Below are 57671 nucleotides of genomic sequence, written 5' to 3'. Positions count from 1 at the left end.
CACGTCGCCGAAGCCGCCGCCGAGGTCGAAGTCCCCGAACGGGCTGGTGGCGCGGACGCTGGACCCGGTCGGCAGCTCGATCCGGATCGCCACGCTCTCGGACTTCTTGCCGGACGTGTACCACTTGGGCTTGTGCCCGACGATCTGGAGCCGGCCGTCGTCGAACGAGACGCGCGTGGCTTCGGCGGCGCGGACGTCGTTCGGGTTGTTCGGGTCGGCCGGCCGGACGTCGACGACGGTGTCGGTCCGGTCCGAGGCGACGATGGTGACGTTGCCGACGCCGAGGTCGAGGGCGGCGGTGATGGGGGCGGGCGTGGCGAAAGTGGGCATGACGGATCCTTCTCTCGATGCTCGATGCTGTGAGCTGCGGTGATTGGTACTCGGCCGCCGGACGGGCGGCCGCGACTGTTTCTCAGGCGGCTGTTTCGCCGACTCTCGGGCGGCTGTCCCGCCGCCCGCTCAGCGGGCCCAGCCGGACAGGCTCTGCCCGGTGGTGATGGTGGTGCGCGGCTGCTTCGGGCGGCGCTCGTTCTCCAGTGCCGCGGCGGCGGCGCGCACCAGCCAGTTGTTGACGGAGAAGCCGAGCGCGTCGGCCGCCTCCTCGACCCGCGACTTCAGGTGCGCGGGCAGCCGGAGGTTGATGCGCACCATCTGGCCGTCGTCGTCCTCCGGCGCGCTGGGCAGCTGCACCTGCGCCACCGAGGCGGCCTCCTCCTCAACGGGCTCGGCGGGCGCCGGGGCGGCCGCGGCCAGCCCGGCCACCACGAACTCCGGGTCGGCGCCGCGCAGCCGCACCTCGACCGACCCGGGGGCCAGCTCGGCGGTGATCTCCTCCGCGGCGGCGCTCAGCGCCTGGAGCAACGTCAGCCGGATGGCGGCTTCCAGCGGCGACGTCAGCCGCTCGGCGAGCTCCAGCGCCGCCGCACCGCCGGCCTCCGCGACGGTCAGCAGCTCGGAACGCACTCCGGCCACGTAGGGATTCAACTTCATGGCACCACTATGGCACCATTTTTGGTGCCACGCAAGAAGAAGTGGTGCCACTCTTGGCTCAGAGTGGCACCATTGCAGGTGAGACGTGGTGCCACGATGGCACCAACTAGCGCCGCATGCTGGTCGGCAACCCCTCAGGCCGCGTCCAGAAACGCCAAAACCGCCAGCACCCGGCGGTTCCCGTCGAGATCCGGCAGCAGCCCCAGCTTGGCGAAGATCGTGTTGATGTGGTTGCTGACGGCCTTCTCCGTGATCACCATCCGCGCGGCGATCCCCGCGTTGGCGTGTCCCTCGGCCATCGCCGCCAGGACCTCGCGCTCGCGCTTCGTCAGGCTCCCCAGCCGCTCGTCCCGCGACCGGCGCGCCAGCATCTGCGCGACCACCTCGGGGTCCATCGTGGTCCCGCCGTCGGCGACGACCCTCACCGCCGCCACGAACGACCGCACGTCCGAGACCCGGTCCTTCAACAGGTAGCCGATCGCGCCGGCCCGGTCGGACAGCAGTTCCCTGGCATACAGCGGCTCGACGTGCTGCGACAGGATCAGCACCGGCAGGCCGGGCAGCCGGCGCCGGGCTTCCAGCGCGGCCACCAGCCCCTCGTTCTTGAACGTCGGGGGCAGGCGGATGTCGGCCACGGTGACGTCCGGCCGGTGCGCCACCAGCGCGGCCAGCAGGTCCGGCCCGGTCTCGACGGCCGCCACCACCTCGAAGCCGTGCGCCGACAGCAGCCGGACCAGGCCGTCCCGCAGGAGGGCCTGGTCCTCGGCGAGCACTACGCGCACGGCATCTCCAAAGTCACCACCGTCGGCCCCCCGACCGGACTGTCCACCGTCACCACGCCGTCGAACGCCGCCAGCCGGCGCCGCATGCCCGACAGCCCCTGCCCGTTCGCGACGTCCGCGCCGCCGACGCCGTCGTCCCACACCTCGGCGGTCACCCGCCCCTGCGCGCCCCGCGCGCCGCCGCCGGTCGGCCCGAGCACCAGGATCCGGGCGTGGTTCGCCTGGCTGTGCTTCAGAACGTTGGCCAGCGCCTCCGCGATCGCGAAGTACAGCGCCGACTCGCGCGGCGCGGGCAGGCGCTCGTCCATGTCGTACCGCACCTCCACCGGGATCGGCGAGGAGTACACCAGCGCCCGCAGCGCGTCCTCCAGCCCGCGCTCGGCCAGCACCGGCGGGAGGATCCCGCGCACCAGCGAGCGCAGCTCGGCCAGCGCGTCGCCGCTGTGCCGACGCGCCTCGGCCAGCAGCGCGATCGCCTGCTCCGGGTGCTCGCGCACCAGGTCCTCGGCCATGCCCAGGCTCAGGCCGACGGCGGCCAGCCGGGCCTGCGCCCCGTCGTGCAGGTCGCGCTCGATGCGGCGCAGCTCGGCCTGCGCGTCGTCGGTGGCGTGCTCCCGGGTCTCGGTCAGGGTGCTGATCCGCTCGCTGGCGTCTCCGGGCGCCAGCAGCGACCGGGCCACCAGGGCCTGGGCCCGGATCAGCGGACGCCCGGCGAACGGCGCCAGGGCCAGCGCCGGCAGTCCGAAGGCCAGGCCGAAGGGCCAGAACGCGGCGCCGCTCAGCGCCAGCGCCGGGACCGAGAGCAGCCCGAGCACGCCCCAGCCGGCCAGGGTCGCCGGCAGCAGCCCCAGGGCCAGCCCCACCGGCACGTTGACCAGCAGCCACAGCAGGTCCCGCCAGGTCGCCGGGTCGCCGAGCAGCCAGGGCAGCTGCCCGCGGCCGGCCCGCGGCAGGTAGGGCTCGGCGATCTCGACGCCGCTCCACTCCCGGGCGATCCGCCGCTGCGCCCCGGCCAGCCCCCGCGTCATGGCGACGGCCGGCCGCAGCAGGGCCGCGCCGACGCCCAGCGGCAGCAGCGCCACCGCGAGGACGGTGAGCACCAGCAGCGGGATCCCCGCCAGCAGCGACACCGGGGCGATCACCAGACCCCGCCACGCGGCCTGGCCGGCGACGGAGGCACGCACGCGCCACACCTCGCCGCGCCCCGCGGGCGCCGATGTGTCCCCGACCATCCACCTCACCCCTTCGTCCCTCGACATTAGCGGTACCTATCCGCCCAACGCGGCAAGCGCCGGAGTCCGCAGCGCCTTGCGGCCCGCGCCCAGGCAGGCCCCCAGGGTCACGACGACGATCACGGCCGTCACCCCGAGGAACACCCCGATGCCCTGCTCCGGCAGCCAGCCGCCGGTCCGGGCGTAGTTGAACGGCAGGACGCCGGCCAGGGCCGCGATCGTGCCGAACACCAGTCCGGCCGCCAGCACCGCGAGCGACTCCCAGAGCAGCGAGCGCCGCACGTCCCCCGGGGTGTCGCCGATGAGCCGGCGCTGTCCGAACTCGCGGCGCCGGTGCAGGGTGCCGGCCACGGCCACGTTGGCGACGACGACCACGGCGAACAACGCGATCATGCCGGTCACGAGGAAGCTCAGGGTCTGCACGCCCTTGTCGTCGGCGGACTGGGTCAGGTGCGCGGCGCGGGTGGCGTCGTCCTGGATGAACTGCTCGTACAGCGCGCCGTTGGCGAGCGCGACGAACAGGATGACGGGCATCAGGATCCCGGCCGCCTGGCGCGAGTGCTGCCGCAGCTCGGCCGCGGCGAGGTAGCCGCCGGTGCCGCGCATGAGCGGGCCGAGCACGGCGGCGGTGGCGCGGATCAGCCAAGGCGCCAGCACGGCGAGCCCGAGGGCGGTGAGGATGCAGGCCTGGCCGGCCACGGACATGGTCTCGTAGCCGCCGTCCTTCATCATGGTCGCGACCATCGCCGCGGCGTTGCCGCCGAGGATCAGCAGCACGGCGGCCCAGATCAGGCGCTTGCGGCCGAGGCCGCGATCGTCGATGGCCGAGGCCACCAGGGAGGCGGCGGTGCTCTGTTTGGCGGCGCGGCGGCCGGCCGCGTAGGCGGCGATCAGCGCGGCGACCACGATGTCGCCGAACCCGATGCCCAGGGCCAGGGCGCCGAAGCGGTAGGCGACGCCGTCGGCGACCTGGTGGCTGGACTTCAGCGCGGCCAGCACGGTCCGGCCCAGGAGCATCCCGGCCGGGGTGGCCGGGACCGCCGAGACCACCAGCAGCGTCACGGTCTCGGCCAGGACCATGCGGCGGATCTGGCCGGGCAGCGCGCCGGCCGCCTTGAGCAGGGCGATCTGCCGTTCCCGCTGGCGCACCGCCAGGGTCAGCGTGGCGGCGGTGCCGAAGGCGATGATGAGCGCGCCCCAGCCGCCGATGACCAGGGCCATGGTCTGCATGCTCTTGCGGTCGGCGGAGGAGACGCCGGCGGCGGCGCCGGTCTCGTAGAGGGAGGCGAAGCCGGTGAGGATGGCACCGCCGAGGAAGAGGTTCAGGAACGAGGCGAGGAACATCGCCGGGGTGCGCCGCAGGGTGCTGAAGGTGACGGTCCGCATGTCAGGCCACCGCCTTGCGGGGCCGGAACGCGGCCATCCGGGCGGCGACGCCGGCCGCCTCGGGGGCCTGCAGCTCGTCGACGATCCGGCCGTCGGCCAGGAACAGGACCCGGTCGGCGTAGGCGGCGGCGACCGGGTCGTGGGTCACCATCACCACGGTCTGCCCGAACTCCCGCACCGATTCCCCGAGCAGCGTCAGCACCTCGGCGGCGCGAGCGGAGTCCAGGGCGCCGGTGGGCTCGTCGGCGAACAGCAGCGCCGGGCGGGTGACGATGGCGCGGGCGATGGCCACCCGCTGCTGCTCGCCGCCGGACAGCTCGGCCGGGCGGTGGTCCAGCCGGTCGCCGAGGCCGACGCGGTCGAGCACCTCGCGGGTGTGGCGCTTGGCGACCGGGCTCCCGGCGATCCGGGCCGGCAGCAGGACGTTCTGCCACACGGTCAGGGTCGGCAGCAGGTTGAAGGCCTGGAACACGAAGCCGATGCGGCCCCGGCGGAAACGGGTCGCGGCGGTCTCGTCGGAGGTGTCGAGCTGCTGCCCGCCGACCAGGATCCGGCCGCTGTCGGCCGGCTCCAGGCCGGAGGCGGTGTTCAGCAGGGTGCTCTTGCCGGAGCCGGAGGGCCCCATCACGGCGGTGAAGGTGCCGTAGGGCAGCGCCAGGCTCACGTCGTCCAGGGCGGTGACGCGCACGCGCTCGCCGTAGGTCTTGCTCACCGATTCCAGACGCAGGGCGTCTTCCATGGCTGTCATGCCTTCCAGGCTCCCGGGAAGCGGGCGCCGAAACAGGGGTGCCAGCACCTGTCTTCGTGATGGTCCCCGGGAGTCGATGGATCATCCCATGAGCTGATGAATCCGGCATCAGACACTTCTCGCCCTTATCCCCACACCGCTGCCCAGGATGTGAAGATGTGGCTCATGCCACACACCCCCGGCACCCAGGACACCGGCCGCCGCGCGCCGGCCCGGCGCGGACGGCCGAAGCCTCCCACTCCGGCGGCGCACGTCCTCGCGCTGCTGCTGCTCGCCCCGTTGATCGGGGTGTTCCTCGGCGGTGCGGCGTTCGTGCTGCTGTGCGTCGCGGCCGCGGCCTTCGCGGCGGTGCGGGTCCGGCCGGCCGGGCTGTGGTGGGTGCTGCCCGCGGCGCCGTTGGCGATCTGGACGGTGAGCGTGGGCCGGGAGCTGCTGGACACCTCGGGGGACGGCACGAAGCAGGCGGTGGCGGTCGTGCACGGCATGATCGACGCCTTCCCCGCCATGGCGCTGGCGCTCGCCGCCGCCGCGCTGGTCGCGGTGGTCCGGCGGACCACGGGACGCCGGGGGTCGGTCGGTGCCTGAGAGCAAGTCCGGGAGCGGCCGCGGACGGAAGGACGGCGACCGCGGCGGTAGCAATGGCAGGAACAGCAAGAGCAGCAGGAGCAGCAGGAACGGCGGCAGCGGCAAGAGCGGCGTCGCCGGCAAAAGCGGCCAGGCCGGCCAGGGCGGCAGGCGTACGGCCGGCAGCCCGCCGCGCAGCCCGCGTCTTCAGCCCCCTTACGACCTCGCCCCGCATGCGCCGTCCTATCCGCATCCGCCGGCCTATCCGCGGGCGCAGGACGAGCTCCGCTACCGGCGTCCCCAGGGCGGGGCCGACCCCGGCGGAGGCCGGCCGGTCCCGCCCCGCGCCGGCCGCGCCACCGTCGCCGCCCGCGCCCTGCTCGGCTCGGCCTCGGCGGTGGCGCTGCTGGTCAGCGGCGCGACCTGGGCGGCGTACCACAACCTGACCTCCGGCCTGCTGACCTCCGACGCGATCAACGCGATCCGCTCCGGCGAGAAGGGCTACGTCGCCCCGCACCTGGACGGCTCGGTCAACCTGTTGCTGATCGGCCTGGACTCGCGCAAGGACATGGACGGCAACGACCTGCCGACCGACTTCGTGGAGCAGGAGCTGCACGCCGGGTCCTCGGAGATCGGCGGCTACAACACCAACGTCCTGATCCTGATGCACATCCCCGCCGACGGCGGCCGGGTGACCTCGTTCTCCATCGCGCGCGACGACTACGTCGAGGAGCCCGGCGGCGACTCCAGCGTCGGCGAGATCCCGGACCTGGGCATGCACAAGATCAAGGAGGCCTACGGCCGGGCCAAGGGCATCGCCGAGCAGCGGCTGAAGGACTCCGGGATGTCCGACAAGGCGCAGATCGAGAAGGTCAGCCGGGAGGTCGGCCGGGAGTCCACGATCCGCGCGGTGCAGCTGCTCACCGGCGAGCACGTGGACCACCTGGCGGAGATCAACCTGCTGGGCTTCTACGACATCGCCAAGGCCGTGGGGCCGATCGAGGTGTGCCTGAACCACCCGGTCGACGACCCGATCGAGGACGGCGCCGGCACCGGCCTGAAGCTGCCGGCCGGCTACTCCCAGCTCGACGCCCCGACCGCGCTCCAGTTCGTCCGCCAGCGCTTCCACCTGCTGCGCGGCGACTTCGACCGGAACCGGCGGCAGCAGGCGTTCCTGTCCTCGGTCATGCACAAGCTGCGCGACGACGGCGTGATCGGCGACCTGGGCCGGATGCGGGACCTGTTCGACGTGGTGAAGAAGGACCTGGTCATCGACGACGCCTGGGACGTGCTGGACTTCGCCACCCGCGCGCAGAACCTGACCGCCGGCAACGCCGACTTCCGGGAGCTGCCGATCACCGGGCAGCCGGTGCTGCCCGGGGACGGGTCGGTCAACACGGTGAACCCGTGGCAGATCCGGCGGATCGTGACCTCGGCGTTCGGGGACGTGCAGACCGATCCGCGCGACGCCCTGGACCCGAACGGGGACGGACCGGGGACGGGACCGACGGACGGGGCGTCTTCCCCTTCACCCTCACCTTCGCCTTCGCCCTCGAACACCGATCGCGATCCCGGAACGCCGACCGCACCGCACGCCACCGGAATCGCGTTGTTGGTGCCGGCGCCCCCGACCCCGTCCGCGAACTCCGCCGCCCCGCACACCGTCGTCGACGTCTACAACGCCACGCCCACCCGCGGCATGGCGACGTCGGTCGCCGACCTGCTGGCCGCCGCGGGCTGGCCGGTGGACAAGACCGGCGGCTGGGCGGCCCAGAACCACACCACCATCCTGTACGGCAAGGGCGCGGCCAAGGCCGCCGACCAGCTCGCGGAGAAGCTGGGCGTCGCCGCGCTCCCGGCGCCGTCGGCCCGCACCGCCGCCGGCCACGTGGTGGTCCGCATCGGCGCCGACTACGTCCCGCCGGCCGACCCCGGCGCGAACCCGGACGACCCCTCCGCGACCGCGTCCCCGGCGCAGCCGTCCCCGCCTCCCGGCATCGCCATGGACAACGGGATCACATGTGTGAACTGACGATCTTGTGGAAGAAAGGTGTCGAAACACCCATTCCACACCATCACGAGAGCGGGGAACGACAATGGGCTGCGGCTGCCTGCTGGCGCTGTTCGGATCAGCGTTCCCCCGGCTCGCCCTCCTGTTCACGTGGCTGTTCACCGACCGCGTGGCCGTCGCGTTCCACCACGGCTGGCTCGCCCCGCTCGCCGGCCTGGTCTTCCTGCCCTTCACGACCTTGTTGTACGTGCTCGTCTACGCCCCGGTGCGCGGCGTCACCGGCTTCGGCTGGTTCCTCGTGATCCTGGGCTTCCTGTGCGACCTCAGCTCGTACGGCGCAGGCGCGCGGGGCCGCCAGCAGCAGACGGCAAGGCGATAGCGGCCAGCGCCACGGCACCGAGCACAGCGACCGCACCGCAGACGCCGTTCCAGCCGAAGGCCGAATAGGCTCGCACCCCGAGCCACGAGCCCGCGCTCCCACCGAGGAACGCACAGGTCATGTAGGCCGTGTTCAGCCGCGCGCGCATCTCCGGGCGCAGCGCGAAGATCCGCGCCTGGTTGGCCACCTGGCCGGACTGCACCGCGACGTCCAGTCCGAGCATGCCGACGCCGAGGCCGATCAGCCCGACCACGCCTCCGGCGGTGCCGATCAGCAGAACGGCCGCCGCCGCCAGGACCCCGACCATCGCGCGCCGGTTCACGACGTCCGGCCCGAGCCGGTCGGCGACCCGGCCCGCGCGCCGGGTCGCGACCATGCTCCCGGCGCCGACCAGCGCCAGGATCCCGACCGCCGGCGTGCCCAGGTGGTAGCGCGGACCGGTGACGTGCAGCGCGATCGCGGTCCACGCCGCGCTGAACCCGGCGAACGCCAGCACCTGGTAGCCGCAGGACCGGCGCAGCAGCGGCTCCGAGCGGAACAGCCGGACCGAGGTCGCGAGCAGCGCCGGATACCGCTCGCCGGTGCTCGGGGCCGTCGGCGGCAGGAAGGCGGCCGTCGCCGCCGACAGCGCGAGGGCCACGGCGGCGGCGATCAGGTACGGCGCGCGCCAGCCGAGCCAGGCGCCGAGGACGCCGGAGAACGTCCGAGCCAGCAGGATCCCGCCGATCAGGCCGGACAGCAGGGTGCCGGTGACCTCGCCGCGCCGCTCGGGCTCGGCCAGGCCGGCGGCCATCGGGATCAGGATCTGCGGCACGACCGTGGTCAGGCCGATCAGGACGCTGGCCGCGGCCAGCAGCGGCAGCGCCGTCGCCGCGCCGGCCAGGGCCAGGGCGCCGGCGGTGAGCAGCAGCAGGGTCGGGACCAGCCGGCGGTGGCGGAGGCGGTCGCCGAGCGGCACGAGCAGGAAGATCCCGGCCGCGTAGCCGACCTGGGAGCAGGTGGTGACCAGGGCGGCGGAGGACTTGCCCACTCCCAGGCCGCTCGCTATCAGCGGGCTGATGGCCTGCGGGAAGTAGATGTTGGCGACGGCCACGCCGCAGGCCAAGGACAGCAGGAACAGCAACGGACGGGTCAGCAAGATCCCCCCTGAAGGAACCGGTTCAACTGGTTCCATCACCGTACACCAGTCAAACCGGTTCCGGGTTAGACTCGCCGGGTGAGCGCTCCCGACCCCCGCACCGACCTCCGCACCGATTTCCGCACCGGCTCCGGCCGCGTCTGCCTCGACTTCATCAGGACTTTGCGATGGCGGGGATCGGCGGACGAGGTCGAGGAGCTCGACACCGCCGAGGCCCTCGGCGCGTGGGTCGCGCAGCTGGGCCCGTACTCCCCCGGCGCGGCCGTCCCAGTGCCGCCGCCCCGCACGGTGCTCGCCGCGCGCCGAACGCGCGAAGCCGTCCACACGCTGCTCAAAGCGGCCCGGACCACCGGGGCCGCCGACTGTCCGCCCGAAGCCAGGGCCCTGCTCAACCAGGTCGCCGCCGCGCCGACCCCGCACCCGGTGCTCGACGCCGACGGCACCGTGACCCACTCCGCCGACGACCCCGTCGCCGCGCTCCTGGCCCTGATCGCCCGCGACGCCCTGGACCTGGCGACCTCACCGCTGCTGTCCCGGGTCCGCGACTGCGCCGGCCCGAACTGCGGCGCCTGGTTCCTCGACACCTCGCGGCCGGGGACCCGCCGCTGGTGCTCCATGGACCGCTGCGGCAACCAGGCGAAGAAAAGCACGTGGCGCAGCAAGCACGCCGCGGACGGCGGAGCCTCGGCCCGCCGCGCGTGAGTGCGGCCCCGCCCGAGGACGGGACCGCACTCACCAACCGGGATCAGAACCCGTCAACGCCGCCGCATCAGCTCTGCCGCAACGCCGGCATCGGGATCGGCACGTTGAACGTCGACGCGCCCACGCCCACCCCGCCCTGACACGTGTTCGGCGGGTCGGTCGTCACGCCCTTGGTGGCGGGCTTCTCGGCGGCCCAGAACATGAATCCCAGCATCCCGGCCGTGGTCCCGGCGCCGTCGGGCGCCGCCGACTGGACCCAACCGCCCGCCGCGTTCTGCACCGACGCGCCGAAGTTCGTGCACTCGGGCCGCACCGAACCGCCCTCGGCGATGTAGAGGCTCCCGGTGAACTTCGCCGGCGCCAGCGGCGGAATCGGCGGGCTGTACTGCGGTTTGCCCGCCAGGTGCTCCTGCCAGTTCGACTCCGCCGAGCTCGCGTTCGGCTGCTTGCTCGGCACCATCGCGTTCGCGTAGTCGAGCACCGGGCTGTCGGTCCGCAGCCAGTTCGCCGTCGCGTACTGGTCCAGCCCCACCAGCCAGCGGTCGCCGGCCGCCACGTCGATCGTCAGGCGCGCCGTCGGGTCGGCGCCGGTGGCGTCGTACGGATGCGCGGCGCGGTAGGCGCTGACGAAGCTCTGAAGTCCGGTCAGGTTGGGATTGGAGCTGTTCTCATAGTCGATCTCCATTCCGACCCCTAGTTGACCGGCGAGCGCGGCCGCCTTCTGGCCGAGCAGCGTGCCGTTCTGACTCAGGGCCGAATCCCAGGCGGACACGTAGGTGATGCCGCCGATCGACAGCATCACGCGCACTCCGTGGCTGGTGAAGTAGTTCACCACGGCCGGAGTCATGCCGTTCGGGACGCCGTTGGTGTCGCCGGAGTCGTTGGTGCCGTTCAACAGCTTCAGGGGATTGACGAAGCTGAGGACGACGACGTTGACCGACGGATGCCCGTCCCCGCGGTCGATGAGCCAGTGGTTGTTGGTGTCGAAGTCGGCCATGTTTCGGACCGAGCCCCACAGGCAGGCGTCGTTGGAGCAGTGCCATGCCCCGTAGACCTGAAGGGGGGTGCCGGTCGCGGCAGTTCCGGTCGCGGCAGTTCCGGTCGCGGCAGTTCCGGTCGCGGTGGCGGCGGCCGCGCCCGGGGCGACGGCCCCGGCGACGAGGACCACCACGGCGGCGAGCAGTCTGAGACCTCTGAGGCGTGCGCGCAATTGACGCTCCCTGACATGCGGCCCGGTGCGATGTGGTCCACACCATCGATCGCAGGGCTCGAACTGTCAAGGCGGCGCCGACCCCGGCGGGTTACGCCCGGGTTACCGACGAGTAGATGGCCGGCTCGAACGGGACGGCACAATTGCCGCCCCGCACCTCCCCCGGCTCCGGCTAGGGTCTCCCTTGTCCTGCCCTTGACCCGCGCAACGCCCTTGACCGTGTTTCAGGGCGTTGTTACGGTCCGCGATGTACCCAACCCCGCAGTAGTACTGCCCACCTTAGTACTGGCCGTCTTAGCGGCCCGGGGTGAAATCCGCGTGCGTTCCGTGTCGACCCCTGCCCGAAAAGCGGGCCGGGGGCGGTCGCGCGCGAAAACCGCACGGTCCCAATCGTCCCACAACGACAGGAGACTCCGTGTCCCACCTGCCATCCGGCAGAACCCGCCGGGTCCTGCTGCGCACCGGCTCCGCGCTGGTCGGCGTCCTCGCCCTGGTGACCCTGGGCTCGGCGGCGCCGGCCTCGGCGGCACCGGTCCCGGCGGCACCGGTCCCGGCGGCGCAGTCGGCCGCCGCGAGCGGCGTCAGCACAGCGAGCACGTCCCAGGTGCCCGCCGTCAACGTCTGCGACCAGCACGTCGCCCCGCACCACGCGGCCTGCCTGGCGCTGCGCCGCACCGACAAGCTGCCGAACACCGGCCTGGCGCTGTCGCCGAACGCGACACCGTCCGGCTTCGGCCGCACCGACCTGCTCTCGGCCTACAGCCTGCCGTCCTCCGGCGGCTCGGGCCAGACGGTCGCGATCGTCGACGCGCAGGACGACCCGAACGCCGAATCGGACCTGGCGACCTACCGGTCGACCTACGGCCTGCCGGCGTGCACCACGGCCAACGGCTGCTTCCGGAAGATCGACCAGAACGGCGGCACCAGCTACCCGGCCGCCGACACCGGCTGGGCCGGGGAGATCTCCCTGGACGTCGACATGGTCTCGGCCGTCTGCCCGAGCTGCCACATCCTGCTCGTCGAGGCCAGCTCGGCGAACATGAACGACCTGGGCACCGCGGTGAACCAGGCCGTGGCGCAGGGCGCGAAGTTCGTGTCCAACAGCTACGGCGGCAGCGAGGACGGCTCCGAGTCCTCGTCCGACTCCAGCTACTTCCACCACCCCGGCGTGGCGATCACCGCCTCCTCCGGTGACGGCGCCTACAGCGCCGGCACCGAGTACCCGGCGTCCTCGCAGTACGTCACCGCGGTCGGCGGCACCTCGCTGAGCCGCAACTCCAGCACCCGCGGCTGGACCGAGTCGGTGTGGAAGACCTCCTCCTCCGAGGGCGCCGGCTCCGGCTGCTCCTCCGACGTGTCCAAGCCGACCTGGCAGAAGGACACCGGCTGCACCAAGCGCATGGTCGCGGACGTCTCGGCGGTCGCCGACCCGGCCACCGGCGTCGCGGTCTACCAGACCTACGGCGGCAGCGGCTGGGCGGTCTACGGCGGCACCTCGGCGTCGTCCCCGATCATCGCCTCGGTCTACGCGCTGGCCGGCACCCCCGGCTCCTCGGACACCCCGGCGTCCTACCCCTACGCGCACACCGGCAGCCTGTACGACGTCACCAGCGGCAACAACGGCTCGTGCTCGCCGTCCTACTTCTGCACCGCCGCCGCCGGCTACGACGGTCCGACCGGCCTGGGCACGCCCAACGGCCTGACCGCCTTCACCTCCGGGGGCACCAGCAGCGAGACCGTGACCGTCACCAACCCGGGCAGCCTGTCCGGTGTGGTCGGCACCGCGGTGTCCAAGCAGATCAGCGCCACCGACTCGGCCGGCAAGGCGCTGACCTACTCGGCGACCGGCCTGCCGGCCGGCCTGTCGATCAGCTCCTCGGGCCTGATCAGCGGTACCCCGACCACCGCCGGGACCTCCAGCGTGACGGTGACCGCGTCCTCGGGCACGGCCAGCGGCTCGACCACCTTCTCCTTCACCATCACCTCCTCCGGGGGCGGCGGCTGCACCGCGGCGCAGCTGATCGGCAACGGCGGCTTCGAGACCGGGGCGGCGGCCCCCTGGACGCTGAGCAGCGGCGTCCTGAACAACTCGGCCTCGGAGCCGGCGCACGGCGGCTCGTGGGACGCGTGGTTCGACGGGTACGGCACCACCCACACCGACACCGCTTCGCAGTCGGTGACCATCCCGGCCACGTGCAGCAGCGCGACGCTGTCGTTCTTCCTGCACGTCGACACCAGCGAGACCACCACCAGCACCGCGTACGACAAGTTCACGGTGCAGGTGCTGAACTCCTCGGGCACCGTGCTCGGGACGCTGGCGACCTTCTCGAACCTGAACGCCGCCAGCGGGTACACCGTGCACTCGTACAACCTGGCGTCGTACATCGGGAAGACGGTGACGATCAAGTTCACCGGGACCGAGGACAGCTCGCTGCAGACGTCGTTCGTGCTGGACGACAACTCGCTGACCGTGAGCTGAGTCCGTAGCACGGAGAAAAACAGGGGCCTGGCTCTCCCGTCGGGGAGGGCCAGGCCTTCTCGTCGCCGCTACAGCGGATGCGGCACCAGGGCGATGCGGCCGGTGTCGAACACGCCGCGACTGGTGGTCTTGGGGCCGACGCGGATCACCGTGTAGAGGAAGCGCAGGACATCAGCACGGCGGCGCAAGGGGACGCGGGACCAGTGCAGCCCGGCGCCCGGGCCCGTGACGATGCCGTCGATCGCCGCAGCCGAGCGGACCACGACGCCGGCGTGCAAGGCGTCGTAGAGAGCCTGGTCCGCACGGTCGGAGCGGACAGTGCGATCCCGGTCGCCGACGAACTCTCCCGGACCGTCCGGCTCGCCGGGCGGCCCCAGGATGTCGGAGCGGCGATGGCCGACCATCGGCAGCGACGCGGCCCGCGCGGCGTCCCAGTGTTCGAGGATGCGGACGGCGTCCTGCTCCACGTGCCCCTCGAAAGATGCGGCCCCTATGGACCGCGCGCACTGCTCCGGAGGCTGGCCCCGGGTCGAGGCGCACGCGTACATGCGGTATCCGCCGACGATGGAACCGACCATGCTGTGGCCGCAGGCCAGGCATTCGACGAGACCGGTGAGCAGGTAATCGTGCCGCTGGACGGCCTCGGTGCCAGCGGTCGGGACGGCGCTGCCGAGGCTGGCGCGGGCACTGATACCGGTGCCGCTGTTGGCCGCCATCGACACGGATACCAACTCGGAAGCGCGGCCGGCGCGGAGTGCGTGCGCGCGTTCCCAGTCCTCGACCCTGACGCAGGGCTCCCAGGCCCCTTGCAGGTACTCGCCGTCCTCGCCCCGCACCTGCCCGCGGAAGACGCGGATCCCCGCGTAGCGCGGTGCGTCCAGAATCCGAGCCACGCCGCCGACGGTCCACGCGGACCCCAGCGACGTCGGCACCTCGCGGGCATTGAGATCCAACGCGATGGCACGCAGCGTCTCGCCCTCCAGGAACCGGGCGAAGACCTCGCGGACCACCTTCGACTCGGCGGGGATCAGCGCTCCCATCCCGGCCTCGTACCCGAAGGCGCGGCGGCCGCCGCCGTGCGGCCGGCCGGCCGCCGCCGCGTCCTGGTGCGCGGCCCGGGACGCTCGCGACACCGCCTGCGCCGAGCGGGTGGCCGCCGAGGCGCGGTCGAACAGCGCGCCGCGGTCGCTCGGGTCCGTCAGGTTCCACGCGTCGCCGACGCTGTGCAACTCGACTCCCCGCCGATCGGCGGCGCTCAGCAGCTTGGCCAGATCACCGGCCCGCTGCCGGACCAGGGCACCGGGGCTGTCGATGATCAGAGCCTTGATCCGCCCGCGCTCGACGGCCACCAGCAGCGCGTCCCACCCGGGACGCGCGCCCTCGGGCTTCCACACCGCGCGCGCCGTGTCCGCGAACACGGCCGCCGAGGCCACCTCGATCGCGTGCGCCCGCGCGTACTCCCGACAACGCTGCTCGCGGCGATCGACGGTGCTCTGGTCGTCGTCGTCGATGTGGGGGACACAGCAATAGATCCCCGCCGCGGGAAGCATCCCTCCCGGATCGTCCATAAAGGGAATCTACTACGCCGCATAGGAGATAGGGAGACCCCCTTCTTGCCACGACCTCGTCACACGTCGTGAAAAACGGTTCGTTCAGGCCGATTTCGGCGGACTGTCCGGCGGGCCGGGTGCCGACGGAGTGGCCGGCGTGTCAACAGGCGTCGTAGTAGGCGCCACAGTTCGAGACCAGCATTTACGCTGATCACCATGACCGACACGGGGAGTGAGGCGGTCGCGGGCGGGAGCGGCTTCGGCCTCCTGTTGCGGACGCTGCGGCGCGAGCGCCGCGTCAGCCAGCTGGAGCTGTCCTCCAGCAGCGGCGTGTCCACGCGGCACCTGAGCTTCATCGAGACGGGCCGCAGCCGGCCGAGCCGGGAGATGGTGGCCCTGCTGGCCGCGAATCTCGGGCTGCCGAGGCGCGAGCGCAACACGATGCTGGTCGCGGCGGGGTTCGCGCCGGAGATCGACCAGTGGAGCTGGTACCTCCCGGAGATGGCGGCGGCTCCGGAGGTGACGCAGCGGATGCTCGACAAGCACATGCCGTTTCCGGCCATGGTCACCGATCCGACCCGGTCCGTCGTGGCGAAGAACGCAGCCCTCGCGGTGTTCTCGGATCTGGTCGATCCGGAGGTGACCCTCGACCCGAACGTGTTTCGGCTGACGTTGCACCCGAACGGCCTGGCGCCGCATTTGGTCAACTATGGCCAAGTAAGAAGGTATTTGGTGGACGTGCTGCGGCACATGGCGTTGACGGCTGCGAATCCGCGGTTGGACGCGTTGTTGGCCGAGGTGGAGGGATATCCGGCGCCACGAGGCAGGCGTTGGGGCAATGAGGTGGAGGCGGCAACGGGGGCGGGAACAGTCGGTGTGACGGGGATGCCCTCAGTCCCGGCGCTGTTGTGGAGGGACGGCGTGGTGCTGGGGTTCTTCGGCGTCATCGCGACGTTCTGTAGCGTCGCGGACACGACGGTCACGCCGCTGAATCTGGAGACCATGTACCCGGCCGACGAGAAGACCGAGCGGCTGCTGCGGCGGTGGTATGGAGATAGTGAATGCGAACCCTGATCCAGGACTTGGTGCCCATCGCCTACGGCCAGCTCTATGTGGAGAGCGAGCACGGAGACGAGCCCCAGGCGTGGGAGTCCATGGGCGGGCAGCAGAACGGCCTGTTGGGCGCGGCCATTCCCGGGGCCCTGTTCCTGATCACGGGGACTCATACCGGTCGGGTCCCGTTCACCGTCGAACTCCATGATGCCGAGCCGCCGCTGAGCGCGGAGTGGGAGGAAGTCGTCGAGGCGCCGTTCCACCCGCTGGGCCGGACAGTGGTGGTCACCTGGGGCGATGGACCGGCGTGGGAGCTGGAGCTGGCCGACATCGACTACCGCGTCCGGTACAGCGCGAGCGGGATGGACGAAGCCAAGGAGCACGAACTTCTCGCTCTCTCCGACGATCCCCCAGTGATCGACCGCTATCTGCTCCAGTTCTGGCCCGCGCCGCCCGCACCCGACTCGGTGGTCCGTCGGACCAGCCAGTCGGCGGCCTATTGGCACGACCACGCCCTCCGGCAGCCCGCGCCGCCAACTCCGGAGGAGAAGGCCGAGGCGGAACGGGTCGCGGCCGAGGCGGCGCGGGCGGAGCAGGAGCAGCGGTTCCTTGAGGCGGAGACACGGAACTGGGGCGGGCGCCTGCCCAGCGACCGGGTGCGAGCCCTGCCCGGCCAGGCTTCGGCCGGGGCCCGGCTCGACGGCGAGTTCGCCGACAGCTTGGCCGCGGCCGGGGCCGACGAGCAGGCGCGGGTGGCGCGGTGGATCGCACGCCGGGCGCTGGGTGAGGCGCGGCTGGACCGTGTGGACTGGATCAGCGAGGCGCTTGACGGACTGGACGGCGGCGGAGTGCTTCAGCTCCCTTCGATCGAGGATCGGGTGCTCTGGGACCGGCTGTGGTCCGAACCCGGCCTTCCGAACACGGTGGTGACGACCATGGACGGCCGCGTCGACAACTTCCGGCAGCAGGCCGCCGCTTTCCCCGCGCTGCTGGCGCTCAGGGCGAGCGATCCGTTGATCGGGGCGTTGGAGGCGTTGTGGGCGGCCGGCGCCACGTTCGGACACGGACGGACAGCGGAGTTGCTCAGCGAGGTGCGGGCGGCGTTTCCGGAGCTTTGAGCCCTGCCTCTCCGAACCCCGCCCTCTCGAACACGTCCGGCAGCGCGGAAGTCTGCGAAGGCGCGATGGTCAGGCGTCCCCTCCGCATCACCGCGACCCGCTGCGCCCGCCGCGCGATCGCGTTGTCGTGCGTCACCAGCACGACGGTGAGTCCCCGCGACCGCCAGCGCTGTTCGAGCAGGTCGATGATCTCGGCGGCGGTGTCCTCGTCGAGGTTGCCGGTCGGTTCGTCGGCGAGCAGGACTCGCGGCTCCTTCACCAGGGCGCGGGCGATGGCCACGCGCTGCTGTTGCCCGCCGGAGAGCTCGGAGGGCAGGTGGGTGGCGCGGTCGGACAGGCCGACAGAGTCCAGGGCCTCCGCTGCCCGGCGGCGTCGCTCCGACGAGCGGATCCCCAGCGGTACCAAGGCCGCTTCGACGTTCTCCTGAGCCGTGAGCGTCGGCAGGAGGTTGAAGAACTGGAAGACGAAGCCGATGGTCTCCGCGCGCAGTCGGGTGATACGGGTGTCCGGCATGCGGCTGAGGTCCTCGCCGGACACGAGGATCGAGCCGGACGTGGGGCGGCTGAGCCCGCCGAGGAGTTGCAGCAGGGTTGATTTGCCCTGGCCGGTGGGGCCTTTGACGGCCAGCCATTCGCCGTCGTCGATGGTCAGACTGACGTCGGTCAGAGCACTGACTCGCTTGCCGTTCGTCTGATAGTCCTTGGTGACCGCGGTGAGTCGATACATGTCTTTCCTCCTATTCCACGCGGGCCAGCGCCTCGGCCGGCCGCATCCGGGCGGCGCGCCAGCCGCCGGACAGGCCGGCGATCAGGGCGCCGGCGAGGGCCAGGCCGACCGCCAGGGCGACGGCGCCGGGCGACACCGACGCGGCGAGGTGCACGACCACGGACTGCACGCTGTCGGGCGCGTCGAAGCTGTGGGTGACCGGTGCGCCCCCTCCGGGTCCGCCTTGGATGGACATGCCCTGGACCGGCGCGGAGCCGGGGGACGCCGCCACGGCCGCCTTCAGCGCGGGCGCCACGGCCGTGATCACCGCCGCGCCGGCGAAGCCCAGCCCGATGCCCAGTGCCGCGCCGATGGCGCCGGTGACCACGGACTCGGCCATGATCTGCAGGGTGACGCGCCGGGTGCGCCAGCCGAGGGCCTTGAGCGTGCCGAACTCGCGCACTCGGCGGGACACCGAGGAGATGGTCAACAGGCTGGCCATCGCGAAGGCCACCGCCAGGACGGCGATCGACAGCCAGCGCCCGAGGTTGTCGGCCAGCTTCGCGGTGTCGGCGAGCGAGCCGGTGACCGCCTTGGACAGGCTGGACGCGGTGGTCACCGTGGCCCCGGGCAGCAGGGTTCTGATGGCGGCGGCGGCCGTGTCGACGTCGGCCGCGCTGGTCGCGCCGATGTAGACGGTGTTGACCTTGCCGGTGAACTTGGACAGGGCCTGAGCGCGGCTGAGCGGGATGTAGACGTCGCGCGGATTGCCGTTCTGCGGGACGTCGACGAGGCCGACGATGGAGAAAGCGTGACCGCCTACGGTGACGGTCCCACCGAGCTGGAGGCTGTTGGCGGCGGCGTAGTTCCGGCTGACCTCCGCGACATCGGCGTCGGCGTCCGCCGCGGACAGCGCACGTCCGGCGGACACCGTCGCGGTGGCCAACGGCCCCGGCGAGGTGCGGGAGGTGTCGACACCGCTGACGGCGGCCTGCTTCGGCGGCGTCATCGGCGGACCCTGTTCACCCGGCTTGGGCTGCGGCGGCAGGTCCATCTTCGTGTCCTGCAGGATCAGCGCGCCGGCCGCCGACGCCACTCCCTTCTGGGCCGCGATCGACGGGATCTTCGCGGCGTCCAGCAATCCCATGGACGGGCTGTCCAGGAAGTCGAGATGCTGCGCGGCGTCCGCGGGGGCGAGCTTCTGTCCGGGTCCGGCCGTGTCCTTGGACCACGGCACCGTGACGGAGATGTCCGTCCCGACGCCGTAGAGGCCCTTCAGCACGGACGTCTGCGCCTTGGCGGCCCCGGAGGACGCCGCCGAGACGCTGACCACCGTACCGATGGCGACCGCCAGGCCGAGCGCGGTGAAGACCGCCTGCTTCTTCCGGTGCCGCAGCTCGCGGCGCAGGTAGGTCACGGTGAACACCGGCCACCTCCGATCGAGGCGGGATCATGGTTGGTTTCCATGGCTCCGGTCTACGCGCCGCGCGGTTTCGCCCAGGTATCGCAGCGGGCGAAACCGCGCCGAAACCCGGGCTGCGGCATCCTGGGGGCATGCGGGTCCTGGTGATCGAAGACGACGAAGAGTTGGCCGGGGCGGTCGCCGCCGGGCTCCGGCGCTCCCGGATGGCCGTGGACATGTGCCACGACGGCGCCACGGGCCTGCGAAGCGCGCTGGACACCGACTACGACGTGGTCGTGCTCGACCGCGACCTGCCGGAGCTGCACGGCGACGACGTGTGCGCCGAACTGGTCGAGGCCGGCCGCCGCTGCCGGATCCTGATGCTCACGGCCGCGGCGTCGGCCGACGACCTCGTGGACGGCCTCGGCCTGGGCGCCGACGACTACCTGGCCAAGCCGTTCGAGTTCCCGGTGCTGGTGGCGCGCATTTGCGCGCTGGCGCGCCGCGCCCACCCGGCGGTACCGCCGGTGCTGCGGCGCGGCGACCTGCTGATCGACACCGCGCGCCGGGAGGCGTGGCGGTCCGGCCGGAGCCTGGACCTGACCCCGAAGGAGTTCGGCGTCCTGGAACTCCTGGTGGCCGCGGCCGGCCGCGCGGTGTCGGCGGAGGAGTTGCTGGAACGTGCGTGGGACGAGGCCGCCGACCCGTTCACCAACGCCGTGAAGATCACCGTCAGCCGGCTGCGGGCCAAGCTCGGCGCGCCGGCGCTGATCGAGACCGTGGCCCGTTCCGGATACCGGGTCTGAGGCCGCCGATGACGCTCGGACGCCGCTTCACCGCGCGGGTCTTGCGCGACCGACTGTCGATGCGGACGATCCGCATGCGGTTGACGGTGTTGTACGGATCCTTGTTCCTGGTCTCCGGCGCGGGATTGCTGACGGCCACCTACCTGTTGGTCCGCCACGCCATGTCCGACCGGATCTACTCCGAGGGCGTCGGTCCCACTGGCGGAACCGGCCCGGCCCTCCCCGACGGCTCCGACGGCTCCGACGCCGCCGCGCCGCCCGGCCACCCGATCGGCCTGCTCTCGATGCGCAAGCTGCAACAGGCGGTGGACTTGAACCAGCTGGCCGTCCAGTCGGCGATCGCCCTCACCGCGATGGTCTTCGTCTCGGTCCTTCTGGGCTGGCTGGTCGCGGGCCGCGTGCTGCGTCCGCTGCGCGTCATGGCCCAGACCGCGCAGGACATCTCCGCGAGCAATCTGCACGAACGCCTGGCGCTGGCCGGCCCCGACGACGAACTCCGCCGCCTCGGCGACACCATCGACGCGCTCCTGGAACGGCTGGAGAAGTCCTTCAGCGCGCAAAAGCAGTTCGTCGCCAACGCCTCGCACGAACTGCGCACGCCGCTGGCCCGTCAACGAACCCTGATCCAGGTCGCGCTGTCCGACCCCGACGCCACGGTCGAATCACTGCGCGACACGCACGAACGCGCGCTGGTCGCCAACCGCGGCCAGGAGCGCCTGATCGACGCCTTGCTGCTGCTCGCCCGCAGCGAGGTCGGCCTGGAGCGACGGCTGCCGCTCGACCTGGCCGCCGTGGCGCGGCAGGTGACGGCGGCCCGTATGGAGGAAGCCCGGCGCCGCGGGCTCCAGGTCGATCTCGCGCTGCACCCGGCGCCTTGCCCGGGCGAACCACGCCTCATCGAACGGCTGGTCGTCAACCTCGTCGACAACGCACTCCGGCACAACACCGAGTCCGGGTTCGTTCACGTCAGCACGTCGGTCCGGGACAGCGACGGCTGCGCGGTCCTGACGGTCGGCAACAGCGGCCCGGTCATCCCCGCCGAGGACGTCGGCCGTCTGCTGCAACCGTTCCAGCGCCTCGGCGCGGCGCGGTCCACTCGGGACGGCGGTCTCGGACTGGGCCTGTCGATCGTGAAGGCCATCGCTGACGCGCACGGTGCAGAACTCGTGGCCGAGCCGCGGCCCACGGGCGGACTCGGTATCGAGGTCCGGTTTCCGGCCTGAGCACGGCGATCAGCGTCCGGCCGGAGCAGCGGCCCGTTGCACAGCTCGGAAGCGTCCCGGCGCGGTCCCGAACTCCCGCTTGAACGCCGTCGCGAATGCGAACTCTGATGTGTAGCCAACGGCGGCGGCCACGGTGCGGAGCGGATCATCGGTCTCACGGAGCCGAGCGGCGGCGGTGGTCATACGCCACCAGGTGAGGTACGTCAGCGGCGGCTGCCCGACCAGCGCCGTGAAGCGCCGCGCGAAGGGGGCCCGGGAGAGGGAGCCCTCGGCGGCGAGGGAGGCCACCGTCCACGGCGCGGTCGGGTTACGGTGGATGGCTTGCAGCGCGGCCGCGACCGGAGGGTCGTTGAGGGCCGCGGCCCAACCGGTGACGGCATTGCGTGCCGGCTCGGAGTCAAACCAGGCGCGGAGGATGTAGAGCAGCAGGAGGTCGACCAGCGGAGACACTGCCGCGTCGGTGCCATGGCGCGGGTGTTCGAGTTCTGCGGAGAGCAGGTCGACGATCGCGCGGAGTTCAACACGGGCCGGGAGATGGATCGTCGCGGGGAGTTCGCGCAGGAGCGGGTGGCTCCGCGCCGGATCAAGGCGGTAGGCACCGCAGAGAACGACGGTGGCCGGGCCGTCCGCCCCGGTGGGGTCGACGGTCGCGGTACCGGCGGATCCGCCGGGTTCGCCAGAGTCACCGGGTTCGCCGGGTGCACAGGGCGGGGTGTCGACCGGCGTGGCGAGGTCGTCGACAAGAGTGTGGGCACCGCCTTGCGGGAGGAAGACGACGTCGCCGGCTTGGACCTGGAACGGCTCGGAATCCGGTCCGGACTCGCCAAGAACCCAGCAGGAGCCTCGCAAAACGATCTGGAACCCGGCCGCTCCCGGCACCGATGCGAAACGCTGGCCCCATGGTGCGTGCCACTGCACTCGCGCGGCGCGCGGCACCCCGGTGCGCGTCACCGCGATCACGTCGCTGAGCACGTCCACATCGCAAGGCTACCGAGAAGGGAGACGATCGCGTATGAAGCAGGGATCCATGCACATGGTTCGTCTCGCCACGCCTCCCTAGGTTGGGATCATGAAAAGCGCGCGAATCCATGAGTACGGCGACGCATCAGTGATCCGCTACGAGGACGCTCCACGACCGGTCCCCGGCCCGGACGAGGTACTGATCCAGGTGGCCGCGACGTCGTTCAACCCCACCGAGTCGTTCCTCCGCGCCGGCATGCTGCACAACCTTTTCCCGCTGACGTTCCCTTACATACTCGGCTGGGACGTCGCGGGCACCGTCGTCGAAGTCGGCGCCGATACCGAGGGCTTGGCCGTTGGGGACCAGGTAGTCGGCCGCTCGGATCAGGGTGGGGCCTGTGCGGAGTACGTGGCCGTCCCGGCAGCGGTCCTCGTGACGGCGCCGAAGTCCATCCCGCTGGCGCACGCCGCCGCGCTGCCGGTCGCTGGACACACCGCGTGGCAGGCGGTGTTCGAGCACGCCGAGCTCCGCGCCGGGGAGCGGGTTCTGGTCAACGGCGCCGGTGGCGGGGTCGGCGGCTTCGTGACACAGCTCGCGAAGCACGCCGGCGCGACGGTCATCGCGACCGCCGGACCGCGGAGCACCGCTGCTGTGCGGGCACAGGGCGCGGACCAGATCGTCGACTACACGGCGTCGCCGATCGCCGAGCAGCTGACGGAGCCCGTGGACGTCCTGATCAACGTCGTCGCGATACCGCCATCGGAGACGGCCGCCCTGGCCGCGCTCGTGCGCCCGGGCGGACGGATCGTGAGCGTCGCGACGCCGTTCCCGGCCGACGGCGATTCCGGTGTGACGACGCTGCACATGGTGGCCCGGAACGACCCCGCCGGCCTCGCGGCCTTGGTCGCCCTGGTCGATGCCGGCGTGGTGCGAGTGGATGTGAGCGCCGAGTATACGTTCGCTGATACCGCCGAGGTCCACCGGCTCAGCGAGGCCGGACGGATCCGGGGGAAGGTCGTGCTGAACGCGCCGGATGGTCAGACGGCCTGAGGCCGCGACTGGTCGCCGGAGGTCTCGTAGGCGATGATCGGCCTGGCGACCTGGGCGTCGTCGTCGGTCGCCGGACCAGGATCAGCAGCCTGGCCGCGGGACTCGCGCGACTGGAGGAAGTCCCGAGTAAAGTCGGAACAGTCGGGGTGGGCGCTCAGCTCACTCATCGTTGCCTCGGCCTCGTCCTGGTGCTCGTCCGCGAGGTCGGACAGGGCCAAGGCTGACAGCACGCGCATGTCGACCGGGTCGTCCGGATCCGCGGCGAGCGTGCGAAGCAGTTCCGCCGTGTCGGCAACAGTTTCGGGACTCAGTACGGCGAGTACCTGCGCTGCGCAGTAGCGGTTCCAAGGCACCTCGGTCCGGTCAGCGGCGGACTCCCGAAGATCTTCTCGGATGGAATCGACCCTGCTGGATCTCCAGCCGGCCAGAAGCGAGGCGGCGACGCGACGCTCCGACAGTTCGTTGCCCGGGTCGAGCACCGCGATGTGAAGGGCCCATTCCGCGTGCCCCTCGTAGTCCGGGCCGAGCCGGGCCAGGACGTGGGCGAAGCGATTGCGCTCCTCGGCCGTGGTGCCGGACAGGCGGATGAAAGCCTCGGCCGCCTCCGCGATCTCGGCATGATGCTCGGTGCCGATCTGGTCGATCTGAAGGAGGAGCGCGGCCGTCTCCGCACGATCCGCGATGGAGGTAGCCGGATCCGCCATCAAGGCGGCCATCGTCTCGACCGCTTGGGCAGTACGCTCCGGATCGGCCTCGACCAGAATCGAAGCTGCACGGCCGCGTTCCCCAGCGGTCAAGCCGGGCGCTGCGAGGATTTTGAGCAGCTCGACCTCCGCCGCCTTCTTGTGGACGGCCGACAGCTTGACCAGCTCTGCCACGGCGTCGAGCCGGTCGGCCATGGGAGACGACTCGTCGGCGACTGCGGCGCGGAGGAAGTCCGCTCCTTCCTGCTCGTACTCGGGCTCCGCCTCGGCCATAGCGCGGGCGAATCCCGAGCGCCTAGCCGGCAGGTCGCCGCCGGTCATGAGCTGACGAGTGGCGTCGACGTAGAACGTTATGGGGAGTTCGAGCTCGCCGAGCAAGTCCATGATCTGTTGGCGATCGGACCACGGCGCGGCGACGTCGAGGATTTCCGGCAGGAGGAGGTTCCAGGTCTCCTCCCGCTGTCGCGGCCCCAGCTTCCCCAGAGCCGCGAGGCTCCATCGACGGTCCTGCGGGGACTCCCCCGCAGCCGCGATGGCCGCCCGGACAGCGGCTTCGGCTTCCGCGTGGTACGCCGGCCCCAGCCGCGCCAGCGCGACGGCGGCCCATCGGTGGTCGAACGGCGCGACCTCCGGGTCGGCGAGGACCACCCGGATGGCGTCCGCGGCCTCGGGAACTCGGCTGCTCACGGTCTGGGCGAGCAGCTCGGCGGCCAGCCAGCGGCCCGTGGGTTCGACGTCCGGGTCGGCAGTGATGGCCCGGAGCAAGTCGCCCGCCAAAGCCGGGTACTCACGACCGGTCTTGGTCAGCACTCGGATATGTTCCAGGCGGCGCACGACATTGGCTTCGCGGTTGCCGGCCGCCTCGCTGAGCACCTGTACCGCCCGGGATTCGAACGACGGCCCGAGGCCGACGAGGTCGCGGGCAAACCCGTGGCGATCGTCCTCGTCCACGTCGGAATCGACAATCGCCTGAAGGAGCAGTTCGGCGCCTTCCGCCGCGAAACGAGGCCTGGTCTCCGCCAGCACGGCGGCGGCGTCGTACCGTGTGCTCGCTGCGGTGCCGGAGTCCGCCATGATCCCGCGCAGCGCGGCCACTGCTTCGGGGACCGCGCACCCCGCGACTTCGATGAGCACTTCCGCAACCCAGACGCGGTCGTCCACATCGGCATCGGTGTCCCCGACCATCTGGCAAAGCATCGACTCGGCGTGCGCGAAGTCGCCGTAGTCGTACGCTCTCAGCTGGCGGACCGCGGTGATCCGCTCACTGTAGGTCAGGCTTCGGTCGGCGGCGATCCGCCGGAGATACGGAGTGGCGATCGCGTCCCGTGGCATGCTTCCTTCCGCGAGTTCTTCGGTGACAACACATTGCTCCGCCGCGCTGAGGGCCGGATCGGTGATCATCGACGCGAGCAGCCGGTGGCTTTCAAAGCTTCCTCGGTCGTCAAACCGGCTCAACTCCACAGCGGCCGCAGTGCGTTCGGAGATGGACGCCGAAGCGTCCGCGGCGTACACCGCCAGCGCGGCCCGCATCTCAGCGGCGAGTTCGGGCCCGAAGGCGGCCAGCATCCGCATTGCCCGAACACGAGTGCCGCTGTCCGGCGCCGTGTCCACGACCAACCGCACCATACGCGCCGCGTCGTCGAGGAACTCAGGACCCAACTCGCACAGATCCCCCACGATCTCCATGCGACGATCAAGGCTCGAACTCGGTTCCTGGGCGATGCGCAACATGACCGAGGCCGCTTCCGCCACGTATTCGGGCCCCATCGTGACCAGTTTCTTCGCCGCCTCCTTGCGCGTTTCGACGTCCGCGTCCGAGTCAGCGACGATGCCCCGGAGAATTCCTGCTGCCTCGACGCGAGAGGTCGCGCCGAACTCGACCAGAACCATCGTGGCGGCAAGCATCTCCTGCGCGGCGCTCCCGCTGTCGGCCAACCTGCTCCGCAACACGGCGACGGCACTGTCCACACAGCCCGGGCCGGTTCGGCCCACATCCCTGGCCAAACCAATGAGGGCAATCGTGTTCTCAGCCGGATCGGAGGCCAGAAGCTCGAACGCCGCGACGGCCTCAGCTATGCGCGGCGCGTCCAGGTCGGTGAGCCGGTTGATGGCGCGCGTCCGGATCGGGAACTCTTCTTGGGGATCGGTGGCCATGTGCCGCAGCGCGTCCGCAGCCAGTTCAAGGCACTCGGCCCCCAGTCCGACGAGGTTGTCCAAGACCTCCCAACGGTGGACGCCAGGTCGCCACCCGGATTCGTCGGGCAGCAGACTTTGAAGGAAGACCGCGGCTTCGGGACGGTATTCGGCACCGAGTCCCGCGCATTGCCGCGCCGCGCGGATCCGATAGCCAAGGTCGGTCGAAGGGTCGCCGAACAGAGCACAAAGGGCCGCCGCGCATTCGCTGAGATACTCCGAGCCGAACGCGACGAGACGGCTCGCCGCGTCACACACAGCGGTCGGAGTGGCGAACGGATCGGACAGCACCGCGCGGAAGGCCTCCGCCGCGATCAGGGAGTGTGCACCCGGATAGTCAAGGAACTCGTCGACGAAATCGGATATGGCTTCGAGGTATTCCGAAGGGTCGGCGGTGACACCCGCCATCAGTTCCCGGGCAACGTTCACGGCCTCGAGTTCGAAGGCGGAGCCAAGCTCGGTGAGGATCCCCACCAGCCGAGCGCGCGGCCTGACGTCAATCCTCGTGTCCGCCAGCATCGAACGCACTACCGCAGCCGCGACATCGGCACGAGGCTCGAACTTGGCCACCATTCTCACAGCACGTACACGGTCCGCCGGTTCGGCATTGGTGTCTTCCACGATTGTCCGGAAGAGATCGATGGCATGGCGGGTGTACTCGCGATCCATCGTGGCCAGGACGTTCATCGCGTGATTGAAGTCGTAGTTGTCGGCGGTGCCGTCGGTCAGGACCGAGACCAGGCCTTCCGCAGCACGTGGCAGATGTTCGGGACCGAGTTCGGCCAGTGCCTCGGCGGCGTCGGACCGAGTCTCGGCAAGGGCCTCGGGATCGTCGATGATCGCGTTCAGGATTGCTACGGCCTCGGCCCGACGCGCCAACGGGAGCGCCATCGCCGCGATGGCACGCGCCTGGTGCCTGAAGTTCTCGTTCGTGGCCACCTCGGACAAGAACTGCAAAGCGCTCGGATGGCGTAAGCGCGCCACCGCGACGTATACGGCTCTCCGCGATTCCCGCGTCACTGTTACCTGATAGCGCAGCGTGTCGAGAAGCCGCTTGGTGTGAATCGGGTCCGCCGGAATGCCGTTGGCCAGCAGCACGACCACACCGACCCTGGTATCCAGGGTTCCCTGCTCAAGCCAGTTCAGGACCTCTTCGGCGCCGCCGTTCTGATAGGCGTAATGCGTCAAGACCGCGGCCGACGCGTCGTCGAGCTCCCCGTCGTCGTCGAGCAGCGCCGACCAGGCCGGATCGCCCAGCACGAACTCGTCCGGCAGCGCCCGGGCCTTGGCCGCCGACGCCAAGTGCTCGGCCAGGCTCAGGTGGATGAATCGCAGGCTCGGCACATGGAGGAACAGCCCCGTCACGTCCAGCGCGGCCGCGATCAGCTCCGGCCAGTCCGGCACCCGGATGGCGGCCTGCCGGCCGCCACGCTCGTCCATGAAGGCGACCGCCGCCCCGATCAGATCGGCCTCGCCGTCCACGGCCCGGATCGCCAAGTGGTCGACCAGCGCCGCACGCTCCGTCTGCAACCGGTCCGCGACGGCTGCCCCGCCGCTGAGCGCCGCTTCCAACCGGACCCGGATGTCGGCCCATTGCCGGGCGGTCAGCTCGGCCCGCGCCGCGCCGAGGTAGCCGAGGTACTGCTCGTAGAGCGTGTAGGTGTTCCCGGGCAGCGGCGCGTCCGGCTGTCGTTGATAGAGGATCGCCGCGATGGTCGCGAGCAGGGGCACCTGGAGCAGTTCCCGGGGCCCGGTCTCCTTGACTCCGGCCAGGAACCCGGCGGCGAGGCGGCGGCCCTGGGGCTCGGGCCCGAACCAGGATTCTGCGAAGGCCTCCAGCTGCGTCCCGTCGAACGGTGCCAGGACGTAGCGCGACACCCCGGCCTGCTCGAACGCGGCGAGTTCGCCGGCGGGCAGGTCGCGGGTCGTCACCAGCAGGCGCAGTCCCGGATCGCCGGCGCGCTGGGCCAGGTGGTGGATGAACTGCTGGCGTGCTCGGGGGTCGGCGATCTCGTCCAGGCCGTCGACCATCAGCAGCCAGCGGGTTCGGGGCCCGGCCCGGGTCAGGAGATCCTCGGGCAGCCCTCGGTTCAGGGCCAGTCCCAGTTCGCGCGCCGCGGCCCGGGTGACCGCTTGTTCCCACGGGCCGTCCTCGGCGGCCAGCGCGGACGCGGTGACGCGCAGTCCCACGAGGTCCTTGGAGACATCGACGGGGTCTGACACGCCGGTACCTCGCCCGAGCGCGGTCGACCGCTCGGCCGATCGCTCGGCCGATCGCTCGGCCGATCGCTCGGCCGATCGCTCGGTCAACCGCTCGGCCAGCCGCATCGCGAGCTGCAACGTCAGCGTCGTCTTGCCCTGTCCCGGCGGTCCGATGACGAGCAGGTGCCCCGCGCCGCCGAGCACGTCGTCCAGCGGCACCGCCGGCCCCAGGGCCGACGCGCCGGACCGCCGCTCCGACTCTCGCTCGTCGTCCTCGGGATCGCCGCCGGGCTGCGGCGCGTACCGGCGGAAGTCCTGGCGCACGTACACGGCGTCCAGCCGCGCATTGTGCGCCCCGGCGAGCCGATACGGAAACGCGGCACCTGCTCGCACCTGCGCCGTCGCCAAATCGGTCAGCGCGTCCGAAGCTTGCTCAAACGGGACTTGATATGCCACATTCCTCGCCAGCACGATGCGTCCCCCGCTGCCGGCCGCCACGGGCCAAGGCCTCGGACGCTGCTTGCGGTGCAGCACCTCGTCCAGGTGCTCGACCACGGCATCCATCCGCAGGAACGGGCCGCCGTCCGCGATGCCCTGATCGAGCACCGTGATGAGCTCGGCGGTGAACGCCGTGTAGGGCTCGCCGGGGATCGCGAGCGCGATATCGGTCGGGGCGGCCGCGCCCAGCAGGAACGATCCGGCCGGGGCCTGGGCCCGCGCCTGCGTCGATATCGCCGTCGACGTCGCCGAACCCATTCCGGCGTCGGTCGCCTTACCGGCGAAGCAGCAGTCCAGAATCAGGACCCTGTGCGGGATCCGGACCGCCGACGCCAGCACTTGCCGCAGCGCCTCGTAGTCGAGCGCCCGGTACAGGCTGTCGTGCCTGGTCTCCGGCAGCGCCAGGTGAAGGCGCCCCTCTGCGTTGAGCAGCCCATGGCCCGAGTAGTAGACCAGCAGCAGATCGCGGGTGTCCCGGATCGCCTGGCTGACCGTGTCCAGCACCCGGACGGCGGCGCCGTCGCCGCTGAGCCGGTCCTGGCCGAGCACCTCGATGTGCTCCTTCGGCAGACCCCAGATCCGGTCCTCGCCCAGCAGCGAGACGAGCCGCGGCAGGTTGTTGGCGACCGCGGGCAGGTCGTTGATGTCCGGGTCGAGCGGAAAGCGGGAAGGCCCGATGAGCACGGCCCGTGAGGCGCTCGGATCGGCGACGGAGTCCAAGGTCGGTTACCGGTTCGGTGCCGCGTCGGCTACTGCGCGGCCGAGGATCCGTCGGCGGCGGAGCTCTCGTCGGCGGTGGGGCTCCCCGCGATGGGGACGGCGGATTCCTTCGCCCCGTCCGATCCGGCGGGCGCGCCCAGCACCTCCGCGATCCGCTGGAGCGCCTCGGGCGAGGCGTCCTCGACGGTGACGGTCAGCCCGTCCCGCTCCAGGCTGATCCTCGCCTTCGACCGGTGCGCCTGTCGCCACGCCGCGTAGGACAAGGCCAGTCCGCCGAGCCCGACGCCGTCGCCGATCAGCGCATTGATGATCTCGAACGCGCCGCCCTGGGCCTCGGGCGCGGACCGGGGCCGCAGGGTCAGCTCGGCGTCCGGCCCGAGGTCCTGCGCCAGCCAGCGGTAGAGCGACCTGAGCGCGATCTGGTCCTCGGCATCGCTGTCGCTGTCCACGACGCTGATCCGTATGTGCATCGCGCTCCCTCTGGTGGCGTCCGCTCGGGCCGGGCTCCGGTCCGCCCCTCAAGTGTGCCGAGCACGACGGCCGATCGAAAGCATTCGACCGGCCGTGTCGCCGTGTCGCCGTGTCGGGGTGGGAGAACCCCCTATCGGACCGCCTGCCGGGCCGCCCGTCAGAGCCCTGTCAGACCGTCTGCCAGAGCCCTGTCAGAGCGGACGCGACCGCGACTGCTGCCAGTACTCCGCGGCCTTGGCCCGCAACCGCTGGTGCGAGCCGTAGCCGGAACCGGCCGAGCCGGACGCCGCCGGCAGGTATTCCTTGCGCATCTTGGCGATGGAGGTGTAGTTGGTGTCGCAGACGTTCGCCAGGGGCGACTCCACACCCTGCGACACCAGCTGGTACGCGTCCAGTTCGGACAGGCCGTAGTCGTTGGCGATCCACTGCACCAGGTCGAGCTGGGCGATGCGGAAGGCGTCCTCCAGCGGGCGCGCCGAGCCGGCGGTCATGATGTGGGTGTCGGACTCCAGCCGGGGCCACGGCGTCGGGCGACCCTTGACCAGCTCGATCGCGATGACGGTGTCCATCGCGCACTCCACCGCCACGCCGCAGGTCTCGCCCTCGCCCTGGCGGGCGTGGCCGTCGCCGAGGCTGAACAGCGCGCCGGCGACGTTGACGCCGAGATAGCAGGTCACTCCGGCCCGCATCTCCGGGGTGTCCATGTTGCCGCCGTGCGCGTCCGGCACCAGGGCCGAGCGGACTTCGAGGTTGGCCGGCGCGACGCCGACGGTGCCGTGCATCGGGTCCATCGGCAGGTCGACCTGGAAGTCGCTGTCCGCCGCGGTGAAGCGGCAGGTGCGGCGGATCCGGTCGAGCTCCCAGATCCAGACCCGCTCGGGCAGCGGCGGCTGGAGGGTGGCCGTGGTGTGGGTGGAGGTGAGGGCGCCGAACAGCGGCACGGTGGTGGAGGCGGCCTGGTCGCGGGCCGGCTCGATGGAGATGAAGTGGATCGCCAGGGTGTCGCCCGGCTCGGCGTCCTCCACGTAGAACGGGCCGGTCTGCGGGTTCAGGAAGGGGAACTCGCAGACCTGGGTGACCAGGTCCTTCTCGGTGGTGACCCGGCCGGCGAAGCAGTCCTCGGTGAAGAGTTCGAGGACGTCGCCGGAGCGGACGGTGGCGAGCGGGGCCGCGCCACCGAACGTCCAGGCGTACTGGCCGGGCTCGGGGTGGAAACTCAGGACACTCATGATGGGGAACCGTCTTCTTCCTTGCCGGTGCCTTCGCTGTCGGCCTCGGGATCGGCCGCAGCCACCGGGGGCGCGGGGACCGCGTCGCCGGCGGGCTCGCCGTCGCCGCTGTCACCGCCGCCTCCGGCACGTCCGCCGCCGGCGGCGCCGCTTACTTCAGCGCCGCCGGCCTCCTCGTGGCCGGCCCCTACGCCGGCACCGGCCCAGGTCCCGGCCCCGGAACCGTCGGGCTCCCCGATCTCCTCGCCGCCGCTGCCGAACACCGTGCCGATCTGGACGACCCGCTCGCGGTGATGGGTCCAGAGGTAGGCCAGCACGCCCACCCCCACCACGAGCCAGACGCCGACGGCGGGGCCGGCGTAGGACACCGGCGTGGTCAGCTTGGTGACGAAGGAGAACGCCGGGATGCCCGCGGCGGTCAGCAGGGCCGGCACGAAGGCCGCGATTCCCAGCAGCGGCACCAGCCCGTGCCGCAGCCAGGAGAACTCCTCTCGCCGGAAGCGGGCGAAGAATCCGATGCAGGAGAGGTTGGCGATGATGTAGACCGTCACCACCACGATCACGATCCCGGTCGCCACCAGCAGGAAGGCGGTCATCGGGTCCCAGGCGAAGCCCAGCGCCAGCGTGGCGCCGACGGCGATCACGAACTGCGCGGCGACCGCGACGACCGGGGACCGGAACCGCGGGTGCAGCCTGGCCAGCTGGCGCGGCAGCACACCGACCCGGGCCAGCGCGTACGCGGTGCGGGTGGAGACGTTCAGACCGGCGTTGGCGTTGGCGATCGTGGAGTTCACGACGGCGAAGAACACCAGCACCCAGAACAGGCCGTAGGAGCTCTTGGCCAGGCCCACCCAGGACGAGGAGCTGTCGGCGTTGAAGCCGGCGAACTTGTCGGGACCAAAGAAGACCGTGGCGGCGTAGGTGGTGAAGATGTAGACCGCGCCGATCACCAGCGTCGCGCCGAGCACCGCCTTGCGGATGGTGCTGCGCGGGTCCCGGGCCTCCTCGGCCAGCGGCGCGGCGGCCTCGAACCCGGCGAAGGCCAGGATGGTGAAGACCGAGCCGGCGATCACGCCGGAGATCCCGCGGTGCGCGTCCGGGGTGTACTTCGTGCCGAACACCGCCAGCGTGTTGTGGCCGCCGGCCTTGATGATGAACATCGCGGCCAGCAGGACGAACACCGCGATCTCGAAGGCGCCGAGGATGGTGCCGAGCACCGCGCTGGTCTGGATCCCGCGGTAGCCGGCGGCGGCGATCACCAGCGCGCCGACGACCACCCAGGGCCACCACAGATCAGCCGGGTAGGAGCTCCACTCGCTGTGCAGCGTCGGCGCGACGGTGAATCCGAGCTGGAGCAGCAGCAGGGTGGGGACCAGGGCTTGCACGAACACGTACATCCAGCCGACCAGGAAGCCCATGGTCGGGTGCAGTCCGCGGCTGGCGTAGGCGCCGACCGAGGCCGCGGCCGGCAGGTGCCGGGCGAGCTCGGCGATGGAGTTCGCGGCCAGCAGACAGGCGATCATCGCCAGCAGCACCGAAAGCGGCAGCGCGCCGCCGGCGAACGCGGCGCCGGACGGGATGGAGGCCGCGATGGCCGCACCCGGCGCCATCGCGGTGATGCTCTGGAACAGGACCTCACGCAGGCCCACGGCGTCCCGGGCCAGTCCGGCCTCGCTCGGCGGGGCGCTCTGCTGCTGCACCTGGGTCACGGCTGACTCCTGTCGCGGTTCGCGGTCGCGGTGGTGCGTACGGAAGCGGATGCGGTCCCGACGGCCGCGTCGTCCGGCAAGAGCCTGATGACAGCGGCGGCCACCGGGACCATGGCGGCACCGGTCCGGCCCGGGATAGCCCGCCAGACTGATGTCACCCGGATCGACCAAGGCGGGATGGCCGGACGGCGATCGGGTCCGGCGCGACCATATGCCCGGTGACGGTGACGTAACAAGACCTGTTACTTAAGACCACTGCTCTGTTACGCTCCCTCCTTCCGGTGTCCGCCACCCGCCGGACGCACCGCGCTCCCCTGAATGTCACCGCCCATCCAGCCTTTTCTCGCTCCGATCGGGACGACAGTCGTGAGACGCTCAACGACCACGGCGGCAGCCGCCGTCGGCGACACCGGTGCTGTCGGCACGCCCGGCAGTCAGCCGGCGCGGCGTCGTGCCCGGACGGCGATGACCTGGCGGCTGTCGAGCGTCGGTTTGTCGAGCGCCGGTATGTCGAGCGCCCGCCTGTCGATCACTGGCCTGTTGAGCCCCGGCCCGTTGCGCCCCGGCCCGTTGCGCCCCGGCCTGTTGAGCGCTGACTTGTCGAGCACTGGCGGCTTGTCGAGCACTGACTTGTTGAGCGCAGGTGTGTCGAGCACAGGTGTGCCGAGTGCCCGCCTGTCCATCGCCGGTCTGTCGAACGGCTGCCCGGCCGGCCTCCGTCGAGCAGGACTGCGATCGTGAAGCGCCCCTCCACCCCGTCACCCACGCCCCCGCCCGCGCCGAGCGGGCGCCTGGTCTGGGACCTGGCCGGTCCCGACCGCGCGCTGGCCCTGGCCTGCGAGGACCTGCGCGCCGGGCGCTACGCCTCGACGCGCGACCTGCTGGCCACCACCGTCGACACCGACGTGCGCTGCTACCGGACGCTGGTGCTGGCCGGGCCGGCCGCCGGCACCGGGGCGGTCGACCGGTGGCTGGAGGCCGAGCCGGACAACCCGCACTGCGCCGCGCTGCGTGCCCGGACCGCGGTGGTGCGCGCCGCACGCGCCCAGCGGGAGAAGAGTCGGCACACCTCCGAGCTGGTGGCGCGGGCCCGGGATGCCTGCGAACTGGCCGCCGGGATCGCCCCCGGCGATCCGGTGCCGCTGGTGGCGCTGCTGCACCTGGCGACCATCGCGCCGACCCCGGTGCCGGCGCCGCCGGACGTGGACGTGGACGTCGCAGGGCCCTGGGACCTGATGGCCCGGGTGTGGCGGCTGGACACCTACAACCGCGAGGCGCATCAGCGGCTGCTGGCAGCCGTCGGGCCGCGCGGCTCCGGGTCGGTCGCCGACATGTTCCACGTCGCGCGGCGGCTGGCGGCCGGGGCGCCGCACGGGTCGTCGCTGCTGGTGCTGCCGCTGCTCGGCTATGTCGAGAGCTTCCGCGCGCACGCCGGGGAGTCGTGGCGACAGCGAGTCGTGCTCGCCGACCGGCAGTGGTCCACCGCGCACGCGCACACCGAGATCGAGAACGCGTACCACCGCTGGTTCGCGGCCGGGAGCGGCGACGCCCCCGGCGGCGCGGACCGGCGTCTGGCCCCCGACCTGCACCACTTGGCGCACGCGCTGTGGGCGGCGGGGATGAACGAGCCGGCGGCCGAGGTGTTCGGCGTGCTGGGCCCGTACGCGTCGACGGTGCCGTGGTCGCTGCACGGCGACCCGGAGACGGTGTTGTTGCAGGCCCGCGCCCGCTGCGGACTGCCCGCCCCCTGAGAATTCAAGGCCCTGCGATCCAGGGTCGAGTTCGCACCCGCACGGCCATCGCTCGAAAGACCAACCGCGCTCGCGCAGCACTTGCACAGCGCGTGCACAGAGTCACCGGCACCGAGTCAACCGCTTCACATCACCAGCTTCACATCACCAGCTCCACATCACCAGCTCCGCTGAAACCGCCATTTCCCGTTGTCTTTTTTGTCCAGAAGGGCCAGCCCCATGGCTTCCTCGCGCACCGACACCGCTCCACCGAGGCGCCACGCCTCGGGCGCCTCCCAACCTGTCCCCGACGACGACCAGCGCCTGCGCGAGCTCGGCTATCCGCGCCAGCTGGCCCGCGGCGTCACCGGGTTCGGCAGCTTCGCGATGTCCAGCACGATCATCAACTTCCTGGCCGGGATCATGGTCACCGCCACCTTCGGGATGACCACCGGCGGCCCGGCGGTGATGGTGTGGGGCTGGGCCGCGGTCGGCCTGCTGGTGCTGTCGGTGGGCGCGGCGATGGCCGAGATCACCTCGGCGTTCCCGACGTCGGCGGCGCTGTACTACTGGTCGGCGAAGCTGGCCAAGCGCCACAACGCGGCCTGGAGCTGGTACACCGGCTGGCTGAACTTCGCCGGCCAGATCGGCGGCACCGCGGCGGCCGACTTCGCCGGCGTCACCTTCATCCAGGCCTACGCCGCCCTGGCCTTCGGCTACCGCCCGACGCCCCGCGGCGGCCTGCTGATCTACGCCGGGATCCTGGTCCTGCACGCCCTGCTGAACACCTTCACCGTGCGGCTGGTCGCGGTCGTCACCAAGGCCGGCGTGTGGTGGATGCTGCTGGGCGCCGCGGCCCTGATCGGCTCGCTGACCCTGGTGCCGTCGCACCACCAGTCCGCGCCGTGGGTGTTCACCCACTTCGTGAACGGCACCGGCTTCCACTCCGGGATCTACGCCGGCCTGATCGGCCTGCTGTTCGCCTCGGGCACCTTCACCGGCTTCGACTCCTCCTCGCACATGGCCGAGGAGACCGAGCACGCCGCGCTGGCGGCGCCGCGCGGCATCGTCCGCTCGATCCTGTTCTCCTGGATAGCCGGCCTGGGCCTGGTGATCGCCCTGGCCTTCGCGATGACCGACTACACCGGCGAGCTCCAGAGCAAGACCGGCCTGCCGCCGGCCCAGATCCTCATCGACGCCCTCGGCGTCCACGCCGCCGAGGCGCTGCTGCTGGTGGTGATCGTCTCGCTGCTGTTCTGCGGCCTGGCCAACCTGACCAGCAACTCCCGCCAGATCTTCGCGTTCTCCCGCGACGGCGCGATGCCCGGCAGCCGCCTCTGGCGCACGGTGAGCAGCCGCACCCGCACCCCGGTGAACTCGGTCTGGCTGGCCGCCGCCTGCGCGTTCGTCCTCGGCATCCCGTCGCTGTGGAACCCGACGGCCCTGAACGCCATCGTCTCGATCAGCGTGGTGGGCCTGTTCACGGCCTACAGCATCCCGATCTACCTGCGCCTGCGCCAGGGCGACGACTTCGCCCCGGGCCCCTGGAACCTGGGCCGCTGGAGCCGCCCGGTATCGCGGATGGCGATCGGCTGGGTGGTGGTGAGCAGCGTGCTGTTCGTGCTGCCGCAGCAGTCGCCGGTGACGGCGACGTCGTTCAACTACGCGCCGGTGGCGCTGGGCGTGGTGCTGCTGGTGGCGACGGTGTGGTGGTTCGTGACCGCGCGGCGGACGTTCCAGGGTCCGGTGCGGTACGGGAGCCCGGCGGAGCTGGCGCAGTGGGAGCAGGACGTTCTGTAGGACGCTTATTTAGGGGACAGGTTTATAGGACAGGAGTCGACGCCACCGGTGAGAACCGGTGGCGTCGACTCTTTTGGTCTCTGTTGGCTCTATCGGGCTCTACCGGTCACGAGTCCTCAGCCCCCTTCAACTCCCACGTCCCGCGCCGCCGCAGCGCCACCAGGTAGTACGCCGCCGACACGACCGCGATGCCGATCGTCGTCCACAGGCTCGGCCGGCCGACCTTCGGGTCCTGGAAGTTCTCGTAGACGACATAGGCGATCGCGGCCAGCGCGAGCACCGGCGCCACCGGCCAGCCGGGCATGCGGTAGGCGGCGTGGGCCGTGGAGCCGTTGCGGCGGCCGGCGATCGAGGACATGGCCAGGGCCGCGTACACGGCGATGATCGTCGTGGACGTGACGACCAGCAGGAAAGTGTTGTCCGCGAAACAGAATCCGGCGCTCACCACGCCGGTGAAGATGGTCGCGATCCACGGGCTGCCGAACTTCGGGTGGATGGCGGCCAGGGCCTTGCTGACCGGGGCCGGCCAGGCGGAGTCGCGGCCGGTGGAGAACACCATGCGTGCGGTGACCAGGATGATCGCCAGGACCGCGTTGAAGATCGCGACCGCCACGGCCAGGCTGATGGCGTCGTTGACCTTCGAGTTCGAGGTGGCGGTGATGAAGTACTTCATCATGTTGTCCGCGCCGAACAGGCTCGGCAGGTCGGGGGCGCCGATGAGGACGGCGGTGGTGGGTATCAGCTCGGCGAAGACGGTGATGCCCAGGGCCCACAGCACGGTCTTGGCTATGCTGCGCGGCGCGTCCTGCGTCTCCTCGCCGAAGTACACCGCCGAGCCGTAGCCGTTGTAGGCGAAGATGGCGACGGCGGTGGCCGCGCCGATGGTCCCGACGCCGACCGCGGTGACGGCCGGGTTCGAGCCGGCGGCCGCGACCACCGGGTGGGCGACCAGATCGCCGAGCGACCGCTTCGGGTGGAGCAACCCCAGAGCGCTGACGACGATCAGCGCGACCATCTCGATGGCCAGGAAGATGCCGGTCACCCAGGCGTTGAGCTTGATGTCGAAGACCGCCAGGACGGTGGCCAGCAGGGTGGTGACGGCCGCCGTGACCGGTGCGTTCAGGTGCGGGAACAGCACCGACAGGTAGGTCCCCACGCCCAGGGCGATGACCGCGACGATCAGCAGCTGGGTGACCAGGATCAGGCCCAGGACCACGAAGCCCGGCAGCCGCCCGAGGGCGCGGGCGGTGATCGCGTACTCGCCGCCGGACAGCGGGAAGGCCGAGGACAGCTCGGCGTAGACCAGGGCCATGAAGACGCCGACGACGCCGGCCACGGCGAAGGCCCAGAACGCGCCGGTGCCGGCCTGGCCGATGACGCCGGGGCTGATGATGAAGACGGACGAGGCCGGCGTGATCGCGGACAGCGTGATGAACAGCGTGCCGAGCATCCGCAGGCCGCGGTGCAGCCGAGGATGGCCGGCGGGTTCGACGGCTTCGGCGGATGGGGACGGGGACGTGCCTGAAGCGGTCATGGAGCGTCCTTCCATCGGAGTTCTTTGATGGAGCATCAAAGAACTCGACCGGGGTCACCGTCAATACGATCGCGCGTAACGACTGAGTAAACAGGGGTTTTGTCGCCACGGACGTCGAAGATCGCCGATCATCGCTTGCGTTCCCTGCGAATCATCAAGAGAATGCCGAACCATGGGGAGACCGAGCAGAGCCCACGAGAAACGCGCCGAACTGGTCGAGGCGGCCCGGCAGGCGATCCTGGCCCGCGGGGTGGCCGACCTGAGGATGCGCGACGTCGCCGACCACGCGGAGATGACCCCCGGCGCGGTGCAGTACTACTTCCCGACGCTGAGCGACGTCCTGCGCGAAGTGCAGCGCGAGGCCGTCGAGCGGTTCTGCGTCGACCGGGAGACGGCGGCCCGGGCCGAACCGGACCCGCGACGACGGCTGGCCGGGATGATCCGCTCGGGACTGCCCTCGGGAAGCGACGACGAGCTGGTGCGCCTGCTGCTGGAACTGGGCACGTTCGCCCGCCGCGACGCCGCCTACTCGGCACAACATGTACGGCTCTACGAGCGGCAGGTGTCGCTGTACGCGGCGATCCTGGAGGCGGGCGCGGCGATCGGCGTGTTCACGCTGACCCGCGAACCGAACACCATCGCGCGCAGCCTCGTCCTGCTCGAAGACGGGCTCGGGCTGCACCTGACGCAGGCGGTGCCGCCGCTGGACGTCCGGGACGCCGAGACGATCATGCTGGCGTACGCGGCCGATGCCACCGGCTGCGATCTGACTGGTGAGGGAGGGCTCTGATGAGTGCGTCGGATTCTGGTTCTGGTTCCCGCCCCCGGGCCCGCGAGCTCGGCCTGCCGCTGCCCGGCACCCCCGGACCCCACAACGCGATCACCGACGTCCCGGGCGTCCACGTCGGCTACACCACCCTCATCGAGGGCGACGACGTCCGCACCGGCGTCACCGCGATCCTGCCGCGCCCGGCCGCGACCGTCGAGGCACCCTGCGCCGCCGGCTGGTTCTCGCTCAACGGCAACGGCGAGATGACCGGCACGGCCTGGCTCAGCGAGACCGGCACCCTGCGCCTCCCAGTGCTGATCACCAACACCCACGCCATCGGACCGGCGCACCGCGGCGTCATCGACTGGACGGCCCGCGAGAAGCCCCACACCGCCGCCGAATGGCTGCTCCCAGTGGTCGCCGAGACCTGGGACGGCTACCTGAACGCCATCAACGCCCCCAGCGTCCAACCCCACCACGCCGTGGCCGCCATCGACGCCGCCCGCCCCGGCCCCGTCACCGAAGGCTCCGTCGGCGGCGGCACCGGCATGAACTGCTACGCCTTCAAAGGCGGCAACGGCACCGCCTCCCGCCGCGTGCCCCACGGCACCGCCACCTACACCGTCGGCGCCTTCATCCAGGCCAACTTCGGCTCCCGCAAAGAACTGACCGTCTGCGGCACCCCGGTCGGCACCACCCTGTCCACCGAGAACCCGATGGAGCAAACCGCCCAGCCCCGCCCCCCAGGCTCCGGCTCCGTCATAGCGGTCATAGCCACCGACGCCCCCCTCCTCCCCCAACAATGCACAGCCCTGACCCGCCGCGTCCCCCTCGGCCTCGCCCGCACCGGCACCACCGGCTCCCACTTCTCCGGCGACCTCTTCCTGGCCTTCTCCACCGCCAACGAACACGCCTTCACCCCCGGCATGGGCTTCCCCCACGGCGACCCCGGCTACAGCGACCTCCGCTTCATCCCCTGGAACCGCATGGATCCGTTCTACGAGGCCGTGGTCGAAGCAATCGAGGAGGCGGTGCTGAACGTCCTCGCCGCGTCGGAGACGATGGTCGGGCGCGACGGGCACTGGTCGCCGGGGGTGCCGATCGGGGAGTTGTTGGGGGTGCTGGGGGTGGGGTGAGGGAGGGGCCTGACTAACGACGTGTGAGTAAACTGATTCCCCCTACTGATCAGTACGGGGGAGGGATTCGCAATGGCGCGTCCAACTGGCTGGGACATCCTTGGGCTGGACGGGGACCCGACTCCGGGCGTGGTGGAGTCGGTGGAGGCTCTTGCCAAGCAATTCGGGGACTTCGCGCACGATGTGGAGTCGGCGTATCGAAGTCTGAGCTCGTTCGGCGGCGACACGACAGCATTGCAGTGGGTAGGCCAGACTGCTGATGCGTTCAAGAGCACCTTCGGCCCACTGCCGGGACGGCTGCAGAAGCTCTACACCTCCTACAGCGAGGCATCCGATGCCCTGTCGGCCTACGCCCCCAAGCTTCAGGCCGCACAGACCAAAGCTGACGCGGCGCTGCGCCAGGCCCAGGATGCGCACGCTGACGTACAGCGGGCCACGACCACGGCGAACGGGGCCGCGACAGATCTGAAGACTGCCCAGCAGAACCAGGCCGCGAACCCGAACCAGCAGGCCGTCACCGACGCCCAGACCGCGCACGACACGGCCCAGAAGAACCTGGATGCGGCCAAAAGCAAGCTGGAAGCCTTGTCCGCGCAGGCGAAACAGGCTCACGACGAACGGATATCCGCGGCTAAGGAGTGTGCCTCCGCACTGCACCATGCGCAGTCCGATGGCATCCACAACAAGCACTGGTGGGAACACGTCGGCGCGGCGCTGGCCGACTGGGGCGGGAAGATCGCCGAGATCGCCAACGAGCTGGCCCCGTTCCTGGACGTGCTGGCGCTGGCGACCTCCTGGATCCCCGGCGTCGACGTCATCACCGCCGGCCTGGCCGAGGCCGACAACCTCATAGCCCTGGCCGGCACCGCGATGCAGATCGTCGGCGACGGCATGCAAGGCCACTGGGGCGACGCCCTGATGGGCGCCGGCATGCTCGGCGTCACTTTCCTCGGCGGCAAGGCGCTTGAGAAGTTCGGCGGTGCGGCCCTGGAGCGGATCGGGGCACGTGGCAACAAGGAAGCCCTGACTGCGGGCGACCCGGTGGATGTCGTCTCCGGGCAGATGCTCACCGACACCACAGATGTGGCCCTACCAGGTGTTCTTCCTCTGGTTCTGAGGCGCGCGTACGGATCCTCCTACTCCACCGGCCGCCTGTTCGGGCCCGGATGGGCATCCACACTCGACCAACGGCTCAGTGTCAACGCCACCGGAGTCCACTTCGCCGGGGACGACGGTCAGGTTCTGGATTACGCGATCCCGGCCCGCGACGAAACGGTGCTGCCCACCCGGGGCGCAGCATGGCCCCTGATATGGGACCGCGACGCGGACGAGATCCGGATCGTTGACCCGACCAGCGGCCTGACTCGGCACTTCGCCATAGTCCACCACACCGAGGAAGCCGGGCAGATCCGCGATCTGACCGCGATCTCGGATCGCAGCGGCAACTACATCAACATCTTGCGAACGCCGCGCGGAACCCCCACCGGTATCGAGTCGGCCGGCTACCGCATAGCTGTGGCCACCGTTGCCACCGAGCACGGTATTCGCGTAACCCAGCTGCGGCTCATGGACGGAACAGCGCCGGACGCCCTCGTTCGCTCCTTCGGGTATGACCAGCGAGGCCGTTTGACAGAGATCGTCGACGCCTCCGGAATCCCGTTCCGGCACGAGTACAACGACGACGACCGCATCGTCGCGTGGATCGACCGCAACGGCGCCGAGTATCGCTACACCTACGACGGCGTCGGCAGGGTGATTCACGGCACCAGCAGCGGCGGCCTGCTGAGCACGACGTTCGAGTATGACGACGAGACGCGCACCACCATCGTCACCGACGCCCTCGGTCACGCCACCCGCTACCGGCACGACGAGCACGGTCACCTCGACCAGGTCGTCGACGCTCTCGGCGGAGTCCGCACGCTCCAGCACGACCACCGCGGCCACCTGCTGCGGCAGACCGACCAGTTGGGCCACCAGGTGGAGTTCACTCGGGATGAGCGTGGCAATGCCCTGAGTGTCACCCAAGCCGACGGCGCGGTGACCCGGGCCGCGTACAACGACCACGACCAACCGATCGAGGTCATCGCTCCGGACGGCGCCCGGTGGCGCTACGAGTACGACGGCCGCGGCCTTCTGACCGCCGTCGTCGATCCCTGCGACGGCACGAGCCGGTTCCGTTACGACGAGTGGGGCAGCCTGGTCGAGGCCGCCGACGCGGTCGGCAACACCGAGCGCTATCGGAACGACGTGGCGGGCCTCACCGTCGAAGTCACCGGGCCGACCGGGGACATCTCCCGGGTCGTCCGGGACGCGTTCGGCCGGGTCGTGCAATCGGTCGACGCCCTGGGCGGACGCACCGTCGTCGAACGCGACGCTTTGGGCCGCGCGGTCCGCACGATCGCACCCGACGGTACGACCGAACAGTGGGAGTTCGACCCAGAGGGCAATCTCCTGACACACGTCAGTCCGACCGGTGCTGTGACCCGGCTCGAATACGGCCCCTTCGACAAGCTCTCCGCTCGAACCGACCCGGACCGCTCCCGTTATACCTTCCGCTACGACAGTGAGCTCCACCTCACGACCGTCACCGGTCCCACTGGCCTGACGTGGGACTACGAATACGACGCGGCAGGCAACTTGATCGGCGAACGCGATTTCGACGGCACGGCTCGCAATTACCAGCTCGACGCCGCCGGCCGGCTGACCGGACGCGTCAACGCCGTCGGCCGCACGGTCTCCTTCGAGCGCGACGAGCGCGGCCGCGTCGTGGCCCGGCGCTCCGGCGACGAGGTGACTCGGTTCACGTACGACCCGGCCGGCCGCCTCCGAGAAGCCAACGGTGCCGGTGTGCAACTGGCCTACGAATACGACGCAGCCGGCCGCACCCTCACCGAGGTGGTCGACGGACGCGTCATGGCCAACACCTACGATGCCGCCGGGCGACGTACCAGTCGCACCACACCGAGCGGTGTCACGACCACGTGGTCCTACGACGCAGCCGGCCGCCACAAGGGGATGGCTGGGGCCGTCGGCTCCCTGGAATTCGAGTACGACGCCGTGGGGCGCGAGACACATCGACAGCTCGGCCCTGGCACCGCCCTGCGCCAGGCCTACGACGCCGTCGGCCGACTGCTGAGCCAGGACGTCCACGTCCAGCCCGATCGGACCAGCTCCGGGTCCGCACCCGGGACGGCCGCATCGACCCTCCAGTCCCGTGCCATCGACTATCGAGCCGACGGAATCCCGATCGAGGTCCGCGACGCGCTGCGCGGCACCGTCCGCTATCGCCTCGACGCCGCCAGCCGGGTCACCGGTGTCGAGGCCACGAACTGGCGCGAGTCCTACGTCTACGACGCGCTCGGAAACCTCACCGGATCGGAAGCTCCCGCCGGTCCCGACGGCACGGACCGCGCGCACGAAGCGAGCCAGGACTATCAGGGCACACGTATAACCGCCGGACGTCATACCTCCTATGAACATGACGCCGCGGGCAGACTGATCCGCAAGACCCGGCGGATGCTTTCCGGCGGCCGCAAAGTGTGGAGCTACACGTGGAACGACGACGACCAGCTGACCGGGTTCACCGGGCCCGACGACGTCAGCTGGTCCTACACCTATGACCCGCTGGGCCGGCGGACCAGCAAGACACGGCTCGCCGCCGACGGAACCGCCGTCGAGTCCGTCGTCTTCAGTTGGGACGGCCCCCGGGTCGCCGAAGAACACCGGACCGGCGTCGACGTCCGGGCCCGCACCACCACCTGGGACTACGAGCCGGGCGGATTCCTACCGCTGGCGCAGACCCGACGGTCGTGGGCCGCCGACGCGCCCCAGGATCTCATCGACGAAGAGTTCCACGCGATCGTCGCCGACGCTGTCGGCACCCCGCTGGAACTGATCACGCCGGACGGCCGCCTCGCCTGGTACACGACCCGGTCGCTGTTCGGGCGGCAGATCACCGCTCCGGAAAGCGATACCGACTGCCCACTCGGATTCCCCGGTCAGTACCGGGATGACGAGAGCGGTCTGTACTACAACGTCTATCGCTACTACGACCCGGAAACCGCGAACTTCTGTTCTCCGGACCCGCTCGGATTCGTCCCCGCTCCCAACAACAACGCCTACGTCCCCAACCCGCTGATCGAAAGCGACCCGCTCGGATTGTTCGGCTGCCCGGTCGGCATCCAGAACGAGCTGGGTGGCATGCGCGGACAGATGAACATGAAAAGCGTCGCGGACGAGGACGCGGCGTTCGACCTGGCGAAGGCCGAGGGGAGGTCGACGACCGGGATAAAGAACACCCTCGGAAAGATGGAATTCGACGGCGACCGGGATCCGCTCTACGGAATCAACGGCCGACTTCCAGAACGCACAGCGGCGTATCCGGGCAAGGGCAACAATATGATGCCGCAGTCGTTCCAGGACCATGCCGAGGGCGACATGGTTCACCAGGCCAACCAACTGGGTTACTCCGGCGGGAACGCCCGAATCCACACCGACCGGAAGACCTGCAACTTCTGCGCCAACTCGATGACCGGCTATGCCAAGATGTTGAACCTGGACTCCATCGAGGTCTATGACCCGAACGGGTTCGTGGGGCGATGGACCCAGGCGGGCAGAGTCGTATGACGTCCCCAAGGAGAAGAACATGGACTACCTGGTCACCGTGATGCATCCGCAGCACAGTGAGCGCACCGTGACCGGCGAAGAGTTGCCGGCAGCCTACGCGGCGCTCAAAGGGACCGAGGCGAACGTCTCGTGGGGCGAGGAGGGCTCCGACTTCCTGATTCTGCAAGTGGCGGATGAGTACTGCGTCATCACCGGGGCCTTTGACGGCGGCTACTACTACCTCCAGACCTCCGACGACGACGAACTCGTCCCAGTGCTCATGGGCGACGTCGATGCCGAAGTCCCCAAAGGCGCGATCGTGCCTCGGGAGCTGGGGTTGGAAGTCCTGCTCCGCGTCGACGACCTTCCTGCCCTGCGCACCGATTACATGTGGGTGGAAGCGGGATAGGTATCGCCTGACTGCGGCACCGCAGCACCAACCGGCACCATCAACGCCGCAGCACCATCAACGCCGCAGTCAGGCAACCTACCTCCACCCCACCCTCAGCTCCAGAGAATCATCTCCAGCCCATCGCTGCCTTCCACCACAGCCTTGGCGCCGGAATCCGACTCCTGCGACCACCCATACAGCGACACAGTCCTCTTCGACCACACCGCCCCATCGGCCGCAATGATCAGCTGAACGCCCCCGTTCGTAGTGATCGCCTTAACGCCCGGGTCCGACTCCTTCGTCCAGTTGTAGAGACCGATCCCGTACTTGGCGTAGGCACAGCCGTCCGCCGCCACGATCATCTGCAGCCCGTCCGAACCGACCGCGATCGCTTTGATCCCCGGGTCGGACTCGCGCGTCCAGTTGTAGAGCGAGATCTCCTGCTTCGCGTACGCCGAGCCGTCGGCGGCGACGATCATCTGGAGGCCGTGGGAGTTCACCGCGATCGCCTTGATCCCGGGGTCGGACTCCTTGGTCCAGTTGTAGAGGCCGACGCTGGTCTTCGCGTACGCCGACCCGTCGGCCGCGACGATCATCTGAGTGCCGCCGTTCGTGGCTATGGCCTTGATGCCGGTGTCCGACTCCTTCGTCCAGTTGTAGAGCCCGATTCCGTACTTGGCATAGGCACAGCCGTCCGCCGCCACGATCATCTGGAGCCCGTCGGAGCCCACCGCGATCGCGCTCACACCCGGATCAGACTCCTGCGTCCAGCCGTACAGGCTGATCCCCGTCTTCGCCCACACGGTGCCCGTCGTGTCCAGAATCATCTGCACGCCGGCGTTGCTCGCCATCGCCGTCACCACCGGGTCGGACTCGGTCGTCCAGCCGTACAGCCCGGTCCCGGCCTTCGCCAGCACCGCCCCCTTCCGCGGACCCAGCGGTGTCGGCACGAAGCCCGGCGGCCGGCCGATCGCGCCGACCACGCCCTGCATCTGCGCCCACGTCGGGAACTGCTTCGCCGAGCCCCATGCGCGCTGCGCCAGCGCCTCGTTGAGCTGCCCGAGGTCGACCTCCAGCTGTCCGGGATCCTCGTGGGCCGAGTCCCACTGCGCCATCTCGATCCCCGCCAGGTGCGGGTCGGCGGCGCCCTGCGGCAAGGTCTGGCCGGTGGCGAAGCGCCCTGGGTCGAACTGTTCCCAAATCCTGGCCGGCGTGGTGGTGGGCCCTGAGCCCTCGTCGTAATAGAGGTAGTCCATGTCGGCGTTCACGACCTGGTTGCCGTTCGCCGCCACCTGTGCCGGGGTGAGAGAGCCGGGCTCGGCGTCCCATTCCTCGACGGTGATGTCGCTGTTCAGTGCGACCGCGCTGCTGGGGAACAGGTCGTCGCCCCACATCCGCATCGACTTGCCGGACTGCCGGACGAGGTTGTCGTTCTGGTTGATGAAGGCCCGGTACAGGTCCTCGGGTGTGCCCGCCGACCCGTACTGCTGATGCGCGTAGTTGACCAGCTTGGGGAAGTCGGCCGTGTCGCTCAGGTGGTGGCTCGCGTCCGGGTACTCATCGGCGCCGGTGTGCCAGGCCGGGCCCGAGAAGGAGCCGAGGCTGTTCGACGTCTGCTGGAGCGCCCACGACACCGCCGCCGGGTTGGAGAGGTCGAGCGCTCCGACCATCGCCAGACCGGCCGCGTTGGTGAGGGTGTACTGCGCCGGCAGCTGCGGTTCGACCGCCTGCATGTAGCTGGGCATCGGCACGACCGGGGTGACCGGCACGTGGTACTTGGCCGCGTACGCCTCGACCTGCGCCTGCTGATCCGCCGTGAGCCCGGCGCGGTTCGCGGTGAAGGTGATCTCGTTCATCTTCAGGTACGACAGCTGCCGGATCTCGTTGAACCACCAGCTCAGCGGGAAGGACCGCTGACCGTCGTCGACCAGAACCGCGCGGACGCGGTAGTTCGGCCAGTCCCGGACCGTGCCGGCGGGCAAGGCAGTCTGCTGATGTAGCAATTGCAGAACGGTCTGCGTGGCCCAGAACGCACCGGCCTCGGTCCTGGCCTTGACCTGGAGGACCGGCGCGATCGTGAGCCCGTAGCCCTCGTTGCCGAGCTGGGTGTCCGTCGAGCCGAGGCTGAGGAACACATCGCCCGGCTGCGCGGCCGACAGGGCGCCGGTGACGACCGGGACCTGGTTCGCGCCGAACGCGAGCCGCAAGTCGGAAGCGAGGGTCTGGGCATCCCCGGACAACGACGAGGAGTCCGCCGTGTTCACCACCACGCGGCTGCTCTGACTCCACGTGAAGCCGTTACCGCTGCCCGCTGTCCACTGCTGCACAGCAGGTAGGACGGACGGCAACGCGACCGTCGCGCGGGCTGCTGGAGCAGCGAGGGCAAGCGAGGCAACAGCCGTGGCCAGCCCCCAGGAAACCAGCCGGCTCGTTCTCTTGGGTGGCGTGGGCAAGCGACGTCGTCTATACAAATTCATTGGATCTCCGGTATCTCAGTACATCGACTAAATCGCTATCAGGCCTCAGACAACGGTCCAGCCGGTGAAGGGCCCACCGATGTACGACTGGGAGTCACCCACCACGTTGCCGCCGGTGTACTTGTAGAGCGCGATCGTGCCGTTGTAGGCCACGACCGCGGTCACTCCGCCGCCCAAGCCGGACCCGCCCAGCGCGTCCCAATGGAACGCACCGCCGACGCCGTTCTGCGAAGCACCGTTCACCGAACCGCTCGTAGTGCTCACATACAGCGCGATCGTGCCGTTGGCGGCCACCACCGCGGCCACCGTTCCGCTGTATCCGCCACCGGTGGTCAGCTGCTGCCACCCCGAGAACGGCCCGCCGACAACACTCTGCGACATGCCCCACACGTTGCCGTCCGAAGCGGTCGCATAGATCGCGATCACGCCGTTGGACGCGACGATCGCCGTCGGAGCGCTGGACACGGTCGATCCGCCCAGCACGTCCCAATGGAACGCACCGCCGACGCCGTTCTGCGAACCACCGGCCACCCCACCGCCGGTCGTGCGGACGTACAACGCGATCGTCCCGTTGCTGGCCATGATCGCTGAAACGTCACCTGTGTAGCCGGAGCCGGTGGTCAGCTGCTGCCACCCCGAGAACGGGCCGCCGACAGCACTCTGCGACATACCCCACACGTTGCCGTCCGAGGCGGTCGCGTAGAGGGCTATCGCGCCGTTGGCCGCCACGATCGCCGTCGGGTTGCTGACCACAGTGGATCCGCCCAGGAAATCCCAATGGAACGCGCCGCCAACGCCGTTCTGCGAACCACCTGCGACACCACCGCCGGTCGTGCGGACGTACAACGCGATGGTGCCGTTCGCAGCCAGCACGGCCGAGACCTTGCCCACGTAGCCGCCCGTCGTGGTCAGCCGCTGCGCCCCCGACCACGCCCCGCCGGGCTGGCTCTGCGACTTGCCCCACACATCGCCGCCGCTGGTCCAGTACGTGGCCAGCGCCCCGTTCGACGCCATCAGCACGTCGGAACCGGTCGCGCTGGAGGTGCGGACATCCAGGTAGTCGCGGTCGATCGCGAGCGAGTAGCCGCCCCAGGTGTCGGTGACGTCCAAGGCGTACTGGTTGATGCGCTGGTGGTTCGCCCAATCGCCGCTCGGGATGTTGGAGTTGGCCGTGCTGGCGCTGCCGTTGCCCGTGGCGAAGTCAAGGACGTCGGGCATGGTGTAGCTGCTGTTGTTGTAGTTGTTCACCAGGTCGGCGACCGTCGACGACATGCTGCCGTAGATGGCGGACTTGTAGCCCCGGGCGTGCAGTTCCCTGGTCCACGCCGACTCGAAGGCGACGACGGGGACGTTGGAGTTCTCGGTGTAGCCCTCCATGTCGTAGGTCAGGACACTGCCAGGAGCGAACCCGAGGCTCGCCGCCTGGTTCACCGCGTCGTCGGCGGCGCTGGTGCCCTGGCTCGCCGAGCTGATCACGGCGCAGGTGCCTGAGCACGCGCCGTATCCCTGATAGCCCACGTAGATCGGAAAGAAGCGCCAGCCGATAGCAGCCTGCTGCGAAACCCACGACGGCGTCAGGTTGGGCTGGGAACAGCCTTCGTTGACACCACCTATGTAGATCCCTATCGCTCCGTACGGCGAGGACTGCTTCCAGCTGCTCATCGCGCTCGAACTCGGAGCGGAACAGGGATCGAACCCCTTGCCGGTGTAGTTGGTCGCGCTGGCCGGGATGGTCGCCGAGGCGAGCGTGGCCGAGTTCGGCGCGGCCTTCGACGGCGACGTCGAGTGCCCCTGCGCCTGGCCCTGTGACTGGCCCAGGGACTGCCCCTGTGACTGCCCCTGCGCCTGCGGATCCGCCACCGGCAATGCCGCGCTGGTGACGATGGCCTGGGCCACCGATCGCTGCTTGTTGTACGTCGCGGTGATCCTGATTCCGGCGGCCGCCCCGGTGAACTCCCGTGTATCGGCGTTATCCGTGACCGCGACCGTCGCCGTCGTGGGCTCGACCAACAGCGCCTCGGCGCGTCCCATGAGGTGGGCCGGGCAACTCTGGTTGGCGCCGGGAGTGCCGAGATACACGGCACTCCGATCGAAGCGGACGCAGGTGGTAGGCGCGGCCGCCAGGTCGACGACCGGCCAGGAGCTCGGCACGTCGAAGTGGTGGCCGAGGTAAGTGATCTGTTTCGTCGCGGACGTCCCAGCGGCGGCGTCGGCGGCGCTGGCGGCCGGAGCCGCTCCCAGTGCTGCCAGAGCTGTCGTGCAGGTCGCGGCCGCGATTTTGAGCAGGCTCATATGACTCCCCGTCGATACCGAAGGTGAATGAGAAGGCTGACGACGGAGAAGCTCGCCCGAACAGGCGTGCTTCCAGCCCTCAGTTGCTGAGGACTGGGCCAGCCATCAATCTGAGTTTATGGATGGGGCGCGGCTTGTCAACAGACATAGGGGCCCTGGCCGCCGTCAACTAGAATCAGGAGATCAAGCCAGAAGGGAGCCGACCGTGTCCGAGCCGAAAGCCGTCTCCTCCCTGGCCGACCGCCTCGACCGGCTCTTTCGGACCATGCATCCGGCCGGGCGGGCCGAGTACACGTACGAGGAGGTCGCGGCGGCCATCCGCGAGAGCGGGACGATGATCTCCCACACCTATGTGTGGCAGCTCCGCAAAGGCATGCGCGACAACCCGACCATGCGGCACCTGGAGGGGCTCGCCCGGTTCTTCGGGGTGCCCACGTCCTACTTCCTCGACGAGGACACCGCCGAGATCGACGCGCAGTTGCAGCTGCTGGCCGCGCTCCGCGAGGCGCCGGTCCGGACGATCGCATTGCGAGCGGCGGACCTTTCGCCGGCCGGCCTCGCCGCGATCCAGGCCATGGTCGAGCACGCCCGGTCGCTGGAGGGCCTGCCGGGCCTGCCGAACGGCGACGTCGACGCTCCCGAAGGACCCGGCCGAAACGGCTGACCGAACCGGCCGCAGAAGCAAGCCGCCGCCGATTCAGCACCCTGCTACCGTGTCCCCCACGGGGCTCATGGACGGGGGAATCAATGGCGCGTGCTCGACCACTGGACAAGGTCCGATCCGCGATCGCCGGAATCACCATTCCGCGCCCGTTCAGCATCGAAGCCCTCTGCGAACGCCTCGCACAAGACCGCGGACGGCCCCTCCAACTCCTGCCCCTCCCGCAACTGCCGGGCCAGAGCCTGCCATGCGGCATGTGGATCGCGACCGACACCGTCGACTACATCTTCCACGCGCGAGGAACGAGCCCGCTGCACCGGCAGAACATCGTCCTGCACGAGATCGGGCACATGCTCTGCGACCACACCGGCCGTGACGCGGGACTGGCGCAGATGTTCTCCCGCCTCGATCCCGCCGCCGTCGAGCGCGTCCTCGCCCGCGACCGCTATTCGACGCCGCAGGAGGAAGAGGCGGAACTGGCCGCCGCGTTCATCCTCGAACGTGCAGGCTGGCACGGCGCCGACACCACACCCTTCGGCGACCTCGATGACCTGTTCTGAGCCGGTCGGCGAAGTCGGCGTCGGACTCAGCCTGGTATGGCTCTCCATCCTCGCTGTGCTCTGGCTGGTCACCCTGCTACTGGCCGCCTTCCCGGGCCGCTCGCCACGACGACGCCCAATAGCCCTGTTGTTCCTGTTCGTCAGCGGGGCGGCAACGCTGGGCGGCTACGGAGTCCGACGCTGGCTGGACAAGGCCACGGGCCTCCCCGACGGCGCGATCCTCGCAGGCCACATCCTGGGCGTCGCGGGCGTCCTCACCGTCCTGGAACTGGTGGCCTCGCTGAGCCGGACGACCGGCGCCAAGCAGCGGATACTGCGGACAGCACAGTCGCTTCTCCTCGTCGACATCATCCTGCTGGTCGCCCTGTTCGCGGCCATCCCCCGACAGCTCGACCACCCCGATTTCGGCTGCTGGCATGCACAATCAGTGCTCGTAGTCAGCTACGAGGTGCTTTATCAGGCCGCGTTGGGAACCGGGCTGACCGTCGCCATCGTACTTTTCCGAACGCGGGTACGAACGGTCAGCAAACCATTGCTCCGAAACGCGTCGTACATGATTATCAGCGGCTTCGCAGTCGGCCTCAGCTATGTGGCCGTACGGTGCCTGTACCTCGTCACGCACGCTTTCGCACTGCCATACCCGTTTGCCGGGCGCTTCAGCTTCGTACCCGCCGTGCTGCTGGAGCTCATGCTCGGCCTGTTCGGCCTAGGCACCTTCATCCTGGGGTTCTACCGCATAGGCGTATTCCTGAGGCGGCTGTTCCGGTACCACCGCCTCCGTCCACTGTGGACCCTCCTGGACCAGGCGGCACCCGGCTACGTCCTCGGCCCTGTGCGATCAACATGGGCGGATCGACTCGATATCCGGGGAGCCGAACACAGGCTCTACCGACGCGCAATCGAAATCCGCGACGCGCAATGGGAACTATCCAAGTTCTCCTCACCGGCGATGACCGAACGCACAATCCGCGAAACCCAGAACGCCCGCCACACGCCCGGACACAATGCCCACTTGCTAAGCGAGACGCTCGACCTGGAGACCGCCCGCCGAGCCAAGCTAGCCGGACTGCCACGCACGGACACGCGACCGTCACAGGACTCTGTGACATGGTCGGGCGGCATCGACTTGGACAGCGAAAGCCGCGCGCTGCTCGCCATTCAGCGGCTCCGGCAGGATCCGTGGGTGCAGGAGACGGCTGAGGCCATTGTTTTGGAGGCGCGGGAGGTGTCGTCGGCGGCGAACAGCTGACAGCTATGTGGCCAGCAGAATCTGCTGGCCACATAGCTGCTACACGTTCAAAGGCGCCTTGTGCAGATGCGTCTTACGGAATCTCGCACCCGTCCGGCCCGCACACCGCACCCTCCGGCGCCGTCCCGCCCACGACCTTCAGCGGCTCCGGCGTCCGCGCCGCCCAGGCCTCCTCCAGCGCCTGCGTGAACACCTCCGCCGGCTGGCCGCCGGACACGCCGAACTTGCGGTCCAGCACGAAGAAGGGGACGCCGTTCGCGCCGAGCATCTGCGCCTCGCGCTCGTCCTCGCGGACCGCGTCGGCGAAAGCCTGCTCGTCGGCCAGCACCGCGCGGACCTCGGCCTCGTCCAGTCCGGCCTGCACCGCCAGCTCGACCAGCCGCTCGGCGTCGTAGACCGACCGCTCCTCGGCGAAGTTCGCCGCGTAGGCCAGGTCCAGCAGCTCGTTCTGCTTCCCGCGCGTCTTGGCGAAGTGCAGCAGGCGGTGGATGTCGAAGGTGTTGCCGTGGTCACGGCCGTCGGCCAGGTAGCGCAGACCGGCGTCGGCCGCGTTGGCGGCCACCCGGGCCTCGGCCTGCTTCGCCTGCTCGACGCTCATGCCGTACTTCTTGGCCAGCATGGGCAGAACCTCGACGGTCTGGCCCTTGGGGTACTGGGGATCCAGCTCGAAGGAGCGGAAGACCACCTCGACGTCGTCCTTGTTGGCGAAGGCCGCCAGGCCCTGCTCGAAACGCGCCTTGCCGATGTAGCACCAGGGGCAGGCGACGTCGCTCCAGATCTCGACGCGCACGGTGGCTCTCTTCCTGTGTGGTGACTGTCACATGTGAGGTGCGGGCCCCGGGGGGGTGGGCCCGCACATCTCTTGCAACCGGAAGCTACCGTGCAGTATTCCGGCCGGCGATCTAGGGATCGGGGCAGGCGGTGGCGGGTGCTCGGGAGCGGCGGCGGTGGGTCAGCGGCAGTGGATCGGCGGCGGTGGATCGGCGGTGGCGGTGGGTCAGCGGTGGCCGCCGCCGGTGACGGAGTTCGGGGTGGCGACCGGGGCCGCCACGGCCATGGAGGCCACGGCCGCGGTGGTGGCGGTGGTGCCGGCGGCGAGGAAAGCGGTCAGGGCCAGGGCTCGCACGATGCGGTTCATCGGAGTCGCCTTTCTGGGCGCGGGGTCGGTGGTCCGGGCACGCTCGCGAGGTTGCCGCGAACGTAGTTCGAACGGATGTCGGGGGTCAATGGTTCAGGCTGAAAAGCCACGCCTTTGACCGGGTATTGCGATGAGATGGCAGACCCCTGATGTGCTGCGGGTGGCGGGGAGGACACGCTGTGTCCGTCAAGGCGGGGTGGGAGGGACCTACTCGAGTCGACGCCGAGGGCGGCGAGCAGGATCGTCAGCGCCGCCTCGACGCCGATCGTCGAGGCGTTGTGCAGCCAGACCATGCATTCAAGTGCGCCCGGATCACCGCTGAAGGCGACCCAACACCACCCAAGCCCAACCTCAACCCACCCTCACACCCTCACACTCGCTCAGCCCGCTCAGCCCGCTCCGCCCGCGAAGGCTCCGCCCCCGCCAGCTCCGCGCGGCTGCTGACGCCGAAACGGCGGAACAGGCGGGTCAGGTTGCCCTCCACGGCCTTCACCGACACCTGGAGCGCGGCGGCTATCTGGCGGTTCGTCGCGCCGGCGCGGACCAGTTCCACGATCTGTCGTTCGGTCGCGCTCAGGGGCTCGGCCGGGGAGTCCAGGCGTTCCAGGCGGCCTTGGACGTAGCGCAGCCAGGGGCCGCATCCGGCGGCTGCGTAGGCCGTCGCCGCTGATTCCCACGCGGCGCGGGCGGCTGCTCGGCGGCGGGCGCGGCGTTCCAGCTCGCCCAGGGTGACCTCGGCGCGGGCGATTTCCAGCGGGTAGCTGTGCTCCGTCGGGATCGCGGCGCGGAGGCGGTCGGCGGCTTCGCGGGCGTCGCCGGCCAGGCCGTGGCGGAGGAGGCGGGCCCGGGTGAGGCCGAGTTTGACCACGTCGCGTTCCAGGCGGCGGGCCATGTCCTGGGCCTCGTCGAGGATGCGGTCGGCGGCCGTGAACGAGCCGCAGCGGGCCAGGGTCTCGGCGAGGTCGGCGTCGACCAGGAAGGTCGCCGGGTCGACCATGCCGACGTTGCGCATCAGGGTGCGGCCGCGGGCCAGGTGGTGCGCGGCCTGGGAGGTGCGGTCCAGGAGTAGTTCGGCGCGGCCGAGGAAGGCGTGCGCGTAGCCGGTGTACTCGGAGTCTCCGGAGACGGTGCCGGCCTCTATCGCCTGCTGGGCTATGTCCGCGGCGGCCTCGGCGGTGCCGCCGTTGAGCTCGCCGGCCGCCGCCAGGATCAGGGCCTGCACGCTGGAGGAGCCGGTCTCGGCCCGCAGCCGGCTGCCCAGCGAGGCCGCCTCGTGCGCCTGCCGGCACAGCCCCGCCCGCTCGTTGACCGACGCCACCAGGTGCAGCACGTCGCCCAGGTCGCGCAGCCGGCCGGCCCGCTCGACGTCGGCCCGCAGCCGGGCCGCGGTGGCCAGCGCGTCGGCGACGTCGCCGCGGCGGAGGAACCAGATGATCAAGGCCTTGCGGACGGCGATCGAGGGCAGCGTCAGGTCCCGCCCGGCGCCCAGCGCCTCGGCCTGCTCCAGCGACTCGATGGCGCGCTCGGGGTCGGCCTGGATCTCGGCCGGCACGCGCATCGCGATGGACTCCGCGCGCAGGTTCCGGTCGCCGGTCGCCAGCGCGTACTCCTCGGCCCGGCGCAGGGCCTCCAGCGCCGCGTCGATGTTGCCGGACCGGTAGGCGTGGTCGGCACGCTGCAAGCTGACGCGCGCCCGCAACTCCGGGCTCCCGGCCGCGTCGGCCTCGGCCGCCTCCAGCAGCACCGCCTGGGCCGCGATGTCGTCGTCGAGCTCGACGAGCAGCAGCCGGGCCCCCACCCGGGCGCCGGGGTCCGGACCGCCGGCGACGGACTCCGCCGCCTCGCGCGCCTGGCGCGGCAGCCCGGCGTCGAACGCGGCCCGCGCGGCCTCCAGCAGTCGGCCCGCGGCGAGGGCGGCGGGCAACGGCGTGAAGCCGGGAGCCGAGCCGGACGTGGCTCCCGATCCGCCGCCCGACGACCCGGAGTCGGCCAGCCCGCCGGAGCTGTCGGAACCGTTAGAGATGCCAGAGCCGCCAGAGCCGTCGGAGCCACCAGCGCTGCCCGAGCCGTCGGAACGACCAGAACCACCGGCCCCGCCCGAACCACCGAAACCGCCCCCGGACCCCCTCAACCCACCGGCCCCGCCCACCCCACCAACCTCATCAGCCTTCGTATTCGACACCCCGTCGGCAACCTCGACCCCACCGCCGACCCCACCGCCGACCCTGCCATCACCCTCACCGTCGTCAACCCCATGCGGCTCCACCGGCGTCCGCTCCGCGGCCATCCGGAACAGCTCCGCCGCCGTCCCCGGCGCCCCGCGGTGCACCGCGATCCGCGCCGCCTCCTCCAGCTCCCCGGCCAGCTCCTCGGTCGCCTCCGACGTCGCCAGCGCGTGGTGCCGGGCCCGCTCCAGCGGGTCGTCGTGGGCCCGCGCCAGCTTGGCGTGGCAGGCCCGCCGCGCCTCGACATCGGCGTCCGCGTAGACGATCTCCCGCATCAGCGGGTGCGCGAACCGCGGCTCCAGGTCCCGTCCGCTGACGATGATCCCGGAGGCCAGGGCCTGGGACAGGCCCCACTCGTGCCCGGCCAGCAGCTCGCGCGGCGGCCGCGCGGCGGTGGCGATCACCAGCAGCGCCTCGCGCGCCGCCTTGGGCAGCGCGTGCAGCCGGTCGGCGAGCAGCCCGCGCAGCCGCTCGGGCACCAGCAGCGGGTCCCCGGCGTGCACCACGGTGCCCGAGCGCAGAGCGGAGCGCCCCAGCTCCAGCGCGTAGAACGGGTTGCCGCCGCTGGCGTCGCGGATCCGCTGCGAGAGCTTGTCGGTGGGCCGCAGGCCCAGGCGGGTGCGGAGCAGCTCGGAGACCACCGGCCCGGGCAGGTTGCCCAGCGCGATCTCGACGGCGTCCTCCGGCAGCAGGCCCCACCACGTGGGCTCCTGCCCCTCGGAGAGCCGCTCGGCGGCCAGCACCCGCACCCGCGAGCCCTGGCGGCGGCGGACGGCGAACGCCAGCACCTCGGCGGTGGCCGAGTCCAGGCAGTTCACGTCGTCCAGGATGAGCAGCACCGGCCGCTCGGCGGACAGCGCGCGCAGCGCCTCCACGACGGCGACCCGGATGGCGAGCTGGTCGGTGGCGGCGCCGTCGGGGACCGAGCGCAGCAGCACTCCGTCGAAGGCCGGGCGCAGGTGGTACGGCACGACTTCGGGGCGGGCGGCGACGGCGTCGGAGAACAGGTCGTAGAGCCCGAGGTAGGGCAGCCACGACTCGGCGGCCGAGGAGGCGCTGCGCAGCACCAGCTGCCCGGCCGCCGCGCACGCCGCGCCGATCGCGTCCAGCAGCGCGGACTTGCCGATCCCGGCCGGTCCGGTCACCAGGACGCCGCCGCCGGCGGCCAACGCCGCCATGCACTTCTCCAGCGTCTGCTGGCGGCCGAGTATCGCTGGTGCGTCCTTCACGCATGGAAGTGTCCTCCCGCACGCCGCCTCCTGGCGAGTCCGCAGTACAGGTCTGTTCACAGAGCGTCCCGGACTTGCGGTTTCCGACGCTATGTCCCTTTTGCCACTCATCGTCCTCTCATAAATCAACTACTGGATATAGAACCCGCAGCTACCGACGGCGACGTTATTCATTCGTGACCGAATCAGCGTGCGTTTCCCCGGGTTCGGCCAGTACGGTCACAGACCAGTCGCGCCGGTCCCAGACCCGAAGAATCGGGACACCGCCGCGCACGCCGAATCCCAAAAACGCGCAAAGCGCCGGACGGGAACCGGGGACCCACGTCCCAATGGGGTGAATCCGCTTACGAAAGTGGTAGAGCAACCTCTTTTGCTCGAACCCGTCAGCTAACCCGGTAGGCGGCCAAAGAGGAAGTAGCGAACACGTACATGCGCACACCCATGGTGTTCGGCCGTCGATCCCGCGGCCTTACCTTGACCGCCGCCGCCCTCGGCGCCGTCGCCGTCCCGACCGTCGCCTCGGCGGCGACCCTGGCCCCGGCCTCCGCGCCGAAGGCCGCCCCGGCCGCCTCGCCGGCCCTGGAGGCCGCTCCGGCCTCCGCCGTCGCCGCCGCCGTCGCGCAGGTCGCCAAGGCCGTGTCGGCGCAGGCCGTCGCCCC

Annotated in this window: 43 protein-coding genes, 1 pseudogene and 1 riboswitch (1 of these 45 running past the window's edge); of the genes and pseudogenes, 20 read left to right on the top strand and 24 right to left on the bottom strand. The window is 70.6% G+C overall.

The window, feature by feature from the left end; all coding sequences use genetic code 11:
• The 6 genes from ABD481_RS34300 to ABD481_RS34275 all read right to left on the bottom strand — a co-directional run.
• Positions 1 to 330 carry the start of a DUF4097 family beta strand repeat-containing protein gene (locus tag ABD481_RS34300; protein ID WP_344669994.1) on the bottom strand. 525 nt of this gene lie to the left of the window's left edge, so 330 of the gene's 855 nt are visible here — the first part of the coding sequence; its start codon is at positions 328 to 330; its stop codon lies beyond the left edge, outside the window.
• Positions 331 to 459: 129 nt separating this feature from the next.
• Entirely contained in the window at positions 460 to 990 is a 531-nt protein-coding gene (locus ABD481_RS34295) for a hypothetical protein (protein WP_344669993.1), read from the bottom strand.
• A gap of 134 nt (positions 991 to 1124) precedes the next feature.
• Positions 1125 to 1772, bottom strand: coding sequence for a response regulator (locus ABD481_RS34290; protein WP_344669992.1), 648 nt, complete (start codon positions 1770 to 1772; stop codon positions 1125 to 1127).
• Positions 1763 to 2956 carry a sensor histidine kinase gene (locus tag ABD481_RS34285; protein ID WP_344669991.1) on the bottom strand — a complete coding sequence of 398 codons (1194 nt, stop codon included), beginning with the start codon at positions 2954 to 2956 and terminating at the stop codon, positions 1763 to 1765. Before ABD481_RS34285 ends, ABD481_RS34290 begins: the two co-directional genes overlap by 10 nt.
• Positions 2957 to 3040: 84 nt before the next feature.
• The gene (locus ABD481_RS34280; RefSeq protein ID WP_344669990.1) at positions 3041 to 4390 is read right to left on the bottom strand and encodes an FtsX-like permease family protein; all 1350 of its coding nucleotides are present in this window, start codon (positions 4388 to 4390) and stop codon (positions 3041 to 3043) included.
• Position 4391: 1 nt separating this feature from the next.
• Positions 4392 to 5129 (bottom strand): ABC transporter ATP-binding protein, encoded by a 738-nt coding sequence (locus tag ABD481_RS34275; RefSeq protein ID WP_344670026.1) that lies wholly within the window; start codon positions 5127 to 5129, stop codon positions 4392 to 4394.
• 174 nt (positions 5130 to 5303) lie between these two features.
• Here ABD481_RS34275 and ABD481_RS34270 point away from each other — a divergent pair, with 174 nt between their 5' ends.
• The 3 genes from ABD481_RS34270 (at position 5304) to ABD481_RS34260 (ending at position 8092) form a co-directional block, all read left to right on the top strand.
• Positions 5304 to 5723 carry a DUF6542 domain-containing protein gene (locus ABD481_RS34270; RefSeq protein WP_344669989.1) on the top strand — a complete coding sequence of 140 codons (420 nt, stop codon included), beginning with the start codon at positions 5304 to 5306 and terminating at the stop codon, positions 5721 to 5723.
• Positions 5716 to 7734, top strand: a complete 2019-nt coding sequence (locus ABD481_RS34265) for an LCP family protein (RefSeq protein WP_344669988.1) — start codon at positions 5716 to 5718, stop codon at positions 7732 to 7734. The genes ABD481_RS34270 and ABD481_RS34265 overlap by 8 nt, the downstream gene beginning before the upstream one ends.
• A 64-nt stretch (positions 7735 to 7798) precedes the next feature.
• Positions 7799 to 8092: a hypothetical protein gene (locus ABD481_RS34260; protein WP_344669987.1), complete on the top strand. Its 294-nt coding sequence runs from the start codon at positions 7799 to 7801 to the stop codon at positions 8090 to 8092.
• Here ABD481_RS34260 and ABD481_RS34255 read toward each other — a convergent pair.
• Complete coding sequence (locus ABD481_RS34255; RefSeq protein WP_344669986.1) at positions 8037 to 9266, bottom strand: MFS transporter; 1230 nt, start codon at positions 9264 to 9266, stop codon at positions 8037 to 8039. The two genes, ABD481_RS34260 and ABD481_RS34255, sit on opposite strands and share 56 nt — an antisense overlap.
• Before the next feature lie 42 nt (positions 9267 to 9308).
• On the opposite strand from ABD481_RS34255, the gene ABD481_RS34250 reads away from it, so the two are divergent.
• Positions 9309 to 9932 (top strand): CGNR zinc finger domain-containing protein, encoded by a 624-nt coding sequence (locus ABD481_RS34250; protein ID WP_344669985.1) that lies wholly within the window; start codon positions 9309 to 9311, stop codon positions 9930 to 9932.
• A gap of 67 nt (positions 9933 to 9999) precedes the next feature.
• Here ABD481_RS34250 and ABD481_RS34245 read toward each other — a convergent pair whose 3' ends face one another.
• Positions 10000 to 11142: a glycoside hydrolase family 18 protein gene (locus ABD481_RS34245; protein WP_344669984.1), complete on the bottom strand. Its 1143-nt coding sequence runs from the start codon at positions 11140 to 11142 to the stop codon at positions 10000 to 10002.
• Between the two features lie 415 nt (positions 11143 to 11557).
• On the opposite strand from ABD481_RS34245, the gene ABD481_RS34240 reads away from it, so the two are divergent.
• On the top strand, positions 11558 to 13621 hold the full coding sequence (locus ABD481_RS34240) for a putative Ig domain-containing protein (protein WP_425559361.1): 2064 nt from the start codon (positions 11558 to 11560) through the stop codon (positions 13619 to 13621).
• 68 nt (positions 13622 to 13689) lie between these two features.
• On the opposite strand, the gene ABD481_RS34235 is transcribed toward ABD481_RS34240, so the two are convergent.
• Positions 13690 to 15189: a recombinase family protein gene (locus ABD481_RS34235; protein WP_344669983.1), complete on the bottom strand. Its 1500-nt coding sequence runs from the start codon at positions 15187 to 15189 to the stop codon at positions 13690 to 13692.
• A 198-nt stretch (positions 15190 to 15387) separates the two neighbouring features.
• On the opposite strand from ABD481_RS34235, the gene ABD481_RS34230 reads away from it, so the two are divergent.
• Positions 15388 to 16245, top strand: a complete 858-nt coding sequence (locus ABD481_RS34230) for a helix-turn-helix transcriptional regulator (RefSeq protein ID WP_344669982.1) — start codon at positions 15388 to 15390, stop codon at positions 16243 to 16245.
• A complete protein-coding gene (locus ABD481_RS34225) occupies positions 16233 to 17342 on the top strand; it encodes a hypothetical protein (protein WP_344669981.1) in 1110 nt (369 codons plus the stop codon). The genes ABD481_RS34230 and ABD481_RS34225 overlap by 13 nt, the downstream gene beginning before the upstream one ends.
• Here the strand turns inward: ABD481_RS34225 and ABD481_RS34220 are convergent.
• Complete coding sequence (locus ABD481_RS34220; protein WP_344669980.1) at positions 17308 to 18069, bottom strand: ABC transporter ATP-binding protein; 762 nt, start codon at positions 18067 to 18069, stop codon at positions 17308 to 17310. The two genes, ABD481_RS34225 and ABD481_RS34220, sit on opposite strands and share 35 nt — an antisense overlap.
• A gap of 10 nt (positions 18070 to 18079) precedes the next feature.
• Positions 18080 to 19474, bottom strand: coding sequence for an ABC transporter permease (locus ABD481_RS34215; protein ID WP_344669979.1), 1395 nt, complete (start codon positions 19472 to 19474; stop codon positions 18080 to 18082).
• A gap of 128 nt (positions 19475 to 19602) precedes the next feature.
• Between ABD481_RS34215 and ABD481_RS34210 the strand changes: the two genes are divergently transcribed.
• A complete protein-coding gene (locus tag ABD481_RS34210; RefSeq protein WP_344669978.1) occupies positions 19603 to 20256 on the top strand; it encodes a response regulator transcription factor in 654 nt (217 codons plus the stop codon).
• Positions 20257 to 20264: 8 nt separating this feature from the next.
• Positions 20265 to 21479: a sensor histidine kinase gene (locus ABD481_RS34205; RefSeq protein ID WP_344669977.1), complete on the top strand. Its 1215-nt coding sequence runs from the start codon at positions 20265 to 20267 to the stop codon at positions 21477 to 21479.
• Between the two features lie 9 nt (positions 21480 to 21488).
• Here ABD481_RS34205 and ABD481_RS34200 read toward each other — a convergent pair whose 3' ends face one another.
• Positions 21489 to 22457: an AraC family transcriptional regulator gene (locus ABD481_RS34200; RefSeq protein WP_344669976.1), complete on the bottom strand. Its 969-nt coding sequence runs from the start codon at positions 22455 to 22457 to the stop codon at positions 21489 to 21491.
• A gap of 91 nt (positions 22458 to 22548) precedes the next feature.
• Between ABD481_RS34200 and ABD481_RS34195 the strand changes: the two genes are divergently transcribed.
• On the top strand, positions 22549 to 23490 hold the full coding sequence (locus tag ABD481_RS34195) for an NADP-dependent oxidoreductase (RefSeq protein WP_344669975.1): 942 nt from the start codon (positions 22549 to 22551) through the stop codon (positions 23488 to 23490).
• Here ABD481_RS34195 and ABD481_RS34190 read toward each other — a convergent pair.
• From ABD481_RS34190 to ABD481_RS34165, 6 genes and pseudogenes are all read right to left on the bottom strand, one after another.
• Positions 23478 to 29087 carry an NACHT domain-containing protein gene (locus tag ABD481_RS34190; protein WP_344669974.1) on the bottom strand — a complete coding sequence of 1870 codons (5610 nt, stop codon included), beginning with the start codon at positions 29085 to 29087 and terminating at the stop codon, positions 23478 to 23480. The genes ABD481_RS34195 and ABD481_RS34190 overlap by 13 nt on opposite strands.
• Positions 29088 to 29171: 84 nt before the next feature.
• Positions 29172 to 29771 (bottom strand): annotated as a pseudogene (locus ABD481_RS47520) (caspase, EACC1-associated type); the annotation flags it as partial.
• A 65-nt stretch (positions 29772 to 29836) separates the two neighbouring features.
• Entirely contained in the window at positions 29837 to 30277 is a 441-nt protein-coding gene (locus ABD481_RS34180; protein WP_344669972.1) for an effector-associated constant component EACC1, read from the bottom strand.
• Positions 30278 to 30469: 192 nt separating this feature from the next.
• Positions 30470 to 31507 (bottom strand): acetamidase/formamidase family protein, encoded by a 1038-nt coding sequence (locus ABD481_RS34175; RefSeq protein WP_344669971.1) that lies wholly within the window; start codon positions 31505 to 31507, stop codon positions 30470 to 30472.
• Positions 31504 to 33216 carry an APC family permease gene (locus ABD481_RS34170; RefSeq protein ID WP_344669970.1) on the bottom strand — a complete coding sequence of 571 codons (1713 nt, stop codon included), beginning with the start codon at positions 33214 to 33216 and terminating at the stop codon, positions 31504 to 31506. Before ABD481_RS34170 ends, ABD481_RS34175 begins: the two co-directional genes overlap by 4 nt.
• A gap of 434 nt (positions 33217 to 33650) precedes the next feature.
• Positions 33651 to 33899, bottom strand: coding sequence for a hypothetical protein (locus tag ABD481_RS34165; RefSeq protein ID WP_344669969.1), 249 nt, complete (start codon positions 33897 to 33899; stop codon positions 33651 to 33653).
• 54 nt (positions 33900 to 33953) lie between these two features.
• Here ABD481_RS34165 and ABD481_RS34160 point away from each other — a divergent pair, with 54 nt between their 5' ends.
• Together ABD481_RS34160 and ABD481_RS34155 are read left to right on the top strand one after the other, a co-directional pair.
• The gene (locus ABD481_RS34160; RefSeq protein WP_344669968.1) at positions 33954 to 34967 is read left to right on the top strand and encodes a hypothetical protein; all 1014 of its coding nucleotides are present in this window, start codon (positions 33954 to 33956) and stop codon (positions 34965 to 34967) included.
• A 219-nt stretch (positions 34968 to 35186) separates the two neighbouring features.
• The gene (locus tag ABD481_RS34155) at positions 35187 to 36746 is read left to right on the top strand and encodes an amino acid permease (RefSeq protein ID WP_344669967.1); all 1560 of its coding nucleotides are present in this window, start codon (positions 35187 to 35189) and stop codon (positions 36744 to 36746) included.
• 106 nt (positions 36747 to 36852) lie between these two features.
• Here ABD481_RS34155 and ABD481_RS34150 read toward each other — a convergent pair whose 3' ends face one another.
• Complete coding sequence (locus ABD481_RS34150) at positions 36853 to 38280, bottom strand: APC family permease (protein WP_344669966.1); 1428 nt, start codon at positions 38278 to 38280, stop codon at positions 36853 to 36855.
• Positions 38281 to 38452: 172 nt separating this feature from the next.
• Between ABD481_RS34150 and ABD481_RS34145 the strand changes: the two genes are divergently transcribed.
• The 4 genes from ABD481_RS34145 to ABD481_RS34130 all read left to right on the top strand — a co-directional run bounded on the left by ABD481_RS34145 (position 38453) and on the right by ABD481_RS34130 (position 45199).
• Positions 38453 to 39070 carry a TetR/AcrR family transcriptional regulator gene (locus ABD481_RS34145; protein WP_344669965.1) on the top strand — a complete coding sequence of 206 codons (618 nt, stop codon included), beginning with the start codon at positions 38453 to 38455 and terminating at the stop codon, positions 39068 to 39070.
• Positions 39070 to 40185 carry a DmpA family aminopeptidase gene (locus ABD481_RS34140; RefSeq protein ID WP_344669964.1) on the top strand — a complete coding sequence of 372 codons (1116 nt, stop codon included), beginning with the start codon at positions 39070 to 39072 and terminating at the stop codon, positions 40183 to 40185. Before ABD481_RS34145 ends, ABD481_RS34140 begins: the two co-directional genes overlap by 1 nt.
• 72 nt (positions 40186 to 40257) lie before the next feature.
• The gene (locus tag ABD481_RS34135) at positions 40258 to 44811 is read left to right on the top strand and encodes a DUF6531 domain-containing protein (RefSeq protein WP_344669963.1); all 4554 of its coding nucleotides are present in this window, start codon (positions 40258 to 40260) and stop codon (positions 44809 to 44811) included.
• A 19-nt stretch (positions 44812 to 44830) separates the two neighbouring features.
• Positions 44831 to 45199, top strand: coding sequence for a hypothetical protein (locus ABD481_RS34130; RefSeq protein ID WP_344669962.1), 369 nt, complete (start codon positions 44831 to 44833; stop codon positions 45197 to 45199).
• A 95-nt stretch (positions 45200 to 45294) separates the two neighbouring features.
• Here ABD481_RS34130 and ABD481_RS34125 read toward each other — a convergent pair whose 3' ends face one another.
• Entirely contained in the window at positions 45295 to 47658 is a 2364-nt protein-coding gene (locus ABD481_RS34125) for a beta-N-acetylhexosaminidase (protein ID WP_344669961.1), read from the bottom strand.
• 45 nt (positions 47659 to 47703) lie between these two features.
• Positions 47704 to 49950, bottom strand: a complete 2247-nt coding sequence (locus ABD481_RS34120) for a glycoside hydrolase domain-containing protein (RefSeq protein ID WP_344669960.1) — start codon at positions 49948 to 49950, stop codon at positions 47704 to 47706.
• A gap of 205 nt (positions 49951 to 50155) precedes the next feature.
• Here ABD481_RS34120 and ABD481_RS34115 point away from each other — a divergent pair, with 205 nt between their 5' ends.
• From ABD481_RS34115 to ABD481_RS34105, 3 genes are all read left to right on the top strand, one after another.
• Positions 50156 to 50614 (top strand): helix-turn-helix domain-containing protein, encoded by a 459-nt coding sequence (locus ABD481_RS34115; RefSeq protein WP_344669959.1) that lies wholly within the window; start codon positions 50156 to 50158, stop codon positions 50612 to 50614.
• 83 nt (positions 50615 to 50697) lie between these two features.
• The gene (locus ABD481_RS34110; protein ID WP_344669958.1) at positions 50698 to 51171 is read left to right on the top strand and encodes a hypothetical protein; all 474 of its coding nucleotides are present in this window, start codon (positions 50698 to 50700) and stop codon (positions 51169 to 51171) included.
• Positions 51158 to 52420, top strand: a complete 1263-nt coding sequence (locus tag ABD481_RS34105; RefSeq protein ID WP_344669957.1) for an MAB_1171c family putative transporter — start codon at positions 51158 to 51160, stop codon at positions 52418 to 52420. Before ABD481_RS34110 ends, ABD481_RS34105 begins: the two co-directional genes overlap by 14 nt.
• 73 nt (positions 52421 to 52493) lie before the next feature.
• On the opposite strand, the gene ABD481_RS34100 is transcribed toward ABD481_RS34105, so the two are convergent.
• The 3 genes from ABD481_RS34100 to ABD481_RS34090 all read right to left on the bottom strand — a co-directional run bounded on the left by ABD481_RS34100 (position 52494) and on the right by ABD481_RS34090 (position 57012).
• Complete coding sequence (locus ABD481_RS34100) at positions 52494 to 53210, bottom strand: DsbA family oxidoreductase (RefSeq protein ID WP_344669956.1); 717 nt, start codon at positions 53208 to 53210, stop codon at positions 52494 to 52496.
• 207 nt (positions 53211 to 53417) lie between these two features.
• Entirely contained in the window at positions 53418 to 53558 is a 141-nt protein-coding gene (locus ABD481_RS34095) for a hypothetical protein (RefSeq protein ID WP_344669955.1), read from the bottom strand.
• A 370-nt stretch (positions 53559 to 53928) separates the two neighbouring features.
• Positions 53929 to 57012, bottom strand: a complete 3084-nt coding sequence (locus ABD481_RS34090; RefSeq protein ID WP_344669954.1) for a helix-turn-helix transcriptional regulator — start codon at positions 57010 to 57012, stop codon at positions 53929 to 53931.
• Positions 57013 to 57275: 263 nt separating this feature from the next.
• A riboswitch (cyclic di-AMP (ydaO/yuaA leader) is annotated at positions 57276 to 57428 on the top strand.
• Positions 57429 to 57441: 13 nt separating this feature from the next.
• On the opposite strand from ABD481_RS34090, the gene ABD481_RS34085 reads away from it, so the two are divergent.
• The coding region (locus ABD481_RS34085; protein ID WP_344669953.1) for a hypothetical protein at positions 57442 to 57671 on the top strand (230 nt) is incomplete at its 3' end.

Origin of the sequence: Catenulispora yoronensis (assembly GCF_039531695.1) — a bacterium.
In the GTDB taxonomy this organism is placed as follows: Bacteria; Actinomycetota; Actinomycetes; order Streptomycetales; family Catenulisporaceae; genus Catenulispora; species Catenulispora yoronensis.
This window is presented reverse-complemented; position numbering and strand designations above follow the sequence as displayed.

Excerpts from the sequence above, each read along its gene's own strand:
- ABD481_RS34295 (WP_344669993.1), bottom strand. The coding sequence starts at position 990 with ATGAAGTTGAATCCCTACGTGGCCGGAGTGCGTTCCGAGCTGCTGACC.
- ABD481_RS34280 (WP_344669990.1), bottom strand. The coding sequence starts at position 4,390 with ATGCGGACCGTCACCTTCAGCACCCTGCGGCGCACCCCGGCGATGTTC.
- ABD481_RS34275 (WP_344670026.1), bottom strand. The coding sequence starts at position 5,129 with ATGGAAGACGCCCTGCGTCTGGAATCGGTGAGCAAGACCTACGGCGAG.
- ABD481_RS34270 (WP_344669989.1), top strand. The coding sequence starts at position 5,304 with ATGCCACACACCCCCGGCACCCAGGACACCGGCCGCCGCGCGCCGGCC.
- ABD481_RS34260 (WP_344669987.1), top strand. The coding sequence starts at position 7,799 with ATGGGCTGCGGCTGCCTGCTGGCGCTGTTCGGATCAGCGTTCCCCCGG.
- ABD481_RS34255 (WP_344669986.1), bottom strand. The coding sequence starts at position 9,266 with ATGGAACCAGTTGAACCGGTTCCTTCAGGGGGGATCTTGCTGACCCGT.
- ABD481_RS34235 (WP_344669983.1), bottom strand. The coding sequence starts at position 15,189 with ATGGACGATCCGGGAGGGATGCTTCCCGCGGCGGGGATCTATTGCTGT.
- ABD481_RS34230 (WP_344669982.1), top strand. The coding sequence starts at position 15,388 with ATGACCGACACGGGGAGTGAGGCGGTCGCGGGCGGGAGCGGCTTCGGC.
- ABD481_RS34225 (WP_344669981.1), top strand. The coding sequence starts at position 16,233 with ATGCGAACCCTGATCCAGGACTTGGTGCCCATCGCCTACGGCCAGCTC.
- ABD481_RS34220 (WP_344669980.1), bottom strand. The coding sequence starts at position 18,069 with ATGTATCGACTCACCGCGGTCACCAAGGACTATCAGACGAACGGCAAG.
- ABD481_RS34210 (WP_344669978.1), top strand. The coding sequence starts at position 19,603 with ATGCGGGTCCTGGTGATCGAAGACGACGAAGAGTTGGCCGGGGCGGTC.
- ABD481_RS34205 (WP_344669977.1), top strand. The coding sequence starts at position 20,265 with ATGACGCTCGGACGCCGCTTCACCGCGCGGGTCTTGCGCGACCGACTG.
- ABD481_RS34195 (WP_344669975.1), top strand. The coding sequence starts at position 22,549 with ATGAAAAGCGCGCGAATCCATGAGTACGGCGACGCATCAGTGATCCGC.
- ABD481_RS34180 (WP_344669972.1), bottom strand. The coding sequence starts at position 30,277 with ATGCACATACGGATCAGCGTCGTGGACAGCGACAGCGATGCCGAGGAC.
- ABD481_RS34175 (WP_344669971.1), bottom strand. The coding sequence starts at position 31,507 with ATGAGTGTCCTGAGTTTCCACCCCGAGCCCGGCCAGTACGCCTGGACG.
- ABD481_RS34165 (WP_344669969.1), bottom strand. The coding sequence starts at position 33,899 with ATGGACAGGCGGGCACTCGGCACACCTGTGCTCGACACACCTGCGCTC.
- ABD481_RS34155 (WP_344669967.1), top strand. The coding sequence starts at position 35,187 with ATGGCTTCCTCGCGCACCGACACCGCTCCACCGAGGCGCCACGCCTCG.
- ABD481_RS34150 (WP_344669966.1), bottom strand. The coding sequence starts at position 38,280 with ATGACCGCTTCAGGCACGTCCCCGTCCCCATCCGCCGAAGCCGTCGAA.
- ABD481_RS34145 (WP_344669965.1), top strand. The coding sequence starts at position 38,453 with ATGGGGAGACCGAGCAGAGCCCACGAGAAACGCGCCGAACTGGTCGAG.
- ABD481_RS34140 (WP_344669964.1), top strand. The coding sequence starts at position 39,070 with ATGAGTGCGTCGGATTCTGGTTCTGGTTCCCGCCCCCGGGCCCGCGAG.
- ABD481_RS34135 (WP_344669963.1), top strand. The coding sequence starts at position 40,258 with ATGGCGCGTCCAACTGGCTGGGACATCCTTGGGCTGGACGGGGACCCG.
- ABD481_RS34130 (WP_344669962.1), top strand. The coding sequence starts at position 44,831 with ATGGACTACCTGGTCACCGTGATGCATCCGCAGCACAGTGAGCGCACC.
- ABD481_RS34125 (WP_344669961.1), bottom strand. The coding sequence starts at position 47,658 with ATGAATTTGTATAGACGACGTCGCTTGCCCACGCCACCCAAGAGAACG.
- ABD481_RS34120 (WP_344669960.1), bottom strand. The coding sequence starts at position 49,950 with ATGAGCCTGCTCAAAATCGCGGCCGCGACCTGCACGACAGCTCTGGCA.
- ABD481_RS34110 (WP_344669958.1), top strand. The coding sequence starts at position 50,698 with ATGGCGCGTGCTCGACCACTGGACAAGGTCCGATCCGCGATCGCCGGA.
- ABD481_RS34105 (WP_344669957.1), top strand. The coding sequence starts at position 51,158 with ATGACCTGTTCTGAGCCGGTCGGCGAAGTCGGCGTCGGACTCAGCCTG.
- ABD481_RS34095 (WP_344669955.1), bottom strand. The coding sequence starts at position 53,558 with ATGAACCGCATCGTGCGAGCCCTGGCCCTGACCGCTTTCCTCGCCGCC.